General features: G+C 41.0%; 44 protein-coding genes, 1 rRNA gene, 2 pseudogenes and 2 CRISPR repeat arrays (1 of these 49 running past the window's edge). Of the genes and pseudogenes, 10 read left to right on the plus strand and 37 right to left on the minus strand.

All coding sequences use genetic code 11. The annotated features are described in order from the left end of the window. Positions 1–3 precede the first annotated feature (3 nt). Positions 4–118: ribosomal RNA gene (rrf, locus tag AC2SLL_RS00005) — 5S ribosomal RNA — on the plus strand. Positions 119–326: 208 nt separating this feature from the next. Then, a complete protein-coding gene (locus AC2SLL_RS00010; RefSeq protein WP_486529626.1) occupies positions 327–740 on the plus strand; it encodes an OsmC family protein in 414 nt (137 codons plus the stop codon). A 1-nt stretch (position 741) separates the two neighbouring features. On the opposite strand, the gene AC2SLL_RS00015 is transcribed toward AC2SLL_RS00010, so the two are convergent. After that, the gene (locus tag AC2SLL_RS00015) at positions 742–1,644 is read right to left on the minus strand and encodes a hypothetical protein (RefSeq protein WP_486529627.1); all 903 of its coding nucleotides are present in this window, start codon (positions 1,642–1,644) and stop codon (positions 742–744) included. Between the two features lie 661 nt (positions 1,645–2,305). Between AC2SLL_RS00015 and AC2SLL_RS00020 the strand changes: the two genes are divergently transcribed. Further along, complete coding sequence (locus AC2SLL_RS00020) at positions 2,306–2,770, plus strand: flavodoxin family protein (protein ID WP_486529628.1); 465 nt, start codon at positions 2,306–2,308, stop codon at positions 2,768–2,770. Between the two features lie 35 nt (positions 2,771–2,805). Continuing rightward, a complete protein-coding gene (locus AC2SLL_RS00025; RefSeq protein ID WP_486529629.1) occupies positions 2,806–3,471 on the plus strand; it encodes a DUF938 domain-containing protein in 666 nt (221 codons plus the stop codon). A gap of 53 nt (positions 3,472–3,524) precedes the next feature. Here AC2SLL_RS00025 and AC2SLL_RS00030 read toward each other — a convergent pair whose 3' ends face one another. The 6 genes from AC2SLL_RS00030 to AC2SLL_RS00055 form a co-directional block, all read right to left on the minus strand. Beyond that, positions 3,525–3,821: a hypothetical protein gene (locus tag AC2SLL_RS00030; protein ID WP_486529630.1), complete on the minus strand. Its 297-nt coding sequence runs from the start codon at positions 3,819–3,821 to the stop codon at positions 3,525–3,527. Between the two features lie 129 nt (positions 3,822–3,950). Beyond that, a complete protein-coding gene (gene creD, locus AC2SLL_RS00035) occupies positions 3,951–5,561 on the minus strand; it encodes a cell envelope integrity protein CreD (RefSeq protein ID WP_486529631.1) in 1,611 nt (536 codons plus the stop codon). A 256-nt stretch (positions 5,562–5,817) separates the two neighbouring features. After that, positions 5,818–7,128, minus strand: coding sequence for an ABC transporter permease (locus tag AC2SLL_RS00040; RefSeq protein ID WP_486529632.1), 1,311 nt, complete (start codon positions 7,126–7,128; stop codon positions 5,818–5,820). Next, positions 7,128–8,690 carry an ABC transporter permease gene (locus tag AC2SLL_RS00045; protein ID WP_486529633.1) on the minus strand — a complete coding sequence of 521 codons (1,563 nt, stop codon included), beginning with the start codon at positions 8,688–8,690 and terminating at the stop codon, positions 7,128–7,130. The genes AC2SLL_RS00040 and AC2SLL_RS00045 overlap by 1 nt, the downstream gene beginning before the upstream one ends. Before the next feature lie 23 nt (positions 8,691–8,713). Next, positions 8,714–9,772 (minus strand): HlyD family secretion protein, encoded by a 1,059-nt coding sequence (locus AC2SLL_RS00050; protein WP_486529634.1) that lies wholly within the window; start codon positions 9,770–9,772, stop codon positions 8,714–8,716. Between the two features lie 159 nt (positions 9,773–9,931). Beyond that, a complete protein-coding gene (locus tag AC2SLL_RS00055) occupies positions 9,932–11,620 on the minus strand; it encodes a TolC family protein (protein ID WP_486529635.1) in 1,689 nt (562 codons plus the stop codon). A gap of 1,085 nt (positions 11,621–12,705) precedes the next feature. On the opposite strand from AC2SLL_RS00055, the gene AC2SLL_RS00060 reads away from it, so the two are divergent. Continuing rightward, positions 12,706–16,056 (plus strand): hypothetical protein, encoded by a 3,351-nt coding sequence (locus tag AC2SLL_RS00060; protein ID WP_486529636.1) that lies wholly within the window; start codon positions 12,706–12,708, stop codon positions 16,054–16,056. 97 nt (positions 16,057–16,153) lie between these two features. Continuing rightward, positions 16,154–19,024, plus strand: coding sequence for an Ig-like domain-containing protein (locus AC2SLL_RS00065; RefSeq protein ID WP_486529637.1), 2,871 nt, complete (start codon positions 16,154–16,156; stop codon positions 19,022–19,024). A gap of 440 nt (positions 19,025–19,464) precedes the next feature. On the opposite strand, the gene AC2SLL_RS00070 is transcribed toward AC2SLL_RS00065, so the two are convergent. From AC2SLL_RS00070 to AC2SLL_RS00095, 6 genes and pseudogenes are all read right to left on the minus strand, one after another. Further along, entirely contained in the window at positions 19,465–21,294 is a 1,830-nt protein-coding gene (locus AC2SLL_RS00070; protein ID WP_486529638.1) for a PhoX family protein, read from the minus strand. A gap of 453 nt (positions 21,295–21,747) precedes the next feature. Then, positions 21,748–22,527: pseudogene (locus tag AC2SLL_RS00075) on the minus strand (SDR family NAD(P)-dependent oxidoreductase). A 14-nt stretch (positions 22,528–22,541) separates the two neighbouring features. Continuing rightward, positions 22,542–23,090 carry a 3-phenylpropionate/cinnamic acid dioxygenase subunit beta gene (locus AC2SLL_RS00080; protein ID WP_486529639.1) on the minus strand — a complete coding sequence of 183 codons (549 nt, stop codon included), beginning with the start codon at positions 23,088–23,090 and terminating at the stop codon, positions 22,542–22,544. A gap of 13 nt (positions 23,091–23,103) precedes the next feature. Further along, entirely contained in the window at positions 23,104–23,832 is a 729-nt protein-coding gene (locus AC2SLL_RS00085; protein ID WP_486529898.1) for an AMP-binding protein, read from the minus strand. Continuing rightward, positions 23,822–24,325 carry a non-heme iron oxygenase ferredoxin subunit gene (locus AC2SLL_RS00090; RefSeq protein WP_486529640.1) on the minus strand — a complete coding sequence of 168 codons (504 nt, stop codon included), beginning with the start codon at positions 24,323–24,325 and terminating at the stop codon, positions 23,822–23,824. The genes AC2SLL_RS00085 and AC2SLL_RS00090 overlap by 11 nt, the downstream gene beginning before the upstream one ends. 44 nt (positions 24,326–24,369) lie before the next feature. Continuing rightward, on the minus strand, positions 24,370–24,948 hold the full coding sequence (locus AC2SLL_RS00095) for an alpha/beta fold hydrolase (protein ID WP_486529641.1): 579 nt from the start codon (positions 24,946–24,948) through the stop codon (positions 24,370–24,372). On the opposite strand from AC2SLL_RS00095, the gene AC2SLL_RS00100 reads away from it, so the two are divergent. Both AC2SLL_RS00100 and AC2SLL_RS00105 read left to right on the plus strand, forming a co-directional pair. After that, a complete protein-coding gene (locus AC2SLL_RS00100; protein WP_486529642.1) occupies positions 24,936–25,142 on the plus strand; it encodes a hypothetical protein in 207 nt (68 codons plus the stop codon). The two genes, AC2SLL_RS00095 and AC2SLL_RS00100, sit on opposite strands and share 13 nt — an antisense overlap. Before the next feature lie 407 nt (positions 25,143–25,549). Further along, entirely contained in the window at positions 25,550–25,759 is a 210-nt protein-coding gene (locus tag AC2SLL_RS00105) for a (2Fe-2S)-binding protein (RefSeq protein WP_486529643.1), read from the plus strand. 303 nt (positions 25,760–26,062) lie between these two features. Here the strand turns inward: AC2SLL_RS00105 and bfr (AC2SLL_RS00110) are convergent, their stop codons facing one another. From bfr (AC2SLL_RS00110) to csy1, 12 genes are all read right to left on the minus strand, one after another. Then, positions 26,063–26,533: a bacterioferritin gene (bfr, locus tag AC2SLL_RS00110; RefSeq protein ID WP_486529644.1), complete on the minus strand. Its 471-nt coding sequence runs from the start codon at positions 26,531–26,533 to the stop codon at positions 26,063–26,065. A gap of 124 nt (positions 26,534–26,657) precedes the next feature. Then, positions 26,658–27,155, minus strand: a complete 498-nt coding sequence (bfr, locus tag AC2SLL_RS00115) for a bacterioferritin (RefSeq protein ID WP_486529645.1) — start codon at positions 27,153–27,155, stop codon at positions 26,658–26,660. Between the two features lie 486 nt (positions 27,156–27,641). After that, positions 27,642–29,066, minus strand: a complete 1,425-nt coding sequence (locus AC2SLL_RS00120; protein ID WP_486529646.1) for an FAD-binding oxidoreductase — start codon at positions 29,064–29,066, stop codon at positions 27,642–27,644. Between the two features lie 159 nt (positions 29,067–29,225). Further along, positions 29,226–30,146 (minus strand): TauD/TfdA dioxygenase family protein, encoded by a 921-nt coding sequence (locus AC2SLL_RS00125; protein ID WP_486529647.1) that lies wholly within the window; start codon positions 30,144–30,146, stop codon positions 29,226–29,228. A 108-nt stretch (positions 30,147–30,254) separates the two neighbouring features. Beyond that, positions 30,255–30,560: a hypothetical protein gene (locus AC2SLL_RS00130; RefSeq protein WP_486529648.1), complete on the minus strand. Its 306-nt coding sequence runs from the start codon at positions 30,558–30,560 to the stop codon at positions 30,255–30,257. Between the two features lie 21 nt (positions 30,561–30,581). Next, positions 30,582–31,340: a TRAP transporter substrate-binding protein gene (locus AC2SLL_RS00135; protein WP_486529649.1), complete on the minus strand. Its 759-nt coding sequence runs from the start codon at positions 31,338–31,340 to the stop codon at positions 30,582–30,584. A 279-nt stretch (positions 31,341–31,619) separates the two neighbouring features. Next, positions 31,620–32,399 carry a class II aldolase/adducin family protein gene (locus tag AC2SLL_RS00140; RefSeq protein WP_486529650.1) on the minus strand — a complete coding sequence of 260 codons (780 nt, stop codon included), beginning with the start codon at positions 32,397–32,399 and terminating at the stop codon, positions 31,620–31,622. A 790-nt stretch (positions 32,400–33,189) separates the two neighbouring features. Next, positions 33,190–33,698: direct repeats of the CRISPR family, unit length 28 nt; unit sequence TTTCTAAGCCACCTATGCGGTGTGAAAG. A 218-nt stretch (positions 33,699–33,916) separates the two neighbouring features. Beyond that, a complete protein-coding gene (locus AC2SLL_RS00145) occupies positions 33,917–34,135 on the minus strand; it encodes a hypothetical protein (protein WP_486529651.1) in 219 nt (72 codons plus the stop codon). Between the two features lie 466 nt (positions 34,136–34,601). Beyond that, a CRISPR array of direct repeats spans positions 34,602–36,972; the repeat unit is 28 nt; unit sequence TTTCTAAGCCACCTATGCGGTGTGAAAG. Between the two features lie 176 nt (positions 36,973–37,148). After that, the gene (gene cas6f / locus AC2SLL_RS00150; RefSeq protein WP_486529652.1) at positions 37,149–37,763 is read right to left on the minus strand and encodes a type I-F CRISPR-associated endoribonuclease Cas6/Csy4; all 615 of its coding nucleotides are present in this window, start codon (positions 37,761–37,763) and stop codon (positions 37,149–37,151) included. Between the two features lie 3 nt (positions 37,764–37,766). Further along, a complete protein-coding gene (csy3, locus tag AC2SLL_RS00155; RefSeq protein ID WP_486529653.1) occupies positions 37,767–38,777 on the minus strand; it encodes a type I-F CRISPR-associated protein Csy3 in 1,011 nt (336 codons plus the stop codon). An 89-nt stretch (positions 38,778–38,866) separates the two neighbouring features. Next, positions 38,867–39,886 carry a type I-F CRISPR-associated protein Csy2 gene (gene csy2 / locus AC2SLL_RS00160; RefSeq protein WP_486529654.1) on the minus strand — a complete coding sequence of 340 codons (1,020 nt, stop codon included), beginning with the start codon at positions 39,884–39,886 and terminating at the stop codon, positions 38,867–38,869. Next, on the minus strand, positions 39,883–41,268 hold the full coding sequence (gene csy1 / locus AC2SLL_RS00165; protein WP_486529655.1) for a type I-F CRISPR-associated protein Csy1: 1,386 nt from the start codon (positions 41,266–41,268) through the stop codon (positions 39,883–39,885). The genes csy2 and csy1 overlap by 4 nt, the downstream gene beginning before the upstream one ends. Positions 41,269–41,569: 301 nt before the next feature. Between csy1 and AC2SLL_RS00170 the strand changes: the two genes are divergently transcribed. Together AC2SLL_RS00170 and AC2SLL_RS00175 are read left to right on the plus strand one after the other, a co-directional pair. Continuing rightward, on the plus strand, positions 41,570–42,112 hold the full coding sequence (locus AC2SLL_RS00170) for a hypothetical protein (protein WP_486529656.1): 543 nt from the start codon (positions 41,570–41,572) through the stop codon (positions 42,110–42,112). After that, entirely contained in the window at positions 42,109–42,312 is a 204-nt protein-coding gene (locus AC2SLL_RS00175; RefSeq protein WP_486529657.1) for a hypothetical protein, read from the plus strand. Before AC2SLL_RS00170 ends, AC2SLL_RS00175 begins: the two co-directional genes overlap by 4 nt. Positions 42,313–42,391: 79 nt before the next feature. Here the strand turns inward: AC2SLL_RS00175 and cas3f are convergent, their stop codons facing one another. The 12 genes and pseudogenes from cas3f to benA form a co-directional block, all read right to left on the minus strand. Then, entirely contained in the window at positions 42,392–45,928 is a 3,537-nt protein-coding gene (cas3f, locus tag AC2SLL_RS00180) for a type I-F CRISPR-associated helicase Cas3f (protein ID WP_486529658.1), read from the minus strand. A 254-nt stretch (positions 45,929–46,182) separates the two neighbouring features. Further along, complete coding sequence (gene cas1f, locus AC2SLL_RS00185) at positions 46,183–47,172, minus strand: type I-F CRISPR-associated endonuclease Cas1f (protein WP_486529659.1); 990 nt, start codon at positions 47,170–47,172, stop codon at positions 46,183–46,185. 228 nt (positions 47,173–47,400) lie between these two features. Continuing rightward, positions 47,401–48,606, minus strand: coding sequence for a benzoate/H(+) symporter BenE (benE, locus tag AC2SLL_RS00190; protein WP_486529899.1), 1,206 nt, complete (start codon positions 48,604–48,606; stop codon positions 47,401–47,403). Between the two features lie 17 nt (positions 48,607–48,623). Continuing rightward, positions 48,624–50,135 (minus strand): SLC13 family permease, encoded by a 1,512-nt coding sequence (locus tag AC2SLL_RS00195; protein ID WP_486529660.1) that lies wholly within the window; start codon positions 50,133–50,135, stop codon positions 48,624–48,626. A gap of 180 nt (positions 50,136–50,315) precedes the next feature. Then, the gene (pcaD, locus tag AC2SLL_RS00200) at positions 50,316–51,140 is read right to left on the minus strand and encodes a 3-oxoadipate enol-lactonase (RefSeq protein ID WP_486529661.1); all 825 of its coding nucleotides are present in this window, start codon (positions 51,138–51,140) and stop codon (positions 50,316–50,318) included. 128 nt (positions 51,141–51,268) lie between these two features. Continuing rightward, positions 51,269–52,495 (minus strand): 3-oxoadipyl-CoA thiolase, encoded by a 1,227-nt coding sequence (pcaF, locus tag AC2SLL_RS00205; protein WP_486529662.1) that lies wholly within the window; start codon positions 52,493–52,495, stop codon positions 51,269–51,271. A gap of 100 nt (positions 52,496–52,595) precedes the next feature. After that, on the minus strand, positions 52,596–53,255 hold the full coding sequence (locus AC2SLL_RS00210; protein ID WP_486529663.1) for a 3-oxoacid CoA-transferase subunit B: 660 nt from the start codon (positions 53,253–53,255) through the stop codon (positions 52,596–52,598). Between the two features lie 28 nt (positions 53,256–53,283). After that, entirely contained in the window at positions 53,284–53,943 is a 660-nt protein-coding gene (locus AC2SLL_RS00215) for a 3-oxoacid CoA-transferase subunit A (protein ID WP_486529664.1), read from the minus strand. 37 nt (positions 53,944–53,980) lie between these two features. Further along, positions 53,981–54,772 carry a 1,6-dihydroxycyclohexa-2,4-diene-1-carboxylate dehydrogenase gene (locus tag AC2SLL_RS00220; protein ID WP_486529665.1) on the minus strand — a complete coding sequence of 264 codons (792 nt, stop codon included), beginning with the start codon at positions 54,770–54,772 and terminating at the stop codon, positions 53,981–53,983. Positions 54,773–54,970: 198 nt separating this feature from the next. Then, positions 54,971–55,987: pseudogene (gene benC / locus AC2SLL_RS00225) on the minus strand (benzoate 1,2-dioxygenase electron transfer component BenC). A gap of 48 nt (positions 55,988–56,035) precedes the next feature. Continuing rightward, the gene (gene benB / locus AC2SLL_RS00230) at positions 56,036–56,560 is read right to left on the minus strand and encodes a benzoate 1,2-dioxygenase small subunit (protein WP_486529666.1); all 525 of its coding nucleotides are present in this window, start codon (positions 56,558–56,560) and stop codon (positions 56,036–56,038) included. 149 nt (positions 56,561–56,709) lie between these two features. Further along, a protein-coding gene (gene benA / locus AC2SLL_RS00235; protein WP_486529667.1) for a benzoate 1,2-dioxygenase large subunit crosses the window boundary here: on the minus strand, positions 56,710–57,671 show its 3' portion. Its footprint extends 412 nt past the window's final position; the window shows 962 of its 1,374 coding nt (coding positions 413–1,374); the start codon falls outside the window, past its right edge — the gene reads right to left on this strand; it ends in the stop codon at positions 56,710–56,712.

Genomic DNA, 57,671 nt, shown 5'->3' on the forward strand with positions numbered 1-57,671 from the left:
TTTGCTGACGACAATAGCACGATGGAACCACCTGATCCCTTCTCGAACTCAGAAGTGAAACATCGTAGCGCCAATGGTAGTGTGGGTCCGCCCATGTGAGAGTAGGTCATCGTCAGCTCCCTATACCTAAAAGCCCCCCTTCATTCGAAGGGGGGCTTTTTCCTTTGCGTTAGTTTCCTTTTATTATTGCAAACTGAATAATCACTAATATTATTCCAATATAGGAATGTTCAGTTTTATTTTTTATACTCTTAAGTGTAGTGAATTAAAGTGAAATGCAACATGAGAACTAATTTAAACTAATATTTTTACATAAGAGACTTCATATGATCACATCAACCGTCCAATACCAAGGCAATCTACGTACCCAAGCTTTACATCTTCAATCAAACAATCAAATCATTACGGATGCGCCAACGGATAATTATGGAAAAGGGGAAGCGTTTTCTCCAACTGATCTGTTAGCGTCCAGTTTGGCCAGTTGTATGTTGACCATTATCGGTATTAAGGCCGCTGCTATGGATGTGGATGTTGTTGGTACGAAAGCTGAAGTGACTAAGGTAATGGCGGCTGATCCACGTCGCGTGAGTAAAGTGAAGGTCAATATTGAATTCACTCAAAATTTTGACGAGCGTACTCGTAAAGTGATAGAAGCGGCAGCATTGACTTGTCCTGTGGCAAAGAGCTTACACCCTGATATCAATCAAGACGTCACATTTAATTATGCGAATGATTTTTAAGCTATTTAGACACTTTTTGATGGGTAATGGTTCTTGCTTCATCGAGAAAAAATACAGTATCGGATTGTTCAGGAAGCGTTTTTAAAGCGTGTTCAGTTAGTCTTTGATAATGCTCAATAAAGGTCCCTATTTGAGCTTCAGTCATAATCGCCAGTTGATGCTTGTCGTTATGAGAAGCCACCGCTTTTTTTAACTTATGCTCTTGCTCTAAGCGCCAGTTAAAGACGCAATCAAACGACGGTGCCTTTAACATAATTTGGTAATCAATCATATTAAATAGGGCTTGGTAATCATCAGCAAGTTGTCTATTGACAAATGAACGCCAAATACCTTGTGGATCATCCGTCTTTTCTAAGTTGTTTATGGGGTGCTGTAACGCTGCTTCTGGCTGAGGTTTGACGCCCACGCACCAGCCTTCTAAGATAATAAAATCTGGTACAGTATTAATAACTGGCCACTCATTTACAGAGTAGGGGTTATCTGTTGACTTATCAAAGCGGGGAAGCTGTGTGGGAGTGCCATTTCGTAATTGGTTGAAGGTTCTTAACGCTAACTCTATATCATGTGTTCCGGGGACACCACGTGTCTTTAATAAGGGATGAATCGTATTCGCCAAAGCCAATCTGGCAGTTTGATCCAGATAGAAGTCATCTATCGATAGGGACACGACGGTTTTACCCTGTACGGACGTTAAATAGGTGTTGATAAAGCTGCTTAAAGTAGTTTTACCAGAGCCTTGGCACCCTGTAACGCCAATGATAAACGGTTTTGACGAATCATGTTGATGCTGATGCTGTAATACCCGTTCACATAAGGGTTCGAACCATTGTTGTGCTATATCTTTATAGCTACTTGGCAGTTGATGGGTCGATACAAATTGCTGAATATCTGTTTTTTTATCCACGTTGTTTCTCAGTTATGGTATATACACATTATACAAGATAATAGGATTATAATATTCGTGCCAGAATTACACTGTTAAGAATTAGATTCTATAATTAACCATATAAAAACGGATATTTTGGTACTACTTATACTTATATTCAAATTTGAAATATTACGAATCATATGACTATAATCGATTAAACACAAAAGTTGTGTTTGTCACATCATCTTGAACATGTAGTACTTATAGATAAAAAATAAAAATGACGTTTTATTTATAGATGATGTTCATGGCTCTCGATCTTGTGGGTTAATTGATACCAGTAATAAATGGGCTGTAGTTGCAGGTAAGCATTTAACATTGTGCTCGTATCATGATGAAATATCCAAGATAACTAAATTTGAAAGTGAAAGGTTTTGTAATATTGAGCTTATACGCTTTACCGATCCAAATACTATTGATATCTTAGTAGATTCATAATCTTAATACAGCAGTAGATGGCAGTTATCTATTACAACTAAAGTACTAAAGAAAATTTCAAATTTTGAGAAGTCTCGAGATCTGCCATATACTAAGAGCATAAAATGGTAATTATGATTAAATGGCTACCTTTGGAGAGAAACAAGGCATACTAAATCTATAATCAAATAATTCCCCTTACACTAAATTGACAACAAAAATGCCAACCAAAACCCTACTCATCATAGCGCATGCCCCCTCTCCTAACACCCAAAAGTTGGCACAAGCCGCTTTTGAAGGTGCCAATCATCCTGACATAGATATTAATGTCATTCTTAAATCTCCACAAGACACGCAACCTGAAGATGTGCTGGCTGCCGATGCTATTCTGATAGGGACGACTGAAAATTTAGCCTATATGGCAGGGCTGACTAAAGATTTCTTTGATCGTTGTTATTATCCAGTGCTTGAGAAAAAGCAAGGTTTACCGCTTGCCGTATATATTCGTGCAGGGCAAGATGGCACAGGGACGAAACGAGCTTTAAAAACCATTACTACAGGTCTACGTTGGGAGTGGGTGCAAGATGCCCTAATATTAAAAGGCGATTGGCAGGAAGCATTTACGGCTCAAGTAGAAGAGCTTGCGATGACGCTAGCCGCTGGTGTTGAAGCAGGTATCTATTAATCCAAATTTCGTCAATTCGTTAGGGTGGAGGTGTTATGAATAAAGAAAATCTTGTAAATACAGATACCCGTCATGAAAATAGACTGCCATTTTCGCAAGCCTGTGAGAATAATAAACAGCCCATCCTAAATGTGCTACAAAAAGAGCTGCAAGACTACCATCAGGTTTTAGAGATTGGGTCGGGTACAGGCCAACATAGCGTTTACTTCGCACCAAAATTAACACATTTGCAGTGGCAGACTAGCGATGTTGTTAATAATCATCATGTCATTAAAGCATGGCATGAAAAGCATCCTGTATCCAATTTGCATGCGCCTTTAGCGTTCGACTTAAGAGAGGATCCAATCCCTAGTTCGGTAACTGGTCAGCCTTATGACGCTGTGTTTACGGCCAATACGTTACATATTATTGCTTGGCCTTTGGTAGAGCGATTGTTTAAATTAGTCGGAGAGGCGTTACCGTTAAATGGTAAGTTGATTGTTTATGGACCATTTAATGAAAATGGACATTATAGTAGCGACAGTAATCGGCAGTTTGATGCTCATTTGCGTCAGCGTGATCCAAACAGTGGTATCCGTGATAAAGAAGATATTATCGGCTTAGCAGAGCAACATCATTTGGCATTAAAGCGTCAGTATCAGATGCCAGCGAATAATGAAATATTGGTATTCACAAAACATACTGGCATTGACAATAAATAGTATAAAAATAGGAGTTAATTGAGTAGGCTTATTTTTTTATCAATCATAGTTAGCTATATTTTACCTGCTTTAATACATTGTTGATGTTTAAATGACAGTATCACGTCTAGTTCTGAGATATACAGCCAGTGAGCAAAGCTGGTTATGGTTAGCTGATATTGATCAATGATATTGAGACACTTCCGATGACTTAGTCCAATCCATAATGCTATTTGATTAGAGGGTAGGGGGTTGTCTTCTGTGTGACCTATGGCTTCGTTTAAAGGACTGTTAATCTCACACATACTCTCAAACTCAAAATGACTATTTGGCGTTATGTTAGGTAAATGGGGGTATGTTAGTAATGACATGATATTCCCTTGTCTTTAATTAATCTTTTTTGAATAGGTTTATTTGATGGAAGCCACTCAAACCCCACTTAGGTTTGAGTGGTTTTTTTATGCATGGTCTGATCTAAGCCATGTAATCAAGCAATCTGATTAGGCAACGTTATACCAGTCAATTTTCCGAGTCATAACCATGACACAGGCCAGTAGAGCAAAGCAGAACAGTGCACCAAGCAGTAGATTTAAGTCTTCAGTGGTTAATATGCCGTAAAATGCAGCATAGAGACCGCCCAAAATAGCGGTAAACATGACGGCGCGTTTGCCACTACCAAGCAGGTAGTAAGAATACCAACCGATTAACCCTACACTGGCAGTAGCTGCAATGGTATATGCCATCCAGAAGGCAATTTGCTCAGCAAGCGGCAGTAGTAAGACGTAGAAGGTTAATAATGCACAGCCAACGAGTAGATATTGAATGGGATGAATTCGGCTTGATTTTATGACTTCAAATAAGAAGAAAGTACCAAATGACACCAGTATGAGTAGCAGCGCATATTTCATCGTGCGTTCGGTTTGTAAGTAAACATCATTAGGCTCAGCAAAACTTACCCCAAAACCACTAAGTTCAGTGTTTGCATTAGTACCTTCTGCTGCGATAACGGCTTGTTCAGCATATCGGTAAGCATCGTCATAGTCACTCTGCGTTGGATTTAAAGGTGCATACGTTCTAATTTTGCAGTCGGACTTCCCCAAACAATTGGATATGCGTTGATTGTTAGCAATGGTTAGATATTGGTTTTGCCAATTGGCATTGAATCCTGCTTTAGATATTTCTTTTGAAACAGGTAACGCTTGACCAATAAAGTTGGGTGCATGCCAATTACTATCCATGGTCAATTCAAAGTTTTGACCCGTTGGCACTGTATTTAACGTACTAATACCGGACAAGGGTAACTTCACTAATACTTTAAAAGAGATTTTGTTGTCTGAATCAGATAGAGACGTTGAACCTGCGGTAAGTCTTGAGGCTTCGGTCTTCTCGGGAGTTGCTTTTAATTGTTTGGCTGACAATTTATTGATGACCGAGGAAGGTAATGGCGCTTCGACATAACTTAAATTGTTCAGCAATGAGGACTTTGGATAAGTGGCTTTGATTTGGCTTTTGTTGATAGTAACTGTGGGCAACGTGGTCACACCGCGTAAGTCTGACACTGGAATGATAAGTCTCGCTTTATTCCAATGGATGGTAGTGTCATGTGTCTCTGCATCAACTGTAGGGTGTTCTTCAGCAAAGTTTGATCCAATGGCATTGTTGTTCCGATCCGTTGTATTGCCCTTCTTAAAGGTATAACTTTGATCAAAACTTAAGTTACCCTTATAGCTGGTGGCATGATAGATGCCTCGCTTATAGGTATCAGTATCAACGTCAAGGTTTTGCTTAGATGATGTTTGAGTAGCAAAAAGGCTCTCTATTACTGTGTAAGGTGCTCTACATTTCGCTTTTTTATTAGTACTATCTGCAGTTTGTGGTGCTGTAGAGGAGGTATCTTCATCGACACATTTAGGTGTAACAGTGGTTGGAACAGCAATAAAAGGGGTAATAACTTGTTGTGGATTGACGTGTTGTTGGGCAATTTCGCTAATCACATTATCTGAGTATTGTTGCCTTTCAGAAATTAAAGAACCAATCATACTCAGACCAATGGCAAAAATGAGACACAGCCCTGCGATGATTGAGAGTTTGATAAATAGGGTTTTTTGCATAAGGTATCCTTAATGTGCGTTTGATAACGGTATTGTTAGTCTTGTTGACCGAATAACCAGTATATTAAAGGGCATATAAGGAAGGGGTGTGCAGCAAAGGTGGAAAGACAGTGAAAATAAAAAAAGCGAGCGTTAACCTCATTTAATGTAATCACAGGATATTAAATGAGGTTAACGCTCGCTCTTTATTAAAAGAATGAGGGCGTCAGGCTTAAAGGGATATTAGGCTTAAAGTGCAATTGAGCTTAAAGAGTAATTAGCGTTTACTGGCGCGTTTAATTTGGCGGCGCTGCGCCCAAAGTAATAATATATAGGTAACGATACCCAGTGCGCCAAGATGATACAGGTAGTCACTAACTTGTGATAGTGAGGCGCCCATCTGATTTAGCTGCACTGAGGCGTTCATACCTGAAGTAGTAGGGAATAACCAACGTACGTATTGCAACGGTACAGGTAACTGACTTACAGGCCATGGATAACCGCTAACAAAGAACATAGGGAGCGAGCTGAAGATAAGAATCTGCATGCTGCGTTCACGCTCTTTAAACCACATGCCTAATAAACAACCTACCGTGGCAACGACGGGTGAAAATATTGCCATAAAAAATAACGTGCCAAGCATGTTATGACCACGTGGGTAATTTTGAGCCGTAAATACCCAGCCATAATAAAAACAAGCCATCAAAAAGGATATCGAAGATAGCGCTAAAATACGCCCCAGCCATCCAGAGGCGCTAGCATTTTGTCGCTTATTCTCATACCAAGTGCCTATAAGTAAGGCAGTGCTTAGCAGCAGCGTTTGTTGCAAAATCAAAATGGCAACGGCAGGCACGACATAAGCACCATAACCCTCTGAGCGATTGAACATAGGATCGATACGCAGTGGTATGGCTTGAGTACTGACTTTAGCCGTTTCCATATAGGCGCCTTTTGCGACGCTACGCTTAATTTCAACACCCGCTGAGATAGTCCCTATGGCTTTGGTAAAACCAAGCTGTACTTGTTTGTTTAATAAAAAATAACTGTTATTACCTAATATAGTCACATGCGTAGGTTTATTGGCATAAACATCACTTTCTAGGTTTTTTGGAATAATGAGATACCCAGCAATATCATTATGATACATCGCTTCAATAGCATCTTGTTGGCTGGCATACATTTGTACAGTAAGATTGGGGCTGACATGACTATATCTAGCGATAGTCTGAGATAGTTTACTGTGGTCTTGATCTACGATACCGACGGGAACCTCGTTAACCACCTCACCGCGGTAAGGCCACGGATAGAAAAAACCGTAGATAATAGGCGCAATAATTAACATTAATATAACGCCCTTATCTTTGAAAATAGAGGCATAAGTACCAAACAATCCTTGCAAGAAAGTGCGGTGGGTAATCTGTGAGTCTTTACTCAATCGACTCGGATTTTGCACCTGCGTTGTTGGTGTTTCTGTTGACTTAAGAGCTTCAGAACTAATAGCCTCAAAACTATGAGCTTCAAAACTATGAGCTTCAGGCTTATTACTAGCGTTTGAATCAGGTTCAGGCTTATTTCCAGATGTAGACATTAGCGAGCTCCCCAGCGGTCAGGATTTCTAAAGGCACGAAGGCTGAGTAAAGCTGTGATCACTAGGGTAACTACGACGGCAACAATAAGCCCAAAAAGGGTAGGTAGGGCGATGGATATGGGGGCTAACATTTGCAACTGGCTAATATGTATTTTGAGATAGTGAGTCAAGGGCAACGCATTCGCCCAGCGCTGTGCGCCTTCACTCATCGCAAGAAGTGGGAACGTCACACCAGCAAAGGCAAAAGAAGGCGCTGAAATAAAGGCTGCACTTGAGAGTCCCATACGCAGTGAATAGCTTATTAAACTAAAAATTGCGCCTAGCCACAGGGATATCATCGTCAGTGCCATAAAGGCGATATAAACGATTAAAATTGACAGTAAGCTTGAGGGATGAGCGCTTGATGCTAAGGTAAGGGCTAACCCGCCCCAGAGCATATAAAATAGTAATGCCCAGATTAATTTACCATTAAGCCCAACAACCAGTTCTAAAATCGAAACCTTTACTGGCATGCGCGGTTTTACTTTCTTACTTAAATCGACTTCATAATCGTATTTAGATTTTGGCACATAGCGATTAGACACATAGCTGTTTGGTAAATAGCTATTTGATAAATAGTTGTTTGGTAAGCGGTTATTAGACGTATAGCTATTAGACATATAGTTTTTTGTCACAAAGCTATATGTTAAGTCTGACAACTTTGAATAATCTGTAGGCAATTGCCAGCTATGATGCAGATTGGCATGCATATAGGCCAGCTTCCTTTCAGGAGGTATGTGTTTTAGACGTTTGAAATCTGGATAGGGCAAATCTGGATATATAATAGTGTGATACCAGATAGAGAAGGTCTTATCACGAATCTCACGCCCAATAGTTGTCGCGCCTATAATCATTGCTAGAATATGCAGAAGGGCAGGAATGACGGTAGAGGCTAAAAACTGTTGATAACTTGTCCCAAGGTTAAATAAACTAATGCGCTCTATGCCAATTGGTGAATAGGACACTTTAGCTTGTTCAGAGTAACTGCCCTGTTTGACACTGCGCTGGATTTCGACGCCCGCTGAGACAGTGCCTACCACCGTTTGTACTCCGCGTTGTACGATACCTGAATGTGAACCATATTGAGCATTTACTTTTAATATTACCGGTGATGGTGCACCTTGATTTATGTTATCGGCAAAATTACTGGGGATAATTACCACGCCATAAATATCTTGACTCAAGATATCCTGTTTAGCTTGACCTAAATTCTGGTAATTCTTAGTGACTTTTAAATCAGGGCTGACGTCTAAATATCGGGTAAGGGTACGTGAATAGCTGCTTTTACTGTTATCAATTACTCCAATAGGCAAGTCTATGATATAAGGTTTAGAGAATATCCACCACACACCCAAAATAGTTAATAGGGGCAGCCATAACAACATGACGTAATCCCAAGAGTGGTAAAGTAAGAATCTACCTTCATAGCGAGCGCTGCGCAAAAAGACAGACAATAGTGACGAGTGGGTATTGTCTTCATCTCCAAAAACAACGTTTGGCTTATTACTTTTGGACTCAGACATAATCTAGCCTATCACTCGCACTATTAATTGGCATTATTTACATTTTTGTTCGATGTCGCTGCCGGAAGCTTCACAATAACACTCATTCCTGAGCGTACTTTTGCGTTAGGTGTGCTTGGGCGTGCCTTTACCTCAAAGGTTCTAACATCATAGTTGTCTTCACTATTGGTAGCACGCCACGTTGCAAAGTCAGACATTGAAGCGGTGTTGAAGACTTCAAACGTCATTTGATAGGGAGTGTCTGATGTCGATAAGGCTGGCAAGATGCCCACAAACTTAGAGCCGATATTAAAATAATTCAGATTATTTTCTGTGACGTTGAGTACCACCCATTGTTGATTAGGATCTATTAAGGTCATGATCGGTACTCCTTGACCAATGACCTCGCCTGGATTGATGATCACATCATCCACAATACCAGATACCGGGCTTTTCAGATTGGCTTCGTCTTGGGCAACTTTAGCCTCTTCTATTTTGGCATCAACTTGAGCCACTTGGGCTTTAGCTGCTTCTTTATCCTCTTCACGCGCCCCTTCTAATGCCAGTTCATATTGTAGGCGTGCTGCATCCGCTTTATCTTGATTTGCGGTATATTGCGTATAGGCTTCATCACGTTTTTGACGTGCCATTAGCCCTTCTTGGTATAAACGATTTACTCGCTCATAAGTGCTTTTAGCCAAGTCCGCTGCGGCTTGGTTGGCTTGCCACGCCGCTTTGGCTTGCCCGATCTCTTGTGGTCTGGCGCCATTCTCTGCTTTATCAAGTTGGCTTTGTGCCATATCTCGACCTGCGTAAGCTTGATTTAACTTTGCGTTAATTTCTGGTGAGTCCATCTCAATAAGCTGCTGACCAGCTTCTACATTATCGCCTTCAGTCACCAATATTTTTGCAATTCGTCCTGGTACTTTTGCAGCAATGGCAGTAGACTGCATTTCCATTTTACCTTGTAGGGTAATGGGCTCTTCAGTGCTATCAACGCTCTTATTTAAACCATAAATGATAAACCCTATAACGATAATCACAACGAGGGTAATAACAATATTTCTAAGCATTATTGGGCTAGGCTTTTTGACAGCATTCATGCATTTATCCTGAAGATAAAATTTAATCTAGTATTAGAGTGTGAAAGCATTCTGTTCTTTTCTAAGAACCCTATTTCAAAGAACCGTATTTTTCTAAAAACTCTATTTTTTAAGAGCCATAACAGGATGCTTTTAACCATTATTGAGAAAAAAGCAACCTTAGTATACCGTAGGTAGCTTGATATCAGCCGCTGCCATATAATCATTAAACCCTTCTGGCGTGCCGATACTCTCCATAAGGGCTGCAAGTGCCTGTACGTAATCATTAGCTGCAGCAGTCTGTTCGGTACGCGCTTGTAAGTATTTAGTCTGGGCAGTGGCGACGTCCAGTGCAGTATTTACGCCTTCTTGTAATCCAATCTGCTTTAAACGAAGAAGCTCTTGAGCGAATAATATATTGCTGTTAAGAGAGTGGTAGCGTATGCGGGCATTCTCAACGGACTGCCAATTTTTTTCGACCAATAACAAAATATTGTCACTGGCATCAATCTTAGCCAATAGGGCTTGACGCATTTGAGCTTTACCTGACGCATTAAGTGCCTGTTTGTCTAAACCGCCCCACAACTTCCAGCTGGCAGAGACGCCAGCAATCCAGCTTGGATCGTCATCAATTTCATGATACCCAAATAATGACACGGTAGGTTTATACCCTGTATCAGATAAGTTGTTTAATGATTCAGCTTGAGCGTATTTTGCATCTACCTTTTTAAGTCCCGGATGGTTGTGCAAGGCTATATCTTGAAAATAAACGAGAGGCGGTAGTGGCTTAGACGATACAAATAAAGGGGTTACTGGTTTGACGGGGTTAGGCGTGCGTAATAAACGTTGTAATGCCGTCATGGCAAGCTGTGCGTCATGACGTGCTTTAATGGACTCACTTTCCGCTTCTGCAAGCGCAGTTTTTGCCTCTAGTCTTTCAACACGTGAAATAAAACCTTCTTGCAATAGCCGTTCTGCCGTGTAATCCGTTTCTTTGATAGTATTTAGCGCATCTTCACGCAGATAGGCAGCAATCATAGCGAGCTGAGCTGTGAAATAACGCTCAATCAGCGTGGTTTGCAAACTATCGTTATCTATCAGAGCATCTGCTTGGCTTTCTTCAGTACGGGCATTTGCTAGTTCTGTAATAGCTTGAGTACGTCCTGCCGTATAAACAGGCCATAACACCGCAACACCTGCACTGACGTTACTCGATTCACGCTTAAGGTCATAATTATCAGGGATACGACTGCTAATAATAGAGGGAATATCAGGTATGACATTAGGGTCTAGGTTAGGTATATCATCAAGCGCTTGATGAATACTGTTATTTACACCATTATTGATACCTGATTTGATGCCAGTCAAGTCAATATCAGCGTCCACTCTATAGCGTGTAGCACCTGCGCGCAAAAATACCAGTGGCTTATTCAATCCTTGAGTAGCCTCTGCTTGCAGCTGATTAGCAGCAATAGCGGCATTATTTCCAGCAAGCTTAGGCGATACTTGTACCAACACATGTTGAGCCTGTAACAAGCTTAGTTTTTCCGGTACTTCAATAGAGTAAGTGTCATCAATAGCAATGCCAGTGGTCGGATCCTGAATGGTCACTAAAGGGACAGTCATGTAAGCATTGTTTTCTAAATTTTTGGCAATTTGACTAATGTTTGCCGAACTAGCTAAATCGCCACCGTTATTTTGCAAAACTGTCGAATCTGCGTAAGCCCCCGTTGCTATAAATACCATCGCAATGGCGCTTAATAAACTAGGAACTTTTACATTGTTTTTTGGGAAAACTCTTATATAGCGCAATGAAGGAGAGAGGCATTGCGCAAAGTTTTCTGGGTATTTTCGCTTTATATAAGCCATAAATGTTCTTAAGTCGGTGTAAAAAATGTCAATTTTATTGAAATAGATAGAGTTACCTAAGTACAAAATGTCACTATAAACAATATTAAATTAGCTTGTGAAGTTTTGTTGTTTAATTTAGGTAGAAATATAAGAGGCTATTTTTATGTTACATGACTAATTTTACACCATATTTATTTTATTAACTTAACTGAGTAGTTATTCGAATAGTTATTTGAGATGACTCATCATAAATTTACCACTGTCTATGTGACATATTGCGGCAAATACCACCTTTAAATTCTATTAAAATTTGTCACAACTTACCTACTAAAAATGTCTTAAATATCTTTACTCAGTATCCAAAAATTAATTTCAAAAGATATTGAAATTTTTGCAAAAAAAACTCTAATCGCCACATTTATATTTAAGTTTTACTTCAATATAAATGTGGCGATTTCATCATTAAAATGCCTCAAATCAAATACCCCGATATACGGTTTTAAAAGCCAATTCTAAGATTAAAAAAAAATTAATATTCCATTTGTCCACCATTTTAATCACTCTATCAACTAATAAATAAAATTAGGTGTGAAAAATTGATTCACATTTTTCAACTAATTATGATGAACTCATATAAAAGTCATTAATTTCTAAAATGCATTTATTCCTAATATCTAATAAGTACTGAAATCAAAAAAACCTTGTTATTACAAATAGTTAAGCAAATTAGTAGTTAAGTAAATTAGGCTTGAAGTGTGTGATAGCACTGAAGCTTGCTTATTGACATTGAAGATTTATTTGAAGTGAAAAATCATCTAATTATTGTCTATTTGCTATCTATTGACCAGTTAAGTGAACCATTAGTTTTCTAAGCGAGGCTCTTACTTAAGACTATATTTGATTGATCCTAAATTTTGAGAATCCTGCATTAGTGATCTAAAAATATTTTTAAAGTTATTAGAAATTTGGCATCTTAATTGCTTAGAGAGGCTACATAAAAAAAGAATCTTGAGATCACGTCTACAATGAATCAATTATGCAAATTTTGATTTACAAATAATTTTTATAAAAACATTTTAATGAAAGAGTTATCTGGAGAATATATGAACAAAGTTGTCGTGAAAGTAAATACAGTAGATAAAACTATAGCGGAACATGCTGTTGTCACTAAAGATGGCAAGCCCACCGTAATCAAAGCAGAGGGTAAGGTTAATTACGAGCTAGTCGATGAAGCTAGCGGCGTTGCACCCCATCACATTATTACTAATCGTCAAGGTAACGACTTAATTGTGTCATTCGATCCAGAAGGCAAAGATACTGATTTGGTCATTGAAGGATTTTATAATGAATCAAATAGCGCATTAATAGGTATTGCTGAAGACGGTAACTATTACTATTACATACCTGATACAGGCGAGGTGGCAGATTACGTCACTGAGCTTGCGGCTGGTGATATTGAAGGTCAGGCCTTAGGTGGTCAGCCACAGGCGACACCTTGGTGGGTCGGAGCTACTGATGATTCAAGTATTTTACCCTGGTTAGTCGGGCTAGCAGGGCTTGGATTAATTGGGGCAGCAATTGCTAATGATGACGATGATAATAAGGAGGAGACTTCTTCTGAAAAATCAGACGCCCCCGATATCACACCAAAAGACGATGGTAGCGTCACAGTAGCGCCTGGCGAAGATAATAACTCTGTTACCGTTGACTACACAGACGAAGATGGTAATGGAGAAACGGTTGTCGTTACCAAAGACCCTGAAACTGGTAAATGGACACCAGAAGGTGAACTACCAGATGGCGTTAGCTTAAATCCTGACTCAGGGACGATAACAATTGACCCAAATGAAATTGCAGACGGCTCGGAAATAAAAGCCACTGGTAAAGCCCCAGAAAAAGAACCAACTACTGTAACTGGCTTGTCTGGATCTGATGATGCAGACGCCGATGCCGATGCAGACGCCGATGCTGATGCCGATGCTGACGCCGATGCTGACGCCGATGCAGACGCCGATGCAGACGCTGATGCTGATGCAGACGCTGATGCAGACTCCGACGCTGATGCCGATGCAGACGCTGATGCCGATGCAGATGCAGATGCCGATGCAGACGCTGATGCAGACGCCGACGCCGACGCCGACGCTGATGCAGACGCTGATGCAGACGCCGATGCTGATGCAGACGCCGATGCTGATGCTGATGCTGATGCAGACGCCGATGCCGATGCTGACGCCGATGCAGACGCCGATGCAGACGCTGATGCCGATGCAGACGCTGATGCCGATGCAGACGCTGATGCAGACGCTGATGCTGATGCAGACGCCGATGCTGATGCAGACGCTGATGCTGATGCCGATGCCGATGCCGATGCTGATGCTGATGCCGATGCAGACGCTGATGCTGATGCCGATGCCGATGCTGATGCCGATGCCGATGCCGATGCCGATGCTGATGCCGATGCCGATGCTGATGCCGATGCAGATGCAGATGCCGATGCAGACGCTGATGCCGATGCAGACGCTGATGCCGATGCCGATGCTGATGCCGATGCCGATGCAGACGCTGATGCCGATGCAGACGCTGATGCCGATGCAGACGCCGATGCAGACGCCGATGCTGATGCCGATGCAGACGCTGATGCAGACGCTGATGCCGATGCAGACGCCGATGCAGACGCCGATGCTGATGCTGATGCTGATGCAGACGCCGATGCAGATGCAGATGCAGACGCCGACGCTGATGCTGATGCAGACGCTGATGCCGACGCAGATGCAGACGCCGACGCAGATGCTGATGCCGACGCCGATGCTGATGCCGATGCCGATGCTGATGCCGATGCTGATGCCGATGCCGACGCTGATGCCGATGCTGATGCCGATGCTGATGCCGATGCCGATGCTGATGCAGATGCTGATGCCGATGCAGACGCCGACGCTGATGCCGATGCTGATGCTGATGCCGATGCAGACGCTGATGCCGATGCTGATGCCGATGCTGATGCTGATGCTGATGCTGATGCTGATGCTGATGCAGACGCCGATGCTGATGCCGACGCTGATGCTGATGCTGATGCCGATGCAGACGCCGATGCTGATGCCGACGCTGATGCTGATGCCGATGCCGATGCTGATGCAGATGCTGATGCTGATGCTGATGCTGATGCTGATGCTGATGCCGATGCAGACGCCGATGCTGATGCCGATGCCGAACCTACTCCAACTATAGCCATAGATGTGATAGCCGAAGATGACTTGATAAATGCTGCAGAATCAGAAACAGACATTTTAGTAACGGGTACTGTAGGTGGCGACTTTAATGAGGGCGACACCGTTACCTTAACTATTAACGGTAGCGACTTTACAGGCACAGTAGCGGCAGATGGCAGCTACAGCATTTTAGTGCCAGGTTTAGAGTTAGCGTCTGATGCTAATGCAAATATAGAAGCTAGTATAAGTACAACTAACGATTCTGGTAAGACGGGTAGTGCAAGTACAGATCGTAGTTATGAGGTAAATACTGAAATTACCCCACCAACCTTTGAAGATAAGCTTATCGTTCCTGGTATACCGCAAACTGCAAACGGTGGTGCGCTTGTTAAGACCTCAACCGATGATGATCTAAGTAGTCTTACCATTAATTACACAGATGAAACGAGTCCTAATAGTCCTGAAAATGCGGCTCAAACACTTGAGTTGATTAAGGGTGATAATGGTAACTGGATCGTTAAACCAGGTACTGATATTCAAGTTGGCGTTGATGTGATTAATGTTGATTCTGATGGGGACGGTGCTACTGACTATGCAGAAGTTCGTTTTGCTGCTGACAGGCTTTTAGATGGCAGCGAAGTAACGGCTACTTTAACTGATAAAGCAGGTAATGAAGCCTCATTTGAACAACCCCATTATACAAAACCTGACTTTGAAACAACTTTAAACTATGAAGGGCAGACGACTATATTGGACGCACCAATCGGGGTAGCTGAAGGTACAAATTCTGATTTAACACAGACGGTTGATGGTTATCAGTTTGTTGAAACAGGCACTGATATGAGTGCGAATGGATACTATAGAATCCATGCAAATGAAGAGACTGGTGAATTAGAAGTCTTCTTGACAGAGGTAGGTGCTAACTCTGAGGCTAATGATATTACCATAGGTTCTAATATCTTCTCCTATGAGGTGGAAGCAATTGATGATGGAGCAACTTTATATACTTCGACATTAAACTTACAGGTTGTTAAGGACCCCTCTCCTCAAAATGCTAGCTTGATGTCTTCAATGGAAGCCAAGCTCCCTGAAGCAAAAGATGTACTTAATACTCAAGATAAAGCGATACTTTCTGACCAGACTACAAACAGTGGTATAGCGGCTACTACTAGCGCTATGGATGTTTCTACTGACTTAATGATGACTCACACTACGCTAAATACTCTTGATGATACTCCAATTTTATAACCCACTAATTTTTTAACAAGATGGTATTTGCAAATTAATTTTGTAAATACCAAAATATAACATTAACTATAAAAACAAACTAATTATGGAGATTAAAATGAATGTAAATTATTTAGATATCACTCTAGATCAGATGAAATTAATTAAGTTTGAAACCACTACTCTAAATATAACATTCTCAGAACCGGTTCTGGGTTTTGAGCTTGATGATTTTGTGTCTGAAGTCGCTTCTCTTTCCAATTTGCAAACTTTAGATAATGGAACAACTTGGACAGTGGATGTTACGCCAAAGGATAACTTTGAGGGTTCTGGATATATTAGAATTAAAGCTAATAGCTTTGCTGGTGCAGTCAGTTATTCGCCTGGTGAAGGCTATAGAGTAGACTTAGAGGTTGATACGCTGGCTCCTAAAGCCCCAACAATTAGCTTTGAAGATGCAGGCGAAGACGGCGTATATAACAAAGACGAAATAGGCGAAGACGGCACCATAACCGCAACAATTAGCGTACCAGAGGGTACAGTTGTCGGCGACACTTTAATCATTGATGGCGTAGAGTACCCAGTCACTCAAGACATCATCGATAATGGTCAAGACGTACAAATCGTTCCTGGCGCAACCGTTGAAGCAAACATTATTGACAAAGCTGGCAACACAGGTGCTAGAGCATGTGACAAAGCTCCAGCAGCAGACGTTGAAGGCCCTGATAGTAACACTACACAAATCAGCGTTAACGACATTACCGACGACAACATCTTAAATGCAGCAGAAGCTGGCACTACCGTTTCAGTAACCGGTAAAGTGACAGGCGAATTCAGCCAAGGCGACATCGTAACCTTAGTCATCAATAGTGTGGAATACACAGGCACTATCGATGCAGACGGTAACTACAGCATAGACGTTGCAGGTTCTGACCTAAAAGCAGACGAAGACAGTGTTATAGAAGCATCTGTTAACGCCACTGACGCAGCTGGTAATACAGGTACTGTATCAACCACTAAAGACTACAACGTAGACACCACGGCTACCCAGCCACCAACAGTAACCATTGGTAATGGTGATGACGAAGTTAGTGAAGATGAGATTGATGAAAATGGTAATGTTAACGTTACTATTGGATTACCTAATGATGCTGAAGTTGGGGATACGCTAACTGTTATTGTAGGTGGTAATGAGCAAGAAATTATTATATCGGAACATGATATTAATAATGGATCTATAGAAGTAGATGTACCTGCACCCCAAGATGGTGAAGAGCTGGTGGTCGAAGCCACGATTACAGATGCAGCAGGAAATGAGAGTGATACAGGCAAAGACGAAGCCACAGTATGTCTTGCAGCCGCACCCATTTTCTTACATCATTTAGGTTATGATTTAACCAAAACTGCTGGACCATATAATGAGCTTGGTAAAAAAGGTAGTGAAATTAATTACTTAACTACTGATAAAGATGATCAGGTTTATATCGGTTTTAAAGGTTTTGATAGTAATGGTAACTTGATCGATTCGCCTAACGATGGCGACTTTGAGCGTGATTACTGTGATCCTTGTGTGGTATGGCAGTTAAATACCGCTGAGGGTGATGACTTAGTTCAATTGCGTGGCAATCAAAATGGCTACACAGTAACTAAGCTTGGAGCAGGTAATGATTCTTTCTATGTAGAAGGTTCGCTAAATGCTTATGTAAGATCAGCGCAGTGTTACACAGATGCGCGTGCTTATGTTCTAGCTGGTACTGGAGATGATACCATCGTGATTGGTGGTAATGCTGATGGTAAAGAAAGTGGCAGAGGCGTTAATGGTGGCCGCATATTTACGGGTTCAGGTAGTGATGATGTTGTTGTCTACGGATCAGTTAAAGATGGCGCTGTGATTGACTTGGGTTCAGGTGACACAAAATATGCAAATGGTTATGCTGAAGCTAGTGATGCCGATTGTGCTAATGATGTGAACAACCTTCATATTACTTGTGATTTAGGTGGTAAATACAAATATCAGTACGGCCTTATTAAAGGTGGTTTAGGACAAGATAACGTTGTTATTGACTCTGCTATTAGAGGGTATAGTAAAGTTGATCTTGGCGCTAATGATGATACTTTATCAGCCAAGTTTGCTACCGACTGTAGTGTTATAGATATGGGCTCTGGCCACGACGCTGTTAACATTACTAGTGGCGTGTGGGGTAATTCTAAAATATATTTAGGTACCAATGATGACACTTTGACAGTTGCTTGTGATTTAAATAACAGAAGCTATGTCAATGCAGGAAGTGGTAATGATCAAGTGACTATCGGTAGAGACGTTGCAGATTGTTCAGTCGTTGACTTAGGAGCGGGTAATGATGTTATGACAGTCGGCCGTTTCATTGAGCATTCCAGCAAAGTTTATGCAGGTGATGGCAATGATATGATTACTGCTGAGGGTCTAAATAACTGTGCTAAAGTTGACATGGGTAATGGCGATGATACGTTAGTTATTAATTCACAGTTCGGTGTCGGCAATGGTTCAGCATATGTGAACATGGGTGCTGGTAATGATACTGTTGAATTTGGCGGATCACATATTGATGGTATTATTCATGGTGGAAGTGGAGTTGATACGCTAGTCTTAACTTCAAACGCTTCACATTATAACAGTAGCATCTCAAGTTGTGATTTTAAAGGTATTGAGACAGTTGACCTTAAATGCGATATCGACTTATCTATCAACTATCGTGATCTAGTTAACGACAAATCGCGTGATGGTGTATTGTTCATTAAAGGCGATAATGCCAATACAGTAGATATCGATATGGATACTTCAGGTACTTACTGGAATGGTTGGTGCTACGTTCAAGGTGATAGTGCTCGCTGGTATAATACAGGTACTCAAGAGGTTGATGGCACGGTTTATAATGTTTACCATCATTATAACCGCGGTTATGATGAAACAAACGCGATGTATATCGAGCAAGGTGTGAACGTCATCTAATTTTAAATGATTTATTTTATAATAAAAAACCTCAGCTTAAGCTGAGGTTTTTTTATTGTCATTGGGTTGCTGGTTTAAGTTATTACTCTTTATTTTATACAACATGCGCAAAGTATGATTTATTCCCTGATTATATGGGTTCGCATGCAGTTTCAACACCCTATACCTATCTAAATAACTACTTATCAATCTAAATAACTATAGTCAGCGAACTACTAAACGGTTACGGCGTTAACCTCGTTAAGCCTACTCCAGTAGTACTTGCACTCGGTTGCCTTGTAACCATTTTAGACTTCTTTGACTATACCTATGAATTATGAATCTAAATAACTACAACAAGTAGGTATAAAAAATAGAACCCCATAAGCTATGGATAACTTATGGGGTAGGAGTCTCTAATGAACAAAATAAGTCAGTGGTTTATTATTAACCTACTCCCATTATGAACCTATGGTACCGCCATCGTCTTTAGTAATCATGATGACTGATGAGCGTGGCGTTTTACCTTTATGCGGGAAAGTAGAGTCGTTTTTCTCACCTGGGTGTTGAATGTTGACAAACATAGTGCGTTCATTATTGGCCCATGTTAAACCTGTAATTTCACATGAATTAGGACCTGTTAAGAAACGACGAATCTCGCCAGTTATTGGGTCGCCACATAGCATTGAGTTATGTCCCTGACCAGCAAAATCGCCTTCATTACTGTATTTACCATCTGTTTGAATCCAAATGCGACCAGTAGTGTCAAAGCCAATACCATCTGGACTATTGAAGGTATTTTCTTTAGTGACGTTCTTGCTACCTGCGCGAGGGTCATTACTCGGATAAACGTTTGGATTGCCTGCCATAACGTACATATCCCATTCAAACGTTTCTGCAGTGTGGTCATCGTTGGTTTCACGCCAACGAATGATTTGACCGTAGATGTTATCAGTGCGGGGATTGGCAGCATTTGGTTTAAACGTATCGCCACGTTTAGAGTTGTTAGTTAGCGTACAGAAAACCATTCCATTAAGTGGGTTAATAGCAATCCACTCTGGCCTATCCATTTGGGTACCACCGACATGGTCAGCTGCTTGACGAGTATGGATAGCTATATCAGCTTGTGATGCAAAGCCATTCTTTTTGGTTAAACCGTTTTTACCATGCTCAAGAGCAACCCATTTGCCTTTGCCCTTTAATGGCACATCGCTACCATTGAAGATAGCAACGTATAGTGTACCTTCATCTAGAAGATCTCGGTTATGTTGCTCATCACCTTCTTTAAACTTGTTTTTACTCACAAACTTATAGATACGCTCGCCACGTTCATCATCACCCATGTAAGCGACTACATGGCCAGTTTTTGCAACTTGTAAAGCAACGTTTTCGTGTTTGAAACGACCCAGAGCCGTGCGTTTAATTGGTGTGCTTTTTGGGTTTAGTGGATCAATCTCAACAACCCAACCAAAACGATTAATCTCGTTGGGGTTTTTACCTAGGTCAAAGCGATCGTCATATAACTCCCAGCCATAGCTAGATTTAGCTTTGACCCCATAACGTTTCATATTGTCATCAATAATCTTTTCGTTTGATGCACCAAACATATCATCAAAGTTTTCTTCACAAGTCACATAGGTGCCCCATGGAGTTTTTCCGCTTGAACAGTTACCAAATGTACCTAATACCAGCTTGCCATGCGGGTCAGCTTCTGTTTTTAAAAGGTCATGACCTTTAGCGGGACCCGAAACTGCCATTGGTGTATGGGCAGTAACACGGCGATTTAATGGAGAGTTAATATCAAACTTCATTTTGTTTTTGCCATTCGTTTTTAGTCCAATCATACTCAGGCCACAAACATTCTGGCTTTTCAATACCTCATCTGCATTTCTAGGTAAGTCTGCTTTATGGGTAAATAATGTATTGTGGTTAGGATATTCATTGTTAATCGCTAAAACCCCATTCCCGTTTGAGGTTTCATAAAACTGCATACCGTCGTTGTTTTCACCAAATAGCTTTTCGAAGTCGGCCCCTTTATTGCTACGGTCGTCTTTAAACTCTGGTGCACTTGGAAACATCTTATCACCAAATGAGATCAGAACATCGGCTTTGTAGCCGTCTGCGACACGAACGTTATCGGTAGTTGCTGCGGCTAATGGTTTGAATTTTAATAATTTAGAGCTACTAGAAGTAGCTGCGAAAACATTAGCGCTGTAACCACCAAGAAATGCTGCTCCAGATAAAATACCGCTAGCTTTTAACAAACTACGGCGAGATGTGCTAATAGTCATTATAATATCCTAGGTTGTTGAATTGTGTTTGAGTACTATAAGGGCTTAATATGTCAAAACGGTTAAGAGGAATAGGGTTGAAAAAAAATTATTCGGTTTGAATAGTACGAGATAATCAACAAGTCAATGAACGAAGGTTTTATATAGGTAAACTAGGTAGGTTTGATCGGTAAGTATTGCATGGATTTCACATGTCTTATTTGGTTATTTAGCTGTGAAGGATATGTATTAGCAGAACAATGGGCCAAATAGTAATGGGTCAAATAGTACTGAAACTCCTCGGTAAATTTATTGAGAGGTTTCAGTAAGTAAAAAATAACCGAGAGGCAGGGCTTAGCCTTTCATTGCTTAAAATTTGATGGTTTGGTGTATTTCGGTATATATCATATAGTCACACTCTCATTACTTAATACTAATTTTATGACGAGTTGGTATATAATGGGTAGCTTTTTATTATTGCCCTGAGGATAGACCACCATCACTTACTAGAATAGTTCCCTTCACGTATCGTGCCCCATTTTCGCTTGCTAGTAGGGCGTATAGGTCAGTATGTTCTTCAGGGGCAGAAACACGGCCAAGTGGAATATGTTTACCCATAGTCTCAATACGATCACGGTCTCTATTCATTGCTTTATAGCTCTGATTTAAGCCATCAGTCCCTTTAATAGGTGTGTCAGTGGCGCCGGGTGCAACACCACAAACCCGAATGTGTGGTGCAAAATCGAGTGCTAGCTGAGCAACGATGCCACTCAGTGCAAATTTAGAGGCAATATACAGAGGCCCGCCACCGCCAGGCCTGAAGCAGGCATTTGACCCTGTGGTAATGAAACAACCTTTGGATTCTTTAAGCGCAGTATGACTAGCATGTGCTGCCATTAAAACGGCTTTGACATTGGTTGACATGATTTGAGAAAACCCGTCTTCTAACTTTTGAGGCGTCATTTTTTGCAGTTTTTTAAAGAAATCCTAAACCCCAGCATTTGCTATCATAACATCTAAGCCACCCCATTTTTCCACAGCAGTAGCCACCGCTTTTTCATTGGTAGCATAATCATTAACGTCGCCAACGACACAGCAAAAAGCATTGTGAATCTTAAATTCTGCGACTTGCTTAGAGTTTCGAACAACGCCAACAACTTTTGCGCCCTCGTTAAGAAACCGTGTCACAATTGCTTTGCCAATTCCGCTACCTGCCCCAGTAACAATGACACGTCTATTTTGTAGCATTTGCATATTCCACCGATCGTTTACATAAATACGTTGAGGTTTTTAGTCAATAACGTAGATTGTTGAAGAAGAATGAGTCGACCTGCTAAGCGGTATTCATGACCAACTTTACGCCATATGTCCTTACGGCGTCCCATTAGTGTCGAATCATCACGCTCAAAGCGACTACGATATAAAGTAAACACAGTGTGTACCTCAAATTCGTCTTCTTTATTGGTATGAAACACTTCAAGGTTTGATACCGCAGTGACCTGACGAGTTAGCGGATCTTCTGTCCAGCACCTACCACTATCAACGCGCTTAAGGCGCAGACGAATACTTTCTTTTGTTTCCTCAAAAAGTGACATTCTTGATGTGGTAATTTCTGGAGTACGACTTCTTCTTAAAATATTTTCGCGAATTGGCGCCCAGTAAACCAAATCTTCTTCAAGGCTATCCATCCACTCATCGAGCTTTTCATGATTTAACAAATATGCTTCACGATTGACAAACCTTTGGACCTCAAAGTAGGTTTGCATATCCACTTGTTCGCCTTTTGCATCCAGTGCTAATAATTGATCTCTTGTCATGGTCAACACCTCATTAATAGTGTGATTTGTCTAATGAAATGTCTGCCCAGCTTTCGGCGTCCATAAATTCAGCATAGCGTTTAAAGAATAACCGTTGGTTAGCATCATTTAGCTGACCTTTGGTTACTGTACCTGGTAAATCAAGGGGTATGGCTTCGCCCTTAGTTGGGTTCATGGCGTAACATAATTTTTGATTGCGGGTAATATAACCTGCATTACCAATAGTGGCGTGCTCCCAGTTTTCGCCATCATCCATCTCTAAAATACCACTGGGCGAGAAGGTGCGCATTGATCCTAGACGCCACTTGTCTTTAATTTCGTCGGATGCTTGGCTTGGAACGAGTGTCCAGCTGTGTAGTTCTGTCTCAGTTGAACCCCAACCTACAAGAAGTTTTGGGCTTGAACCGACAAGCTCATGGGAAAGCTCAGCAAATCTATTTCTGGTCTTCTCTGGTAAGGCAGCACCGGCAACAAAGATAACTTTAATTGAAGAGAAGAAAATACGAGCTGACCTGTGGTCATTTTCAAATTGAGCGAGAAGAGCCTCAAGACCAGCGGGTACATTAAAGTGAAGATTAGGTTCAATCAGGTTGATATTCTCGATGGTTCGGCCAATCAAGCTAGGAATGGGTTTGCCATCATCAATAGTCATGGTGCCACCATTAAACAGCGTGATATTAACGCAAACGTTCCCACCAAACGTATGACTCCAAGGTAGCCAGCTAACCAAACTAGGGGTCATATCTTTCAAAAATGGCCACATTTTGAACAGAGCCACTTGATTGCTGTACATCTAAAGCGGTAACCACAAACTTTGGCCTATAGCGTTCAACAAGTTTTAGTTCTCCTTCAAAGCGGTCATAGCTTTTGTGGACAATCATATTAATAGCCCACATGCCTTCAAATTTAGTACCTTTTAAATCAGATTCGATTTTATTTAGCCACGTTTCTAATACCTCAATGGTTCGTGCATCATAGGTATTGACGGCTTTTATGGCTGGTGGATTTTCTGGTGCACCCGTTTTAAGACAAAACACAGACATGTGCAGGGGGCATTCAACAGTATCACCTTCAACAAAACCCTCGCAAAATGAGGCTTCAGCATGGGTACAAGTGTCGTCAATGGCATATACTTCGCCACTTTCGCCACGAATAACCGCAATGGGAGGTTGAAAACCATCTAGTTTGATTGCTTCGCCGATTTCTAGCTCATCTAGTTTGCAAACGTGGAACATAGTATGACTGCCTTATGTTGCTAAATGATTTGGTGTTAAAACTATTAAGAAAAGTGATGGATGACTAGCTTAATAAATTCTTTTGGTCTTTCAGCCATAACCCAGTGACCACAGTTTGATAAAACATGCAGATCAGCATTTGGCATAGAGCGACCGAGTTTTAGTCCCATTTCTGTTGGCACCACTTTATCTTCACGACCATGAATCACAATTGTTGGATGCTCAATTTTAGCGACAACATGTTCAGGCATACCGGAAAGTGGGGTGTTACCTTGCTCATTTGGCTTCACGAGTAATTTTCTAAGGCCTTCTTGTGCGCCCGGTATCAAGCTAGTTTGATAGCGCTCTTCTACGAGTTCATCGGTAATGATGTCTTGAGAGTAGGGGAAGTGCGACATAGCTTTGCGCATGTTTTCACGTGATGGCGTATAGTCCCAGCCCGCACGTAAGCCTAGCGTCATTATAAATTTGTCACAAGGGGTGCCCATTAAACAGATTTTATTGAAACGTTCTGGAAAGCGTGCTGCCGTAGCAAGGGTAAGAGAACCACCAAAAGAGTTGCCAATAACATGCGTTTTTTCTATGCCCTCGCATCTAGGAATGCAAGTAGATGTTTTCCCCAATGTTTGATGTTGTAAGAGAAGTTCGCACACCTCCAGATATAGTCAGCGAACTACTAAACGGTTACGGCGTTAACCTCGTTAAGCCTACTCCAGTAGTACTTGCACTCGGTTGCCTTGTAACCATTTTAGACTTCTTTGACTATAGGAAAGGATTGCGTTTACGTCGCCCTTCTGATATTGCAGGTAATCGTTGAATCCAAAGCCAAAGGCGATACTATCATTAATATACCTGATCCTTTAAATGACCAGATTGGAAAGACTTGTTGGGTAAGGCCACTCAACAATACTTAGATGATGCTGGGGGTTTAGGTATGGATGCGCAAACTGTGTATAAAAAAGCGCAAGAAGCGAGCACTGCTTGTACACAATAGATTAAATGCTATTACTAAACATCACTTAAGGCCTATTTGTTATATGTTATCTATGTGCGGCTGTAACGTGAGCACTAAAATTAATAATAAAAGGTATTGTAAATAGTAATAATTCTCGTTATTATAAAGATGCCTTTATGATAATGAGTTAGTCAAGCATTCGATCAATTTAATGAACCGTTTTATTGAAGAGTCGTTTTTTAGTCTAAAGTTTAGGTAAGGATATTTAAATGATAGTCTGTATATGTAACGATGTAAAAGACCGCCAAATCAAAGCGGCTATGGCCTCTGGAGTTGATACAATGGCAGCGCTCAAAGATACTCTTGATGTGGCTACTTGTTGTGGATGCTGTGAACCCATGGTAAACGATTTACTTGAAGCGCATCATGCTGATAGGGTTGATATTAATTTGGTCAATGAGCTCGCTTACGCAGTTTAAACCTCATTCAAACTTTATATTAGTTAAATCTAATATTGCTAAATCGAATATTGTTAAATCGAGTAGCCTTAAATTATATATTAGCCCATATTCAATCCTATTTGCATTAAACAATACAATTGTATTTTCTGTGACAGCGTGCATTACCAAATTGTATTTAAATGACCCTATGTAAAACTCAGCTTGATGCCATAAAAAATCTCACAAACCAATATAAGATTTGTGAGATTTTTTTTATTTTTAACTTAAGGCGAACCACGACTTAACTTATTTAGTAGTACTTACTTAGTATTAATTAAATTACTAATCGTCAATGTGAGCCTGAATATAGTTTTCAATGCCCATATCCTTGATTAAATCATTTTGAGTATCTAACCAATCAATATAGTCTTCATTGCCATCTTTAAGTTCCAATAGCAGTTTACGTGATACATAATCTTGCTTTTCTTCGCATACATTGATGGCATCTTTTAAAATATCAAACTTATTATTTTCAAGCTTAATATCGCACTCAATCATCTCAGCGACATCTTCGCCAATTAAAATCTTTCCATAATCTTGTAAGTTAGGTAGGCCTTCTAACAACAAAATACGTTCAATAATTTTATCAGACCATTTCATCTCAGAGATAGATTGTTTGTAAAACTTTTCGTTTAACTCCTCTATACCCCAGTTTTTGGCAATACGAGCATGTAAAAAGTACTGATTGATTGCAATGAGCGATTGACCCAAAACACGATTTAAAACTCTAATAACTTCTTTATCAACTTGCATATTGGCTCCCTAATTCTAATTAAATCATTTCTAATTAGATCATTTCTAATTAAATAACTTCTAATTAAATAACTTCTAATTAAATAACTTCTAATTAAATAATAGTATCTATGGTAATACTCAATTAAGCATTACCATTATTAGAATCTGAGGGTTCTCCCATCTGACTTTGTAAATAATTTGGTAAGCCAATCATATCGATTAAACGTAATTGCTGCTCTAACCAATGTGCATGATCTTCTTCAGTATCTTCCAATTGAGCAACCAGCATGTCGCGTGTGACATAATCGTGCTCTTTTTCACAAAGAGCAATGCCATCTTTAAGATGCTGACGTACAGAGTATTCAAGCTCTAGGTCAGATTGCAGCATTGCGGGTACAGTATTGCCAATGTTTAATTTGCCCACGGTCATATCTGGCTTACCATCAAGCATCAAAATACGGCGTATGATAGCTTGAGCATGCATGGTTTCATCATGCATTTCATGATGAATACGGTCAAAAAGCTTGCCATATTGCCATTCAGCGTACATTTCAGAATGAATGAAATATTGGTCACGAGCAGCGAGTTCACCGCTCAACAAAAAGTTTAAATAATCAATAACGGTTTGACTGCCTTTCATAAATGGCTCCTTAAATAAAACAAAGTTTTCAGTTGGCTAATTCACAAATATAATTTTCGGCAAATTAACAGCCTAATTTAGTTATTAAGGTTAACACATCATATTAAAATTGCTATGAAGTTTTAGAACCGAGAATGAAGGGGCAGTTGGTAATGAGAAAGGTTTATATAAAGAGGTATGTATCGTTCTCGGCTTAATGAAATTTAAATGTCATAATAAAAAGCTCTACCGCATTTTAGTAGGATAAACGAGGCACTGAGTTTATCTTTTTCAAATTGACCGTAGAGCCCTTAGTACAAGTACTTTAAGTAATAAGTTAAATGGGATTTTAAATGTTACATACTTAAATGTTACTTACTTAAATACTACTTACTTAAATACTACTTACTTAAATATTACTTACTTAAATATTACTTACCATAAACCGAAAGCTAAATAAGACGATAAGACAAACACTAAACCCAAAAAGATATCGACTACATTGAACTACTGACAGTAATCAGGTGTTGGCTGAGGCCAAATCTTACCCGGATTTAAAATATTTTTAGGATCTAAAGCTTGTTTAATGGCCTGCATGATGGCGATTGAATTGCCGTGCTCTTGTTGCATGTATTTTTGTTTGCCTTGACCAATACCGTGCTCACCGGTACAGGTACCTCCCATTTCAATAGCTCGCATCGCCAAGCGGCCAATGATGCCCTCAGCGGTTTTAACTTCTTCAGGGTTATGGGTATCAACCAGTAATAATACATGGAAGTTACCATCACCAACGTGACCCACAATAGGGCCAATCATATTATTTGCTTCGACATCTTTGGCCGTTTCGCTAACACACTCTGCCAATCGAGAAATGGGCACGCAGGCATCCGTTGAGAGAGCCTTGCTGCTAGGTTTCAATGCACTGCCTGCATGATAAGCATTATGGCGCGCTTTCCATAGCTTTCTGCGTTCGGTTTCATCAGTGTCCCATTTAAAGTCTGTACCGCCAAACTCCTCAATAATTTCTGCAAACGTTTGGGCTTGTTCTTGCACACTAGACTCAGTGCCATGAAACTCAACAAATAAAGTAGGTAGCTCGGGCAGATTAAGATTGTCATATTGATTGCACGCTTTCACTTGCAATGCATCAAGCAGCTCAATTCGGGCAATAGGAAGGCACATTTGGATGGTCAGCATCGTTGCCTGACACGCATCTTCAATGGTTGGAAAGTGACAAAGCCCGCTGGCTACACATTCGCTGATACCAAATAGCTTAAGGGTAATTTCTGTCACAATGCCCAGTGTGCCCTCAGAACCAATGATTAATCGGGTCAAATCATAGCCTGCCGAAGACTTTTTAGCCCGAGTACCTGTACGAATAATTTGACCATCAGCCGTTACCACCTCAAGCGCCAACACCACATCTTTCATTGTACCGTAACGCACAGCGTTGGTACCAGATGCACGCGTGGCAACCATACCGCCGATACTTGAGTTAGCACCAGGATCAATAGGGAAAAACAATCCGGTATCACGTAGGTAGTGATTGAGCTGCTCACGGGTCACACCAGGCTGTACGGTTACGGTTAAATCTTCACTATGCACCTCTAATATCTCATTCATGGCGCTCATATCGATAGATAAGCCACCATAAGGTGCGTTTAACTGACCCTCAAGCGAAGAGCCAACCCCAAAAGCAATCACCGGCATTTTGTATTCATTACATAACGCCACTGCTTTAGCGACGTCCTCTTTATTATGTACGGTCAAGACAGCATCAGGCGCTTGAGGCGTGAGCCATGTCATTGTATGAGCGTGCTGGTCGCGCACGGTTTGATTGACGCTAATCTTGTTGCCAAAGGCCTCTTTAAGGGCGGTAATGGCATCGCTATAGTCGGCGTTTACTTGGGCTTTCACTTGAGATGATGTCATGAGTGTCTCCTTACAGATTGTCCACTTAATATAGTCAGCGAACTACTAAACGGTTACGGCGTTAACCTCGTTAAGCCTACTCCAGTAGTACTTGCACTCGGTTGCCTTGTAACTATTTTAGACTTCTTTGACTATAGAGTTGTTATTACCCGTCGTATTTTAGGATGGTTTTTCGCCCATCACAATCGCACGGTACATTTCACGTCGGTATCCATCATAGTCATTAAAGGCTTGATGCACACAGAGGCGATTATCCCACATAATAACGGTGTTGTTTTCCCAGCGTAAACGACAGGTAAAAGACTCTTGAGTGGCAAAATCTGCTAAAAAATTAAGCAGCGGGCGAGATTCATCTTCAGTCATACCCTCGATACCGGAGGTATAAATCTTATCAATAAATAAAGATTTCTCGCCAGAAACGGGATGCGTCCGTACTAGAGGGTGGTAATAACCGGTTAGCATTTGTTCGGTGTCTAATTTGAGATCAATGTTACCAATCGACTCAACCTTACCCGTTTGTTGAGCCTTTTTTTCTTTTTGCATATTGGATAATACCGTACGACCACTCATCCATACCTTAAGTGGTTCAATCATCTTTTTCATAGTAGGGCTTAATGCTTTATAAGCCAGTACTGAATTAGCAAACATGGTATCGCCACCATACGGAGGAATATCAACTCCATAATTGATAGCAATAGAGGGAGGGCGCTCTAAGAAGGACGAATCAATATGCCAGCCAGTGCCAAAGACACTTTTAATTTTCACATCGGCTTCTTTGATTAACGGCTGAATATTGGGATGTCCTTCCACCCCTTTAGTATAGGCATCTGTACCAAACTCGCCTAACTTAAGAATTAGGTTTTCGTGATCGGTAAAAGAGATATGTTGGTCTCTAAAAAAGATCATTTTGTGTCTATAAAGAGCGTCTTCAATTTCACTCATGACCTCATCGGTTACGTTACTTAAGTCTACGTCGCGTATCTCAGCGCCCATAGCGGCTGCTAAAGGAACCGCCGTAATGTATTTGTACTCTTTTGCGCTATTATCAAAAAGTCCGGTTGGGTGAACACTATTAATCATTTTCTTAGTCCTTTAAGTCGATTTTAATAACGGGGTGCATCAAAGCTATTGAGCACTTTTATCGATGGAATCTGTTTGCCGCACGTCTGTTTAAGCTTTGATTGTGGTTTAAGATTTGCAAGCGACACTGGCTTCTTTCGCTTTCTCATAAACCGCTTGTGCGGCCAGTCCTTGTTTTTCACTGTCATCGATATACTTTTGAATTTCCGTTTCTAATAAATCCTTCCAAGCAGGGTCGCTTAGTGGATCTGGGATATTAATTATCGTATCGCTATTGGCTTTCGCCTCAGCCTTACCCTTAGCATCTTCTTCATCAAAAATGCTGCCTGCTAATGAAGACATCATCTCGCCAGAGTTATTATCAATCACTGTTTTCAGTTCATCCGGCAAGCTGTTGTATTTGTCTTTATTCATGGTCACTACAATAGCAGAACTCTATAAAGGCATATTGATGTGCGTATTAACCAGCTCGTTTAATCTAAAGGCACTAGTGGCATCCCATGGAAAGCTTAACCCATCAATAACCCCCCGTTGCAAAGAAGTATACAGATCAGGGGCGGGTAGACCCACAGGCGTGCCTCCCGCTGCTTCTATAATATTACCCGCTATTGCCGATGGGCGACGTATGCGCATTCCTGCCATATCTTCTAGCTTACGAATGGGTTTATCAATAGTGCGAAACACACCGGGGCCTGCTCCCATCATGAATAGTGGGTGCGTATCTTCATATTCACGAGATATATCGCCATTGTCATACAAAGTTTGCAAGATACAATTTAATTGTGTGGCTGTATTTGACAATCCCGGAAGTTCGGCGATTTGAGTTAAAGGGAATCGTCCACTGGCATACCCTTGCACCTGTAACCCTATGTCAATAATGCCTTTTGCAGTAGCATCATAGGTAGCGTTTGGTTTACTTAGTGCGGCAGAAGGGTATATCTCAACTTGAATGTTACCATTTGATTCTTCGGCTACTTTATTAGCCCACGGCTCAAATAGTTTGACATGCATAGCACTAGAAGCGGGCCAGAAGTGTGAAAAGCGCAGAACAACTGGATCTATAGCGGTGTCGTTAGCGGTCTTAGAGTCTGCTTGTTGTTTTGCTCGCTTATTTGCTTGGTCATTTGATGGCGAACACCCCGTAAAGCTGAGGAGCGTAGATAAGGCAATGCCAATAGGCAGGGCTTTTTTCATCGTAAAATCCTTTTTGTGATGGGCTATCTCGTTTCCTGAAAAAGACCATAATAAAACAGACAATCCCGACTGTTTTTACTGTACAAACTTTGCAGTACAGGCGCTAACATCCTTGGTTAAGCGTACGGCGTGAACGTACGATTAGTGAGATGAGTGTTTTTTAGGACCTTGCATTTTTTAGAATCTATCTCTTAGATTATTACTTGTCGCCGTTAAAATCTAGTGATAAATCTATCAGTATTTATGATAAATGATCAGGCATAGAGACCAAGTTATCATCTAGGTATCCCAACTCGGGTCAAGCCTTTTCATTAAACGATAATAAGCGGGCCATTCAGGAAGTCTAACTTGTGCGCCTGCCTGAGCTGCGCCGTCTTCAAACTGACCTCTTGTATGTCTCATAGCCTCTTCACTGGCAATGTGTAACTCGCCACCAGATGCCATCGCTTTAAGCTGAACCTGACACCCTTGGATAAATTGATACATGCGGCTAAACGTGCAGGCAACATCGGGGCCTGCGGTAATCACACCGTGATTGTTAAGCATTAACGTGTGGTTGGTTGGACCCATTGAATCAAGCAGTCTTTTCTGCTCATCAGTATCTAAAACAACCCCCTCAAATTCGTGATAACCCACGCGCTCGTAAAAGATAAATGCCTCTTGAAACAACGGTATAAAACCACACTTCAACGCACTCACCGCTTGAACATCGACATTATGCGTATGCATGACACAGTTTAAATCAGATCGGCCTTTGTGGATAGCGGTATGAATCACATTACCTGCCTGATTAATCGGATAAGGTGAGTCATCCACCTTATTACCCTCAAGATCTATCTTGACCAAATTTGACGGTTTAATCTCACTGTACAATAAGCCGAAAGCGTTGATTAAGAGGTGCTCGGTACCCGGAATTTTATAGGAGATATGATTATAAACTTGAGTGGTCCATCCATAATAATCGACCATTCTATAGCACAGTGCTAACTCGACTCTTGCCTTCCATTCCACATCGCTATAGCCTGCTGGCGTGACTGTTGAAGCAAAAATATCTTCCATAATATTCTCCATTTGGTTAATTCCATTTAAGCCCTATCAGTTTAGATGATTTTTTCAAAAAAGTCTCTCGGGAGTAGCCCTTAAATAACGCCACGTTCACAATCCACATCATAAAAATCAGCGGTAGCCAATCCTGCTTTACGTTACTATCTACTTACAGAAACGAGGCGAGGCCTACAGCTTGGCGTATCTCTTGCATTACGTAGCTCCGCCAAACTTAAGCCTCGCAACTCGTTTATGTAAGCAGGATATCCACTGCAATCAGGGCTAAACAGCTTCTCAAGGTAGCCATCGTTTCAATGACTGACCCTTAGTCTCATTCTAACGCTTAGCGCCTAACCTAAAAAACAGGGTAATTACCGTTAGAAATTGAATGCATCAGAAGCCCCGTGTCGATAGAGATTTCTAGTTATTGTCATAAGCTACCTATGTAATGATATATCTTTTAAAACTCATTACGTAAGCATAACTCTCAGAAAATCCCCCTTTAAGCGATTTTCTCTTGCGCAGCTAAAATTGCAGTGCAATTTTTTAACGCTGCTCATAAGCCACCTATGCGGTGGTATATGTTTTAAAACTCATTACGTAAGCATAACTCTCAGAAAATCCCCTTTAAGGGATTTTCTCTTGCGCAGCTAAAATTGCAGTGCAATTTTTTAACGCTGCTCATAAGCCACCTATACGGTGGTATATGTTTTAAAACTCATTACGTAAGTATAACTCTCAGAAAATCCCCTTTAAGGGATTTTCTCTTGCGCAGCTAAAATTGCAGTGCAATTTTTTAACGCCGCTCATAAGCCACCTATGCGGTGTGAAAGCTGATTTAGGGGGTATAAAAAGGCAAGATGCATTTCTAAGCCACCTATGCGGTGTGAAAGCTAAATTAACTAAAGAAAATGCCAAACTTAAATTTCTAAGCCACCTATGCGGTGTGAAAGCTAAAATTACAGAAAAAGATATAAAACAATTATTTCTAAGCCACCTATGCGGTGTGAAAGATGAGCCGTGCAGTGTCTATATTGGCGCTAATTTTCTAAGCCACCTATGCGGTGTGAAAGCATTCGCTTGTCTGTACGTTTTAGCACGCTCTTTTCTAAGCCACCTATGCGGTGTGAAAGGTTCGTTTAAATAAAAATGGCAGTCTTGCTAATTTCTAAGCCACCTATGCGGTGTGAAAGAGATTGTTTATCAAAAACAGAGATTAGGAGTATTTCTAAGCCACCTATGCGGTGTGAAAGGTTAGAGATTTTTACACCAGAGCTAATAGAGTTTTCTAAGCCACCTATGCGGTGTGAAAGTTGTGACTAATACATACCTACCCTTTTTAAAATTTCTAAGCCGTCCTGTACTGTGAGTAAGTCATTACAAAGACCAAATAACTTAATTGATTTTTCCTTAGCTACCTATATGGCAGTTGAGAATTTTCATTCTTTGAGTGCTAATTAAAATATATAAAAGCTAAAACAACTACTATAAATGTAATAAATATGGCCCTATAACTCATTGAAATAACGCCCTTAATTATTTTTATATTTATAAATAACATGTGTTTTACTAAGTGCTTGACAATTGTGGATTTTAAACGCATCGAGTAGATCGAGGTTGTAATCAAAATACTCTAGTAAAGGTTGTGATACAATCTTGGTTATTGGCGACTCGGTAGTTTCAATCCGTGAAATTGGCACACCCAATGTACCCTCCTTATCGAATGCTTTCTGTAATTCAGTCATACTCATATCATGTTCCTTACGATATTTCCTAATCCACTCACCCACTGGATTAGCTGTTGTAGCTTGATTTCTATAACCCATAAAAATATTCTCCCAATAGTTTTCTAAAGTGATTCCACTCTCCATATTGCTAAGTTTCATTATGTGTTTTGAAGTCAGTCTTTAGTTTTCAAAGCTACTTATGTGGCAGTGAAATTTCTTAATCTCGATAATAGATTAACTATTAACTTCTAGGTCACTTTTGCGGTAATTAAGGTGTGTCTGGTGGGATGATAACATCCCGCCAGTTTCTAAGCCACCTGTGCGGTGGGCAAGATAAGCCAGACAATTATCACGGTGGTAAAGATTTTCTAAGCCACCTGTGCGGTGGTATATCTTTTAAAACTCATTACGTAAGCATAACTCTCAGAAAATCCCCTTTAAGGGATTTTCTCTTGCGCAGCTAAAATTGCAGTGCAATTTTTTAACGCTGCTCATAAACCACCTTTGCGGTGTGAAAGGTAGTCGCAATATCACGCTTAAAAGCGGCAACTTTCTAAGCCACCTATGCGGTGGGCAAGTGCTTATTCAGCGGATACAGCAAGCGTCACTATTTCTAAGCCACCTATGCGGTGTGAAAGAAAAACCCCAGTTTTATGGCGTTGTTTTTCGGCTTTCTAAGCCACCTATGCGGTGTGAAAGGCATCTGTTAAATTTGCGTACGCTGTGTTATTTTTCTAAGCCACCTATGCGGTGTGAAAGCTGTCAACAAAAACTTCTCCACATTCTTTGCATTTCTAAGCCACCTATGCGGTGTGAAAGCAAACGGAAGGAGGGTTTGATAAGTTGGACATTTTCTAAGCCACCTATGCGGTGTGAAAGATTGTTCAGGCAACTATAGTGTCTACCTGCATTTTCTAAGCCACCTATGCGGTGTGAAAGGACGACACAGTAAAGGAACAACGCAACGACTTTTTCTAAGCCACCTATGCGGTGTGAAAGAGCAAATGCAATTACTAAAAGCAGGTATGAAATTTCTAAGCCACCTATGCGGTGTGAAAGGAAATGGTTAACACGCTAAAAAATGGCGTTAATTTCTAAGCCACCTATGCGGTGTGAAAGTTCGATAGATTTGCACTTGTTAAATCGATGTTTTTCTAAGCCACCTATGCGGTGTGAAAGGATTACCCTGACTACAAATACACCAACCTTTATTTCTAAGCCACCTATGCGGTGTGAAAGCGCTTCGGGTTCTGGTCGCTAATCGCCGCAATTTTCTAAGCCACCTATGCGGTGTGAAAGACAGTGCCAATGAGTTTCAAGGTGCAACCATTTTTCTAAGCCACCTATGCGGTGTGAAAGCAGTGAAACGTTTGAAGTCAATTGGTGCGGTTGTTTCTAAGCCACCTATGCGGTGTGAAAGAACTTGATATGACCGCTGCTGATACTCAACTCTTTCTAAGCCACCTATGCGGTGTGAAAGAGTTATTGAGTGGTTATTACGTGAAATAGATATTTCTAAGCCACCTATGCGGTGTGAAAGCAGGTGCAAATCTATCGAACGCAGATTTAACATTTCTAAGCCACCTATGCGGTGTGAAAGTAGTAGCTCTACTTCTTACGCAAATTCTGGCTTTTCTAAGCCACCTATGCGGTGTGAAAGAATCGACATCAAAATCAGCCGCTGATTTATCATTTCTAAGCCACCTATGCGGTGTGAAAGTAGTTTGCGACGTTCCCTTTTCCAGCTCGGATTTTCTAAGCCACCTATGCGGTGTGAAAGCGGGTGCAGGTTCTGATACTGGAACGGGTGCATTTCTAAGCCACCTATGCGGTGTGAAAGTTTCTGTAACACCGAATATATCTCGTGCTCTCTTTCTAAGCCACCTATGCGGTGTGAAAGTTGCACCTGTTGCCATGGCTGCTGCCGTTGCATTTCTAAGCCACCTATGCGGTGTGAAAGACAAGATTGAAACTAAAGGGCTAGACGGTCTAATTTCTAAGCCACCTATGCGGTGTGAAAGTGGTGTTACTTGTGCATTTATTGCTACCAAAATTTCTAAGCCACCTATGCGGTGTGAAAGATAAAGTCATTGTTTACAGCTATCACTAATTTTTTCTAAGCCACCTATGCGGTGTGAAAGTTATCTAGAGCTATCAAACCCGTCTTGATGGTTTTCTAAGCCACCTATGCGGTGTGAAAGGTTCTCAGGCGCTTTTTTAGCAACTGACTTTTTTTCTAAGCCACCTATGCGGTGTGAAAGACTTATACTGCCGATTAATAGCGATATCTGGCTTTCTAAGCCACCTATGCGGTGTGAAAGTGTGCCACGTGAGTTTAAAGGCTGGTTATAAATTTCTAAGCCACCTATGCGGTGTGAAAGAAAAAGCGTGGCGATGGTGGCAATCCGCATCTTTTCTAAGCCACCTATGCGGTGTGAAAGTCCAACATTATTAGAATGTCAAACGTTTTTAGTTTCTAAGCCACCTATGCGGTGTGAAAGGGAGTCTTAAGACGGCAACTCTCACCGTCACTTTTCTAAGCCACCTATGCGGTGTGAAAGCCAAACACCGGTGTAGTTAGGCATAAATTTGATTTCTAAGCCACCTATGCGGTGTGAAAGGTCCAGCAATTCTGCGACAAACGTAGTTGCTATTTCTAAGCCACCTATGCGGTGTGAAAGTGGGTATTTGGGTTTGATACGGCTCACGGTATTTTCTAAGCCACCTATGCGGTGTGAAAGCTTAAAACCTAACGGCACACTGATTTTTAAGTTTTCTAAGCCACCTATGCGGTGTGAAAGTAAACTTTATAGCCATATTGGAGTAACTAGATTTTCTAAGCCACCTATGCGGTGTGAAAGAGGAATTATACCTCAAAAAAAGTAGTTATACCAAAGCTTAGAGGGCAAAAACCCTATTTTTACCCTCTATTTTTACTCCTGCTATAACTGTTTGATTTAATTACAAGTTTTTAAATAGTTCAAAAAAAGGGTTTTTACGCCCAATTTTTGGGTAATTCGTCATTACCAATTTATTGCTAACTATTCCAGTGTGGTACGGTCACTTTACCCTCCATCCCGTTCATGCCATACGCATTAAAACTACCTATTATTTCTTCCTCACTAGGTTGCTGAAAGATTTTCAACGGATAGTGTGTTTTATTGCTTTCACTATACATCCTAATGAAGGGTAGCTTTAATTCAGGTTTGCGTTTGGCAACAGTCTCCATCGCTTGCTCCAAGCTAATCCCTAACTTTTCAGCCAGTGACTTTGCTTGCACCTCAACCGGTTTGAAGCGGTAGCGATGCACACAGATATATTTCATATCTTTGTCTTTAGGAATTTCTTTAATGCTTTTGATATGTACATAGTCCGTCAGTCGCTCTAACCATTTGTTAAGGTCAAGTTTTTCTAACACATCCTGACTGGGTGCAAACACCCGCAGTTTGCTTCCCAGTTTAGACGATTTACCATTTTTACTATCAAAGTAATAATCAGGAAAGCTTATACCAATGCTATCAATGCCATGCGTATTTTTGACATCTGCTAAGGCAATGTGCAATTGGGTAAATAGCTTGCTCCAAACAAAGTAGCTGGTTATTTCGGGGTCGGGTAGGATAGTCAGTTCTTGATAATGGGTAAGGTTTGTCATTCCTTACTCCTTACCACTAGCGCCAAACACGCCACCACGAATTAAAATGCCGATAACATAATGTTGTTGTTCTACGTCTGGGGCTTCACCCTTTAAGACCCAACTATCAAATAGGCTATAGAAGTCCATTTTTGCTTTAGGTTGACGGAAAGCTGTACCCAACGTAGTAACAGCACCATACGGTTCGATAGCAATAGGGAACTCGTTATCCGAGTAAGCGGGATACCAAGTGTCAATGGTGCGAATGGCGTTACCAATCTTTTGTGAGTGCATTCCTGCTTTACCATTGACTTGATACAACTCTTTTGATTTAGTTTTACCTGTATCTAATACAAGTTCCTGAGAAGGGTATACTTCTTGACCATAGCCCATTTTTGCAAAAGCTTTAATATATAAAATAATAAATGTATCGCCATTTAGACCTTGCTCAATAAGTTCTGCTAGTTTATTAATATCATCGTTTTGATTATCGAAGTTTTTTAGCGATAGTGATTTAGCATCAAATTCAAAGCTATGTTCGGTGTCGTCAACCTGACAGCTTACCTTAACGGTAATGCTTTCAGCACCTACACGGTTACGCCATAACCAACGAGCGTTTGCGATATTAGTAGCATAACGGCGAGCCAATTCACTGACACCTTGCGTATCAAGATAACTTTTGACGGTAGATTGTAATGCTTGTTGATAGTCTTGGTCGTTACACACAGAAGGCTTGCCCGTAAATGGCAATACTTTACAGCTCCAAGTGACGACTAATGTGTCGCAGTCTTCATTTAAGGCTGCAGAGTCTACCTTTTGTAAATTGGCTTTTTCTATTTCTGCATCTAACTTAGTAGGATCATTAGCAATCGCGTTTTTTAGACGGTTGCTAATAGTGCCTCGTACCGATTTTTCTCTTATGACGACAGGTTGTGGCTTACTGTCTTTTTGACTGTTAGTTTGCGAAAAGAAAGCATCTGAGGTGTCAAGGTTGCGCTCAAAGGCCAATACGCTTGCAGTTGTTAATTTACTCATGATAGTTCTCCGTTTATGATGATTTAAAGTTAAAGGGTTTATTTGGTTCTGTGATTATTTATTGGATGATTAAAAGTACAGGGTGAAAGTTAAATGTCAGCGTCTTGAGTAACTAAGTACAAATTTTGATCGGCATCATAATGATAACGCCAAAACGCATTAGCAATATCATACTCGCTAGATGCACCGCCCAACCGCTGTGGATATACCCATTTCCCGAGGCTATAAATAGCTTCAACATATTGGCTAGGATATTCAGGATTACGCACATTTTGCATAACGCCAGCTTCATAAACCTCTGAAATCCCTTGATAGCCAATTGGCATAGGCACTAACCAGCCTCTATTAGTTTTACGAGAAGTGGTTTGCCACTTGGTCTCACCATTTTTTTTAATTTCAGGTATATGATGCAGTGTACAAATATCAATAAGCGCATCAAGTGGCGTTGTATCAGGGTTGTCGCTTTGAACCTCGTCGATAACGTCGGCGAATTCCTTTTGAGCATCCATCAGTACAAAGGCAGGTAATAGATGCGGAACGAGGGTATCAATATCCTCATAGTCAATAAATTGAACTGGGTTAAAACGGTCAATACCATGCACACTACCGCCAGCCATACGCTGTTGCTGAATCCATTGCTTGCTTTGCTTGGTTAATAATTGAGTGGTCATTTCAGACAGTCGGCTGTCAGCTAGCACTTCAACCACAAAGCTCATGACCAGTCGGCATTTACCCTCTTCAATAATCGATGCCGTTTTGCCGTCCTTTTTAATAGGATTGCGAGTTTGGTTAAAAGTGTAGTTGCTATAGGGTTTGTCACGGTAGGTATGCGGTGTGCATTCATAACAAGCGAGTAGTACACCGCCTAAAGACACCTCAGTTAACCCTTCAAAGCTTGCCATTTTACGAGACATGGCATGAAAGCTTCCCAAAAATCCTGTAATGGCTGGAAAGCCATAGGTAATTGGACTAGATATGGCATTAGCGCCTTCAATGACCACCTTTTTAAACAATAAGTAGCCAATAGGCGATTTATTTTGGTGGCTATTGTATATGCCCGTTGTAAGGCGAGAGGGCTGAGTTGGCATATCAAATGGCGGTAAACTCATAAAAATACTCCTTTTCCTGCTCGCTCGTAGGCACTTCTCATAGCTTCAATCTCACGCTCCCACTCATTATGTTCGGGATCGGCAAAGTCTGTGCGTATATCATCAAATTTGGCTTGCAATAAAGCGTTAATCCATCGTGCAAACCTATGGATGATTTCTTTCTGCCATTCATTATCAGGGTCTTCACGTTTTGCCTTCCATTCTTCTTGCTCAGGCAAATCTGCACGTTTAGGATCAAGCCAAAACGCTTCAACATCATCAAGGGCATAATCAATAGTCCAGCCCGCTACTAGTTCGTTACGCATATAACCGGCATATTCAAACAAGCGATTTAAAATTTCATCCATCGCTTTTTTACGAGCATCTCGAACGGTATAAGGATTAGTTTTGCTTTCTACCACCTTATACACATCTTGCAAAATAGGGCCAACCTTATTAGCAAGGGATATGGAGAATATACTTTTGGCAAACTTAGAAGGTTTAAATGTGTGGTCAGTGAAACTTATTTGAGGAGGTAGCGAAGGTAATAGATAGTTACGTCCGCCTTGTTTGCTCATTAATAAGCTAACATTTTGCGGTTTTGTACCTCCCAATTGAACGGTCGCTAAATTATTTAAACTGACATACGGCATTTGCTCGGCAGTTTTTTTGAAGCGGTTGTCTCTTGCTAATTTGTTTTCATCTGAAAATTTTAGATGATTAATACGTTGATATACCTCATAAGTAAGCACAGAGGGGTAGAGCGGAATGATATTGATATAATCGATGTCGTCAATGCTATCAGAACTATAAGCATTTAATGCCCATAAGGTTTGTTTGTTGCGCTCATGAGTAGCAGGTTCAGTAATGACATTTTGAAGCGCATTCTTGAATGCTAAGTGGTAGCTTTTAGCTGTATCCTCATCGTCATCTAGCGACCTAATAAAGTCATTATTGTCAGTCAAAATTAAGTCTCGAATTTTAGTATCGTTATCAACGTCAAAATCAAAGAAAGTGGCTAGGGGCAGGGCGGCTGCATTGCCGTTAGCATCAATATAGCTACTATTTATTGAATGCGTGCCGACAAGCGTCTTAGATAAGTAGGTAGAATGCGTAAAGCTAACATTATCACCTTTAGCATCAGGATGAATGCCTTTAGAAATATGAGTGCCAAAATTAAGCTGTTTAGCCATTCGCTCTGATGCATCTGTTAGCCAAGACGCTTTACTATATTTTTCTTTCGCAACCGATAACGCTTCTTTAAGTTGGCTGATTTTTTTGATGTCATTGTCTTCAATGGCTTTAGCTAATTGTTTTTGCTCTTTTTCGGTTTTTTTTTCGTATAAACTGTTTAAAAATGCTTGAACGGCATTTTCTGCCAGTTCTGGGGGTATATTTTCCATAATTAATTCCATCAAAATTATAAGATAATATAAATAGATAAGTTATATAATATTTAGTAACTTATCTATTAAATCATATAGGTTGATAATATTCAACCATGTTTTAAATATTATTAATTTAATAAAAGTTCGATAAGCTACAATGTGAAAAATAACTATCGCTTAGATAGCTTAGAAAATGTTTTAAATCCTATTGATTTAAATTTTCCCACCGCATAGGTGGCTTAATAAGTAGTGAGATTAAAGTAGCTCAAACTCAGTTTTATAGGCTATTTTAGGTAAAATTCTGGATACGTTTAACATGGAAGATGAGTTAGAAAAATTTAAAGTACTTTATGACATAACTTTTCATGAATATAAAACTGAAATAAATCGTTCAAAAGCAATTGAAGATAAAGTTACGAAGTTATTTACTGTTTTAAATATCGTTATTACTTTAATCTTAGCCTTACTAACTCGTCCTATCTTTTGGAATTATTTTTCAATAGCAAACCTATTTCTTCAATTGATTTCTATTTTTGCTTTAATGTTTTTATTTTATTTTTTAATTACTGCCTGGTTTAGACTGTTTATTCATCTTAAAAGTCGTAAAGTTTCGAAGTTAGAACTTGAACCAGATAATACGTTTGAAGATATAACCTATGATGATAGTAAAAATGTAAATTATCTATATTTTACGGCATATAAAACGTATCAAGAAGCGATTTGGGAGAATGCTAAAGAGTCAAATAGCAGTTACTCATCTTTAGAGGATGCTTGGGGCTCAATCAAATATGGATTTATATACTTCTGTATTTTTTTATTCTTCTTATTCTTAGTTTTCTTACATGGAGTATTATTATGAATACTAATAAATCAACTAATCCTAGATATGATGCTGTAATAAGTAATCAAAAATCTTCTGAATTAAAACCGAAGCAGTTGGTTTTAGTCTCAAAAAAGCCTCCTCGTGATACTAAACCTGCTGCTTTAAGAGTAGTTATGGAAAGTTATGACCCACGCTTAAATGATAGGTTAAACCAATATATACAAAAGAACAGTTAATGTTCTTTTATTTAATTTTTAAGATAGAGCACGGTTAACACCGTGCTTTTTAATTTAATGTCTGTTCGTTTAATAAACCCTACAACCGCATAAATCCAAAAAAGGGATGAAACGCCCATCCTCGGTTATTATTCAGCGTATTTCTATCCAGTGATACAGACGAATAAGTAATCGCTAGCGAGCGCAGGCTTTTATCAGGCTGTTTGTCATGTAACTGTTCTAACTCTTTCTCAAGACTTGTCATTAGCCAAGGTTTTATAGAGGGGTGCGTAAACTCAAAGTCACTAAACTGTACCTCTTTATTATGTGGACTGGCATACTTTAATCCTTTATCAAATACATCTTCACTCAGGTACGCATCTAATCCCTCACTCGGAATACTTGTCTCTTCATTGTCATTGACCATTCTTGGAATCAGTAACCAATCGTCTTGCGGTGTACCCGCTCTAAATGGCGTGATTTGTTGTAAGTGGGTGTGCACACGATGCGAATTGGCTTCACCATCCCAGTAGGCATTGACGTAGTTAAGCTCAGGACTATTTAACAACGACCGCATCACTTGATGTTCAAGCTCACTTAACGTTTCAACCTCTTTATTACTTAAATTAGCTTTGTCAGCTATTTTGGTCCTGTCATGAGATACGACGATACGAGGTCGAGCATCAACATGAGCGAGTTGCTCAGCCGTGATTAAATCTTCTAAGTTATAACCTTTAGGGCGAATATCAGTCGTCTCAAAACCTGGACGTGTGAATACCAATGATTTATCGTTGTAGCGTTTGAAATAGCGTAAGTTATATTGCATTAACAAAATATTGGGCGTGGTAGCGACTTTGTCAGGACGATGTCGCCATACTCGCCCTGCCAATTGGATAATAGAACGCATGGAAGAAGGCTCAACAATTGCCCAATCGTAATCATGATCTCGCCCTACCTCTGCAACGGGCGTAGCAAGTACCATAAAAATATGGTTTATTGCAGGGTTTTGTGTAATAGCTTGTCTAATTTCAGGATGATCAAAAATAGTAACCGATTCATCAGTACGGTCTAGGATACGGTCAAGCTTATTCTCTAAGCTATTACGCAGTAATAATAGTTGCTTGGCGTGATAACAGGTTACATGGATGACAGTATCGTCAAGAACTTGAACACCGTTTGATTGCGATTTATTTGCTAAAAGTAGCTGTTTAGCGACAGAAGTAATGTTATTTACATTAGCAATTCGAACCAATCCAATGCTAACTTTCTGGCTGGATTTATGATTTTGGATATCTGGGTTTATATTATGATGCTCTGAATGAAGTTTAATGGCACCATCTACTAAGGATTGAGCCAATTCGCAGAAAAACTTATCTTCTTTATCTCTGCTGTAAGTTAAGTGTAAAGGCAAAATCTCAGCTTTACGCCGTACAGGTTGGCTCGCTAAGTAAGTGGCTCGTTTTTCACTAAAGGCACTATGAACCTTATAAAAACTTGTGATATCTGCACATTGCTGTGAAGTAATTGATTTTTCATTTTCATCAAACCAAGCGCAGACGACTTGAGGGGTCGGTTTATTTTGACTGTGATTAAATAACTGTCGTCCTGTTAAGTAGGCTTCAAATAAGCCTGTTACCATGTCTGGTGTCAAAGTGGCAGAAGATAATAAGACTCTTGTGCCCATCAGCCCTGCTAAGTGCATCAAACGGCTTAGTGCTGGCAGGTCAGCTTGATCAAAGTCGTCTGGCTCATCTAGTATTAAGTCACTACTTAACAGTCTAAGTAGGGGCGCGATATGTTTACCGCCCCGTTTACACTCACTGGCCTGAATAATATGGTCAACGGTACAAGTGACGATGGGTGCAAACAGCAAATCACGGGCTTTGGGACTGGCAATGACAGTACCAAGGTTTAAGTCATTATAATCTTGATAATCGATGTCGCTGTCGACTATTTCATCTATCAACTCCTCACTAGACTCACTACCAAAGGTTTGAGAGTCATAACGAGTGTCAAGTTCAGCGTTTATAGCAGTGGCTTGTTTTGTTTCGCTATCATAATTCATCTCAAACAGTTTTTTATGTGCTGAGCCACCCACTAAAATGGCAAGGTTGTCCCCCTTAAGCTTTAAGTTTTTACGAAAGCTTAATCCTGTTTGTAGAGTCAGCACCCGTAATCCTAGCGCAATAGTAAAGCGAGCCCCCTTTTTCTGGTCAGCGAGGGCATACATAATTCGAGCATTACCGATAGTTTTACCTGCGCCAGTTGATGCCATATTTACCCCAAAAAATCCATGCTCTTTGGTGGTGTCGGCAAGCTCATACGCCATCTTAAAGGCGGTATTTTGCCATTTAAAACGCTTGTGACCTGTAGGTTTGGCGAGCGGATCGTGATTCTTTAAACGGGGCATCTCGCTAGCAATAATGGGCATAATGCGGGCAAAATGAGCGGTAAATGAGCCAACGCCTAACAAGTGCTCTTCTAATGATTGCTTGACGGTAGGAGTGTTAGAAGTGCGGTCAGTATTGGCGGCAAGATGTTTAAACGTGCTATTAATGCTAAGACAGCGTTTGTCATCTGTTTTTAGACTAGAGTAGTTATGATCGCCTACCATTAAACATAGACGTGATAAATGTAATAAAATAGGATTGCTAATAGGTTGGTTGTTTTGATACCGATACTCAGCTAATGCCATTAAAGTGGTGTCGTTAAGTGCTTTTTTAGACCAGCGTTTGATTGTCTTTTGCCAAACAGGGCTGTGGATGACTAAGTTGTCGAATTGCCAAAAGTCCTCTAACTGCTTTCGGGTCATGCCTCCTTCTTTTGGATCTTCAAAAGACTTAGGGTTTTTTACCCAATAATTTATAGGTTTTAGTTGGGTATAAAATTTATTGAGATCGGTTTCAATATCTACTTTACGTTTCGCGCCTTTAAATCGTTCAATATTTTTTGGAGAATAATAAACGCTATCAAGTGGAGGTAGTCGATGATGGGTAACGATCAGCCAAGCTACCCATTGTGCTAATGGTGGCATCTTGCAGACTATAGAGGAATCGGGGTTTATAGATAGTAATTGCTTTTCGATATCATGATTATTAAACCATTCTGGTAAATTCATCAAGCGATTTAGCCAGTCGCTATCCGTTTCGCAATCTTGCACCATTAACTCGAATAATTTTAGCGATATCCATTCATGACGATAGGGGTCGCCAGATTTACTACCTTTTAATAATTTATTTTGAAAACCAATGGTAGATTTGCCAATGTCATGCAATAGTGCGGCAATGGTGGCAATTATTTGAATACTGCTGGCATACGTCCAATCGTTTTCCCATTCACTATGTAGGATATTACGTTTGGTACTATTTACTGCCACAATCCCCACCTCATTAAATTTCCGCCGATTACCTACGATCCAAACCAACTCTGTTTTTTTACGAGTACGTATCCGATGACAACTTACTGCCGTTGACTTGGTTGCAGACGCTCTAAGCAGTTGCTTGACCGTCGCCAAGCCATCTTCGGTAATCGCCGTTTGCCAGACATTATCGCCTATGCGATTGGCAAAGGCATCCAATATGCGACGAGTACGCTTTAAAGCTTTTTTCTCACATTGAGAGACGAAAGTAACGAGCATTGCGTTGTCCTTGGCTTAAAATTGTAATATACGTGATATCTACGTATGAGCGATTAAAGGAGGAGCGGTTTAGCCCCGATTGTAGCGGATATCCTTGGTGCAACACTGTGGTGCGTGCGCTTGGCAAGTGGCGATATCGTGGTAGCAGGAACGACACGTGCCATTAGCGCACGCCACAGTGTCAGCCAAGATAGTAGTGAAAGCGGGATTGGCTAATCATTCTAAGTTTGTTTTTTAGAGTTAATATTTAACAACTAGTCCCAATCCGTCTTTAAAGCCAACGCCTTAACCACCTCAAACATTTCATCAAGTGCTCCATATTGGGTAAAATAGTTGAGGCATTCTTGGCGAAATTCTTGTTCGCTTAAATTCTCGCTGGCACAGATAAACGCCAGCGGTAACACCAGTGCATCTTTGACAATATCGGCAATATCAAACACCAATGCGCCACGACGAGTCTTGCCATGCATCACCGCAAAGCCATGTGGAATGCCGAGCACCCAAGCGGTGGTAGCGCCCAAGCCGTAAGCCAAATAGTTGCCGTGATTTAGAAATCCATTGGCTTTATCAATACCCTCATGATCGCGTGTGAAACCACTATATTCTGTATTTTGTGCCGCCAATTTATACAGCGCTTTAGTCAAGCGAGCCTCTAATTGCAGTAGATGCATAGCACTATCTTGCAACATAATTTGCCGTTTATGCTCATCCAGCAAGCTTGCGATATGTTCATTGCTACTGTCGAAGCCATGCTGTTTGAAGTCCTTGTCACGTCGCCATACTGAGCGTAAAAACTCTATACGAGCGACTTGCATGATTTGAGCCGCTTGCAAGCGTTTGTCATCATCCCACCACCATTGCATCCAGCCTTGAATATATTCGGTAGGTCGATACTCGCTTTGAGGGGTCATCCATTCTATAAACACTTCACGATCATTACCCATAAACAAAGGCGTGCCACCTCCACCGCAAAAGCCTACCAACACGCCCGCTTGGGATAGCAGACGCATGGCGGCATTAGTAATGGAGGTGCCTGTACCGAGTAGGAGAGAGGTGGTATTGGCAATAGGGATATTAAAGTAAAGGTTGGCTTTGTCTTCTTCAGTAAGGTATAGCACACGTCCGTCTTTTTGCATCACACGGCAATGTGACAGGTAATAGATATTGGCACGTTTTGAGTGCAATATGGTCTTGAGGTCGGAGGATGCAAAGCTGTTATCAGTGTAAGCGTTGGTTTGTTTCATGTCATTCCTTACGATTAAAACCATATTGAATCTATGGTTTTAATCATAAGGAATGGGTAATGGATTAGCAATAGAGTAGCAAAGATAAGCGACAGAATATGTCGTAACAATTACTTGATAATATCTACTTGATAATATCGTTAACCATTATTGTAATAAATCAGGTTTGGTAACTTAAGTTAGGTCGTTGTGTAGTGTAGATCATACCTTAAGCTCTATATGATAAGCTTAGCGAGAAGGAGGGTTAAGTTGGTTAGGGGTGTTAAAGTTGAACACATGATAGGCAATCATACCAATCGCCACGCCCCAAAATACTGAGCTGATGCCTAGAAACTGCATACCAGATGCCGTTGCTAAAAAAGTAATTAACGCTGAGTCTCTTTGAGCCCCATTCGCCATTGAAATAGACATATTACTGCCTATGGCACCTAATAAAGCCAGCCCAGCTAATGCTGCCACTAGTTCTTCAGGCAGTAGGCTAAATAAGGCGACAATGCTGCCTGCAAATAAACCGCCTAAAATATAAAAAAGCCCATTAGAAATACCCGCTATATAACGTTTTTCTTTTAATTCATGTGCATCTTTATTGGTACATAAAGAGGCTGTTATAGCCGCGAGTACAATAGTAATCCCGCCAACAAAGGCGACAGCCAGAGACGCCAAGCTGGTCACAGAGATAATGGGTTTGGCAGGGGTTTGATAGCCGCTAAGATGTAGAATCGACATACCTGGAAGAAATTGCCCTGTTAAGCTGACGATAACCAGCGGAATGGCAAGATTAAAAACCGCATCCCAAGTCCAATGCGGAGCAATTAACGTGGGTACTGTCAAGGCGATATCGACATCTACTTGATTGACTGTGCCTAATACAAAGCTTAAAAGAATACCGCATAGCAATACCCAAAGCATGGTATATCGAGGCGAGAAACGTTTTGCAAATAGATAACACAGCAGCATACTAAAAACGATAAACGGCATACTATCAGTAGCAGTGAATAACCCTATGCCAAATTGAAATAAGATGCCTGCCATCATGCCCGCAGCAATCCCTTTGGGGATGAGTTGTAACAGCTTATCAAATGATCCAGTGATACCAACTAAAAAAATAATGATAGCAGCAAGGATGTACGCCGCAACGGCCTCGTTTAAACTCATGTTGGGAAACAAGGTAACCAATAATGCTGTACCGGGTGCAGACCAAGCAGTAATGATTGGGCTCTTATATTTTATTGAAAGAAAGATGCCAGAAACTGCCGCACCAATGGAGACCCCCCATATCCAAGAGGCCATCATTGCGTTTGATACCCCCGCTTGTTGCGCCGCTTGGAAAAAGATGATCAGTGGGCCTGAAAAAGAGATTAACACGGCTAAGAAACCAGCCACAGTTGCCGATACTGACCAATCCTTTTTTAGATTTAGGAGAAAACCTGCCATTTTGTTTTTATATGACATTATCTTCCTAAAACCATGGGTACAAGTGTTTGCACCATCACAAAAATAATGACTAAAGAAATTATGTTAAGCCATACACCTGCACGGACCATCTGCTTAATCGACACTTCACCTGAACCAAAAGCAACAGCATTTGATGGGGTTGCCACTGGCAGCATATAAGCGGAACATACTGATAAAGTCATTACGGCAGTCATAATCAATGGGTCAATTCCGACACCTACTGCAACGGCCCCCATAATCGGAAAAAAAGCGGCTGCTGTCGCTGTATTACTGGTTAACTCTGTTAAACCAAGCCCAACAATTGCCGCAACCATCGTAATAATAATAGGATGCAGATCACTTAGTGTCCCAACCTGAGTACCAATCCAGTCTGACAAACCGGTCATTGTAAAGGCTGCTGACAAGCTTAATCCACCTCCGAATAAAAGTAATAGACCCCAAGGTATATCTCTTGCAGCATCCCACGTCAGTAAAGCTATAGGTTTACCTTCATTATCTTTCTCTCCAGATGAAACAATAAAACAAGCAATACCTGCTGCCATTGCAACTTGAGAAGAGGAAATACCTGCTAGAAAGGGCAACAGATCATTCACAAAAGCAAGTTTTGAAATTAAAGGAACAAAAACCCAGAAAAATATAGCTGTTAAAAATATAATCCCAACCCTAGTTTCTGCTTTATTCATTGGTCCAAGAGTTAATATCTCTCTTCGGATTAAATTAGCCCCTCCCGGAAGCTCTTTTAAATCAGAGCGATATATGACTTTAGTTAATAAAAGCCATGCAATTAATAGCATAATTATGGCAAATGGAACACCTACCATCATCCACTCAGAAAAGCCAATAGTGTAATTTTGCTGTTCCTGTAGATAAGCGGCCATTAATGCTGTAGGTGGTTGACCAATCAGAGTAGCTGTAGAGCCAATAGTGACACCATAAGCAATACCCAGCATCAATGAGGCAGAAAACTTGTAATCATGATGAGCTTTATCTTGATTGTACTCTAGGTTTCTTACAAGCTTTAAAATTGATACACCAATTGGAACCATTATGACTGCTGTTGCCGTATTGGATATCCAAGCTGAAATAAAAGCTGACGATATCATCATCCCAAGAACAATTTGATCTGGTCTTGTTCCTACCATTTTGATAGTTAGAAGAGCAATTCGGCGATGTAAGTGGCTACGCTCTGTTGCAAGACCTAGAATAACACCACCCAAAACTAAGAAGATAACAGAATTCGCATAGGGTGCCGCCATTTCTGAAAAAGTACCGATGCCAAATAATGGGAAAAGAACAAGGGGTAACATTGATGTCACTGGGATAGGTATCGCTTCTGTCATCCACCAGATGGCCATTAATAAAGCGCACCCTGCTGCAGCTCTTCCAGAAAAAGATAAAGAATCCGGTAAAAGTAACATGAGAGCTAAGCCACTTATTAAGCCAATTAAGGCTTTAACATAATTTATTGTTTCAGTGTCTCTTTCTATTACATCACTTATATCGCTCATTCAGTCATCCTTAATTGCTATTATCTATTCCCTTAGTTGTCATAATTTTTTGTTGATATATTCTTTAGCTCATATCTTTGATTTTAATAAATATCTATAAAAGACAGTAGCGACATGTAGAGCTTATTATTCACTTGCAGAAGCTTTTAGTGTTTAAGTCTTTTAGTGCTTAAGTCATGATTAGCGGGTTATAAAACTCCTAATCAATGCGGTAAATTCTGCTTGAGCTTCGATATTAGCGATATGGGAAGCGGGCACGGTTGCCAACACTGCATTATCTCCAATATGATCTGCCAACCATGCTGCATCTTCAACTGTGGTCACTGGATCAAACTCGCCCCCAACGACTAAAGTTGGCACTGTGATCTGATTGACCTTATCACGCACATCAGCGTCGGCAAGTGCCTCGCAGCAATTGGCGTATCCATTTGCACTGCCTGCTTTCATCTGATTAACTAAGTTTTGCACGCTGTCAGGATGGCGATTGATAAAGTTTTCGCTAAACCAGCGTGACGGTGCTGACTCAGCCAAAGCATTTAACCCTTGCTCACGTACTTGATTAGCACGCATGTCCCAAGCGTCTTTTTGACCGATTTTAGCGGCTGTATTACTAACGATAATGTTATTAAATCGCTGACCGGCATAGATGCCGAGCCATTGACCCGTTAACCCGCCCATTGAGATGCCACAAAAGCTCGCTTTATCGATATTTAGATACTCTAAAATGGTAATCACATCTTTACCTAAGTCCGCAAGAGCCCAGCGTTGGTTGCTTTTATCGCCAGATGCACCATGCCCGCGAGTGTCGTAAGTTATGATATAAAAGTCTGATTGAAGGGCTTCGATTTGAGGTTGCCACATCTTAATATTGGTACCCAATGAGTTCGAGAAGATTAAAGCAGGATGAGACTTATCGCCATGCGTTTCAACGTTTAGAATGATGTCGTCATGGCTGGTAACTTTGTGAGTGGTCATTTTGTGAGCGGTCATTTTGTCAGTGGTCATAATCATACCTTTAATGTTTAAATCGATATAAAAGGTGCTATTAACGCTAAAAACTAATAAATGGAAGCTGATAAATAGAAGCTAATAAATAAAAACACAGCCGGTTAGGGCAGTAGGCGGTGTCGGTATTATACGCGCTCAATAATCATGGCGATGCCCTGACCGACACCAATACACATGGTGCATAACGCATAGCGTCCATTAGTACGAATAAGCTCATACATGGCCGTCGTGACAAGCCTTGCACCTGATGCGCCTAGCGGATGGCCTAATGCGATGGCACCGCCATTCGGGTTAACACGTGGGTCATCATCAGCCAATCCTAAGTCTCTCATCACGGCAAGGCCCTGCGATGCAAAGGCTTCATTGAGCTCTATGACGTCCATTTGATCAAGCGTCAAACCTGCCATCTGCAATACCTTTTTGCTGGCAGGGGCAGGCGCGAAACCCATGATTCGGGGTTCAACCCCTGCGGTTGCCATGGCGATAATTTTTGCTTTTGGAGTTAATCCGTTGGCCTCAGCAGCGGCTTTAGAGGCAATCAGTAAGGCACACGCACCGTCATTGACGCCAGATGCATTACCGGCAGTTATAGTACCGTCTGCCTTAACAAAGGGTTTGAGTTTGGTTAAGGCTTCTAGGGTAGTGTTTGGGCGCGGGTGCTCATCTGTATCGACAACAATGTCATCGCCTTTGCGCTGAGGGATGGTCACGGGTGTAATCTCAGTTTTCAAAACACCGGACTGTAGAGCGGCAGCCGCTTTTTGTTGGCTCAATAAGGCGAATTTATCTTGATCTTCACGGCTGACCTTAAAGTCTTCGGCCACATTCTCCGCCGTTTCAGGCATGCTATCAACTCCATACATCTTCTTCATTTTTGGATTGATAAAACGCCAGCCGATAGTGGTATCTTCAACTTTACTGTCTCGGCTAAATGCTTTGGTCGCTTTGGGCATGACAAAGGGTGAACGTGACATGCTCTCCACACCCCCTGCTATTAGAAGCGCTTGCTCACCTGACTTAATTGCTCGAGCAGCGATACCGATACTATCCATCCCAGAACCACAAAGCCTATTGATTGTATTACCCGTTACTTCAACTGGCAGACCCGCTAACAACGCCGCCATACGAGCAACGTTTCTATTGTCTTCGCCTGCTTGGTTTGCACAGCCATAAACGACATCATCAACACGAGTCCAATCCACAGTAGGATTACGGTCAATCAGTGCTTTAATAGGGATGGCGCCGAGATCATCCGCTCGGATGCTAGACAGACTGCCACCGTAACGACCAAAAGGTGTGCGGATAGCATCACAGATATAGGCTTCAATAGGCTGGGCATCGGCTTGGGTCATAAAACCTCCTTGTTTTTAAGATATTTAAGTTATTTAAGATATTTAAGTGATTTAAGCTATCTATTTGATTTATTTAAGTTGTTGCAGAAATACGAGTTATTTAATTTTTAAGTGATTCATTTAAACTGAGTGGTGCATCCGTCATGCTTTGCAGCTCATCAAAGGTTAGTCCTTCTATCATATCGATTACTTTAAGCCCTTCATCGGTCACTTGAATCGTAGCGTATTCGGTATAGATACGATCAATACAGCCTAAGCCTGTGACTGGGAATGTTAGGTTTTTAACAATTTTTGGGTGCCCTTTTTTGGTTTGATGGGTCATCATGACATAGACTTTTTTAGCGCCGACTGCCAAGTCCATCGCACCGCCAACAGCGGGAATGGCCCCTTCTTTACCTGTACTCCAGTTAGCAATGTCACCATTTTCTGCGACTTGGTAAGCCCCTAATACGCATAAATCGATGTGACCACCTCGCATCATGGCAAAAGAGTCAGCGTGATGAAAAAAGCTGCCGCCACGTAATAGTGTGACGTACTGTTTACCAGCATTGATAAGATCTTCATCTTGTTCTAGCTCGGAGGGGGCAGGGCCCATGCCTAACAAACCATTTTCACTGTGCAAAAAATAGTCTTTATCTTCAGGTAAATAGTTGGCAATCTGGGTCGGTAGACCTATGCCTAAATTCACATACCAGCCCTCGGGTATATCACGAGCGACGGCCTGTGCCATCTCTTCTTGGCTTCGGGGAGTAAAGCTCATTTGGAAACTCCTTATATAAGGTTAAACGCTATATTTGAACGATATGCTGAACAAAGATACCGGGTGTAATAATGTGTTCGGGGTCTAAATCCCCAAGCATGACCGTTTCTTGCACTTGAGCAATAGTGATATCTGCCGCCATGGCCATAATTGGTCCAAAGTTTCGGCCTGTCTTACGATAAACCAAATTACCCCAACGGTCACCTTTATACGCTTTAATCAGTGCGACATCAGCCTTTAACGGATATTCCAGTACATAGTGTTTACCATCAATTTCTCGGGTTTCTTTACCCTCAGCTAGGAGGGTTCCATAACCCGTCGGGGTGTAAATCGCACCTAAACCCGAGCCTGCTGCCTGTATTCGACAGGCTAGATTGCCTTGGGGAACTAATTCAAGTTTAATTTTTCCTGCCAGATATAACTCATCAAAGACAAAGGAGTCATGTTGGCGAGGAAATGAACAAATCATTTTATCTACTTGTCCGGCCTTCAATAAAGCGGCCAGCCCATGTGTACCATTACCGGCATTGTTACTGATTATGGTTAGGTTTTTAGCACCATGCTGAATGAGTGCGTCAATGAGCTCTGCAGGCTGACCAGCATTGCCAAAGCCGCCTATCATAACTGTGTCACCATCTTTTATGTGGCGGATGGCCTCATCGATGTTTAGCTCGGTTTTATTAATCATTATTAAGTCCTTTTGTATAGCACACCCATGTATTGGGTTATGCGCCCATGCCTTTATCCCCACCACCTACGGGAAGTATAGTGCCTGTAATATAACTGGCTTGATCGGATGCTAAAAATAAAATAGCATTCACTTGTTCATCAATTGTGCCATAGCGTTTCATTAAAGTAGAGTCAATAGTTTGATCAACGATTTGTTGATACCAAACTTTTTCATCTTCTGTCAAAGGGTTAGGGTTACGAGGTATTTTTCTTGGTGGCGCTTCTGTCCCCCCTGTTGCTATAGCATTTACCCGAATATTATCCCCAGCGTGCTCTAATGCCAGACTTATAGTCATGGCATTTACCGCACCTTTTGCCGCAGAATACGGAATCCGGTTAATACCTCGGGTGGCAATGGATGAGATATTGACGATAGACCCACTGCCTTGAGCGATCATTTGAGGTAATACCGCTCGGCATCCCCACAGCGTTGGGTATAAAGAGCGATTTATCTCTTTTACAATTTCATCCTCCTGATAATGCTGAAAAGGCTTAGCCCATATTGTTCCACCCACGTTATGGATGGCCACATTAACTTGACCAAAGTGCTCGACGGCTGCGTCAATTACACTTTTTGCCCCATCAAAGGTTTCTAAGTCAGCGGTTACCACAATAACATCTGTACCTTGAGACTTAATGTCATCAGCTACTTCATGAATGAGCTCGCTACGGTCTGCTAAAACCAACTTACCGCCTTCTGTTGCAATAGCACGGGCTACTCCTTCTCCAATTCCTTGAGCTGCGCCTGTAACAATGCAAACCTTATCATTAAAACGCATATTTTCCATGTCGTTACCTACCTTATCGCTACCTACTTTGTCGTTACCTACTTTGTCATTACCTACCTTGATATCCGAGTTACCTTTATCGTGACAGTCTTTAGCCTATTGGCCTGTATCGTAATAGCTTTTATCCCAGTTACTTTTATTGTTTATCTCGGTTACTGTTTATTTCAGTTACTGTTATCTAGCCTTAAGTTGTGCCTGTTACTGTTCGCTGGGCGTGAACTTCTCATAATAAAAGTTGGCAGGTTCGATACCTTGGGTGTCCAGCCACCCACTGACAGCATTTACCATTGGCATAGGACCACATAGATAGATATCCACATTACCTCAGTTGAGCCATTGATCTTCAATATGAGAGGTCACATAACCTTTGTGTTCATGATTACTTAAGTCGCTAGCGACATAAGTGCGATAGTCAAACCAGCTGTGATTGGCTTTTACCTCATCTAAATTTTGAAGCGCCACTAAGTCTTCGTCATTTGTCACACCATAAATGAGATTAATAGGGTAGTGAGCACCGGTTACCTCTAAGCTTTTTAACATAGATAAAAACGGTGCAATGCCAGTACCACCTGCTAAAAATAGGGCGGGACGGGTTATGGGTCGTAAATAAAAGCTACCATAAGGCCCGATAAAGCTCATATCCTGACCAACTTGCGCAGCTTTAGATAAAAACGTGCTCATTTTGCCATTTGGGATGTTTCTAACAACAAACTCAGCCTGATCGCTATTGGGTGCTGAGCTAAAAGAATAGGATCTGGTCTCGTTCGTTCCTGGTAAGGATACATTCACGTATTGTCCCGGCAGAAAGGTCATATCTTCTGGGTTATCTAGTTTGATTGAGAAGTGAATTGTGGTATCAGATAACTTATTAACTGAGCTTAAACTCCCCTTAAAGCTACCTTGATCAACCTTACAAGCTTGTGATGAGGTAGGGACTTTAATGACACAATCAGACTCTGGAATCATTTGGCACGTCAAAACATAGCTTTGATCTGCCTCCTCTGAAGTCAAGGCTTCATCGATATACATATCTGGATGCATATCATATTTACCTGACTCACAGTGACAGCGGCAAGTGCCGCAAGCCCCATCAAGACAATCCACAGGGATATTAAATTTTTGGCGATAGGCAGCTTCTGCTACGGTTTCATCATCTGCACATTTAATGAACCCGGTCACACCATCTTCAAACTGCAAAGCAATACTATATTCCATGAGCTGGTCCTCATTTTTGAACTTGAATGGTATGTCGTCAGTTAAATCCTAAATGTGGTAGACATCAATAATTTGATGGACATAATCGTCTTTAAGCACTACATACTTATCCAAAATCTTAGGACTCTCCCTAGTCATATCAATTTTGTATTTTGAAAACCCCCAATAAGTGTTCGTTTGATTATAACGAAATGACTTATTTAACCAGTTAAATCTGACCGATACGATACCTTGATTGTCGTCAAGCACTTCAATATTAGAAAGAGTATGTAAGGTACGCGTATCTGGGATTGTGGCAGAAGAGCGTTCTGTTTCAATACGGAACACACGATCTTCTAGACCACTGCGATCTGGATAATAAATGAGTGAAATTTCGCGATTGGGGTCACTTATCAACTCGCCATCATCATCCCAACTGGGCATCCAAAATGGACAGCTTTCATCGTAGCAATCTAACCACTCTTCCCAGTTTTTCTCATCCAGTAGACGGGCTTCTCTATATAAAAATTGGCGTATCTTTTCAATCTGTAACACACTGTCAATATTTACAATTCCGTTATTTATGGTGTCCATCGTCGTATAGTCCTTCATAAACTTGCTGTTGTACTTAAGCGAACGTCGCACTATTATGTTTAGCTATGCAGCTATGCAGCTATGCAGCTATGCAGCTATGCAGCTATGCAGCTATGTATCGTATCGGCCGTTTATGTTTCGGCTAAGCGCTAAGAGTTTAATTCACGCTCTTTGAGAAGCGCCTTCTTCATAACCTCTTGCCAATAACCGTGTTGAATGGTATATAACCCTTCATCTTCGGTTTTAACACCACTTAATATTGGTTTAAGATTAATGGTTTCGGCAGCGGCGTCAGCACCCGTTATCCAGTGTTCAGAACCTCTACACATATCATTCCATTCGAGTTTAATGGCGTTATAACCTTCTTGGCATGAGCGAAACTCCTCTAAGTCATCTGGTGTTGCCATACCACTCACATTAAAGAAATCTTCATATTGGCGAATCCTTCTTGCACGTGATTCATCACTTTCGCCTTTAGGGGCAATACACCAGATAGTGACTTCTGTTTTATCGACAGCCAGCGGTCTTAACATACGGATTTGTGAACTAAACTGATCCATTAAGTAGACGTTAGGGTATAAGCATAAGTTTCTTGAACGGCCAATCATCCAATCTGCCATTGCTTCGCCATATTTGGCAATATAGTCATCACGATATACATAATTTGGGCGATCTTGAGGGTTTTCCCACTGGGTCCATAAAAGCAGATGCCCATTTTCAAATGAGTAGAATCCGCCTCCTTGACGCCCCCACTTACCAGCGTTCATCGCTTTGATCTTATCTTCTTTAACGGCTTCTTGTTCCTTACGGCGCGCAGTCGTGGCTGCATAATTCCAGTGCACGGCAGACACATGATAACCATCTGCGCCATTCTCCGCTTGCAGCTTCCAGTTGCCATCGAAGGTGTAAGTTGATGTACCTCTTAATACTTCTAGACCTTCATCTGATTGAGTAACAATCATATCTATAATTTTTGCAGATTCGCCTAGCCACTGTTCAATAGGCTGAACATCATCATTTAAGCTGGCAAATAAAAACCCTTTATAATTAGCAAGTTTGACCTGCTTTAAGTCATGTGACCCCTCTTTATTGAAGCACTCTGGGTAACCTG

Source organism: Psychrobacter sp. CX97, from assembly GCF_057396285.1.

What these genes read in the sequence shown, in the direction of transcription:
- AC2SLL_RS00010 (WP_486529626.1), top strand. Translation starts at nt 327, where the DNA reads ATGATCACATCAACCGTCCAATACCAAGGCAATCTACGTACCCAAGCT.
- AC2SLL_RS00020 (WP_486529628.1), top strand. Translation starts at nt 2,306, where the DNA reads ATGCCAACCAAAACCCTACTCATCATAGCGCATGCCCCCTCTCCTAAC.
- AC2SLL_RS00025 (WP_486529629.1), top strand. Translation starts at nt 2,806, where the DNA reads ATGAATAAAGAAAATCTTGTAAATACAGATACCCGTCATGAAAATAGA.
- AC2SLL_RS00030 (WP_486529630.1), bottom strand. Translation starts at nt 3,821, where the DNA reads ATGTCATTACTAACATACCCCCATTTACCTAACATAACGCCAAATAGT.
- creD (WP_486529631.1), bottom strand. Translation starts at nt 5,561, where the DNA reads ATGCAAAAAACCCTATTTATCAAACTCTCAATCATCGCAGGGCTGTGT.
- AC2SLL_RS00040 (WP_486529632.1), bottom strand. Translation starts at nt 7,128, where the DNA reads ATGTCTACATCTGGAAATAAGCCTGAACCTGATTCAAACGCTAGTAAT.
- AC2SLL_RS00045 (WP_486529633.1), bottom strand. Translation starts at nt 8,690, where the DNA reads ATGTCTGAGTCCAAAAGTAATAAGCCAAACGTTGTTTTTGGAGATGAA.
- AC2SLL_RS00050 (WP_486529634.1), bottom strand. Translation starts at nt 9,772, where the DNA reads ATGAATGCTGTCAAAAAGCCTAGCCCAATAATGCTTAGAAATATTGTT.
- AC2SLL_RS00055 (WP_486529635.1), bottom strand. Translation starts at nt 11,620, where the DNA reads ATGGCTTATATAAAGCGAAAATACCCAGAAAACTTTGCGCAATGCCTC.
- AC2SLL_RS00060 (WP_486529636.1), top strand. Translation starts at nt 12,706, where the DNA reads ATGAACAAAGTTGTCGTGAAAGTAAATACAGTAGATAAAACTATAGCG.
- AC2SLL_RS00065 (WP_486529637.1), top strand. Translation starts at nt 16,154, where the DNA reads ATGAATGTAAATTATTTAGATATCACTCTAGATCAGATGAAATTAATT.
- AC2SLL_RS00070 (WP_486529638.1), bottom strand. Translation starts at nt 21,294, where the DNA reads ATGACTATTAGCACATCTCGCCGTAGTTTGTTAAAAGCTAGCGGTATT.
- AC2SLL_RS00080 (WP_486529639.1), bottom strand. Translation starts at nt 23,090, where the DNA reads ATGACAAGAGATCAATTATTAGCACTGGATGCAAAAGGCGAACAAGTG.
- AC2SLL_RS00085 (WP_486529898.1), bottom strand. Translation starts at nt 23,832, where the DNA reads ATGACCCCTAGTTTGGTTAGCTGGCTACCTTGGAGTCATACGTTTGGT.
- AC2SLL_RS00090 (WP_486529640.1), bottom strand. Translation starts at nt 24,325, where the DNA reads ATGTTCCACGTTTGCAAACTAGATGAGCTAGAAATCGGCGAAGCAATC.
- AC2SLL_RS00100 (WP_486529642.1), top strand. Translation starts at nt 24,936, where the DNA reads ATGTTTTCCCCAATGTTTGATGTTGTAAGAGAAGTTCGCACACCTCCA.
- AC2SLL_RS00105 (WP_486529643.1), top strand. Translation starts at nt 25,550, where the DNA reads ATGATAGTCTGTATATGTAACGATGTAAAAGACCGCCAAATCAAAGCG.
- bfr (WP_486529644.1), bottom strand. Translation starts at nt 26,533, where the DNA reads ATGCAAGTTGATAAAGAAGTTATTAGAGTTTTAAATCGTGTTTTGGGT.
- bfr (WP_486529645.1), bottom strand. Translation starts at nt 27,155, where the DNA reads ATGAAAGGCAGTCAAACCGTTATTGATTATTTAAACTTTTTGTTGAGC.
- AC2SLL_RS00120 (WP_486529646.1), bottom strand. Translation starts at nt 29,066, where the DNA reads ATGACATCATCTCAAGTGAAAGCCCAAGTAAACGCCGACTATAGCGAT.
- AC2SLL_RS00125 (WP_486529647.1), bottom strand. Translation starts at nt 30,146, where the DNA reads ATGATTAATAGTGTTCACCCAACCGGACTTTTTGATAATAGCGCAAAA.
- AC2SLL_RS00130 (WP_486529648.1), bottom strand. Translation starts at nt 30,560, where the DNA reads ATGAATAAAGACAAATACAACAGCTTGCCGGATGAACTGAAAACAGTG.
- AC2SLL_RS00135 (WP_486529649.1), bottom strand. Translation starts at nt 31,340, where the DNA reads ATGAAAAAAGCCCTGCCTATTGGCATTGCCTTATCTACGCTCCTCAGC.
- AC2SLL_RS00140 (WP_486529650.1), bottom strand. Translation starts at nt 32,399, where the DNA reads ATGGAAGATATTTTTGCTTCAACAGTCACGCCAGCAGGCTATAGCGAT.
- AC2SLL_RS00145 (WP_486529651.1), bottom strand. Translation starts at nt 34,135, where the DNA reads ATGAGTATGACTGAATTACAGAAAGCATTCGATAAGGAGGGTACATTG.
- cas6f (WP_486529652.1), bottom strand. Translation starts at nt 37,763, where the DNA reads ATGACAAACCTTACCCATTATCAAGAACTGACTATCCTACCCGACCCC.
- csy3 (WP_486529653.1), bottom strand. Translation starts at nt 38,777, where the DNA reads ATGAGTAAATTAACAACTGCAAGCGTATTGGCCTTTGAGCGCAACCTT.
- csy2 (WP_486529654.1), bottom strand. Translation starts at nt 39,886, where the DNA reads ATGAGTTTACCGCCATTTGATATGCCAACTCAGCCCTCTCGCCTTACA.
- csy1 (WP_486529655.1), bottom strand. Translation starts at nt 41,268, where the DNA reads ATGGAAAATATACCCCCAGAACTGGCAGAAAATGCCGTTCAAGCATTT.
- AC2SLL_RS00170 (WP_486529656.1), top strand. Translation starts at nt 41,570, where the DNA reads ATGGAAGATGAGTTAGAAAAATTTAAAGTACTTTATGACATAACTTTT.
- AC2SLL_RS00175 (WP_486529657.1), top strand. Translation starts at nt 42,109, where the DNA reads ATGAATACTAATAAATCAACTAATCCTAGATATGATGCTGTAATAAGT.
- cas3f (WP_486529658.1), bottom strand. Translation starts at nt 45,928, where the DNA reads ATGCTCGTTACTTTCGTCTCTCAATGTGAGAAAAAAGCTTTAAAGCGT.
- cas1f (WP_486529659.1), bottom strand. Translation starts at nt 47,172, where the DNA reads ATGAAACAAACCAACGCTTACACTGATAACAGCTTTGCATCCTCCGAC.
- benE (WP_486529899.1), bottom strand. Translation starts at nt 48,606, where the DNA reads ATGGCAGGTTTTCTCCTAAATCTAAAAAAGGATTGGTCAGTATCGGCA.
- AC2SLL_RS00195 (WP_486529660.1), bottom strand. Translation starts at nt 50,135, where the DNA reads ATGAGCGATATAAGTGATGTAATAGAAAGAGACACTGAAACAATAAAT.
- pcaD (WP_486529661.1), bottom strand. Translation starts at nt 51,140, where the DNA reads ATGACCACTGACAAAATGACCGCTCACAAAATGACCACTCACAAAGTT.
- pcaF (WP_486529662.1), bottom strand. Translation starts at nt 52,495, where the DNA reads ATGACCCAAGCCGATGCCCAGCCTATTGAAGCCTATATCTGTGATGCT.
- AC2SLL_RS00210 (WP_486529663.1), bottom strand. Translation starts at nt 53,255, where the DNA reads ATGAGCTTTACTCCCCGAAGCCAAGAAGAGATGGCACAGGCCGTCGCT.
- AC2SLL_RS00215 (WP_486529664.1), bottom strand. Translation starts at nt 53,943, where the DNA reads ATGATTAATAAAACCGAGCTAAACATCGATGAGGCCATCCGCCACATA.
- AC2SLL_RS00220 (WP_486529665.1), bottom strand. Translation starts at nt 54,772, where the DNA reads ATGGAAAATATGCGTTTTAATGATAAGGTTTGCATTGTTACAGGCGCA.
- benB (WP_486529666.1), bottom strand. Translation starts at nt 56,560, where the DNA reads ATGGACACCATAAATAACGGAATTGTAAATATTGACAGTGTGTTACAG.